General features: G+C 71.8%; 58 protein-coding genes (1 of these 58 cut by a window edge). 24 read left to right on the top strand and 34 right to left on the bottom strand.

Features of this window, described 5'->3' with window-relative positions:
* From IEV86_RS14915 to IEV86_RS14855, 13 genes are all read right to left on the bottom strand, one after another.
* On the bottom strand, positions 1-1,356 hold the beginning of the coding sequence (locus IEV86_RS14915; RefSeq protein ID WP_043602006.1) for a LysM peptidoglycan-binding domain-containing protein. The gene continues 1,707 nt to the left of window position 1, outside the view; the window shows 1,356 of its 3,063 coding nt (coding positions 1-1,356); its start codon is at positions 1,354-1,356; the stop codon falls past the left edge of the window.
* The gene (locus IEV86_RS14910; RefSeq protein ID WP_043602134.1) at positions 1,353-1,775 is read right to left on the bottom strand and encodes a pilus assembly protein TadG-related protein; all 423 of its coding nucleotides are present in this window, start codon (positions 1,773-1,775) and stop codon (positions 1,353-1,355) included. Before IEV86_RS14910 ends, IEV86_RS14915 begins: the two co-directional genes overlap by 4 nt.
* A 26-nt stretch (positions 1,776-1,801) precedes the next feature.
* Positions 1,802-2,236 carry a TadE/TadG family type IV pilus assembly protein gene (locus IEV86_RS14905; protein WP_043602004.1) on the bottom strand — a complete coding sequence of 145 codons (435 nt, stop codon included), beginning with the start codon at positions 2,234-2,236 and terminating at the stop codon, positions 1,802-1,804.
* Entirely contained in the window at positions 2,233-2,676 is a 444-nt protein-coding gene (locus IEV86_RS14900; protein WP_161784006.1) for a TadE/TadG family type IV pilus assembly protein, read from the bottom strand. Before IEV86_RS14900 ends, IEV86_RS14905 begins: the two co-directional genes overlap by 4 nt.
* 7 nt (positions 2,677-2,683) lie before the next feature.
* Entirely contained in the window at positions 2,684-2,890 is a 207-nt protein-coding gene (locus IEV86_RS14895; RefSeq protein ID WP_043602002.1) for a hypothetical protein, read from the bottom strand.
* Between the two features lie 23 nt (positions 2,891-2,913).
* Positions 2,914-3,633, bottom strand: coding sequence for a type II secretion protein F (locus tag IEV86_RS14890; protein WP_188484736.1), 720 nt, complete (start codon positions 3,631-3,633; stop codon positions 2,914-2,916).
* Positions 3,634-3,797: 164 nt separating this feature from the next.
* Positions 3,798-4,679: a type II secretion system F family protein gene (locus IEV86_RS14885; protein WP_043602000.1), complete on the bottom strand. Its 882-nt coding sequence runs from the start codon at positions 4,677-4,679 to the stop codon at positions 3,798-3,800.
* Positions 4,676-6,112: a TadA family conjugal transfer-associated ATPase gene (locus IEV86_RS14880; protein WP_052425749.1), complete on the bottom strand. Its 1,437-nt coding sequence runs from the start codon at positions 6,110-6,112 to the stop codon at positions 4,676-4,678. The genes IEV86_RS14885 and IEV86_RS14880 overlap by 4 nt, the downstream gene beginning before the upstream one ends.
* Complete coding sequence (locus IEV86_RS14875; RefSeq protein ID WP_043601998.1) at positions 6,109-6,879, bottom strand: CpaE/TadZ family protein; 771 nt, start codon at positions 6,877-6,879, stop codon at positions 6,109-6,111. Before IEV86_RS14875 ends, IEV86_RS14880 begins: the two co-directional genes overlap by 4 nt.
* Complete coding sequence (locus tag IEV86_RS14870) at positions 6,879-7,562, bottom strand: SAF domain-containing protein (protein ID WP_052425748.1); 684 nt, start codon at positions 7,560-7,562, stop codon at positions 6,879-6,881. Before IEV86_RS14870 ends, IEV86_RS14875 begins: the two co-directional genes overlap by 1 nt.
* Positions 7,563-7,584: 22 nt before the next feature.
* On the bottom strand, positions 7,585-8,487 hold the full coding sequence (locus tag IEV86_RS14865; RefSeq protein ID WP_043601994.1) for a hypothetical protein: 903 nt from the start codon (positions 8,485-8,487) through the stop codon (positions 7,585-7,587).
* Positions 8,481-8,909: a hypothetical protein gene (locus IEV86_RS14860; protein ID WP_043601992.1), complete on the bottom strand. Its 429-nt coding sequence runs from the start codon at positions 8,907-8,909 to the stop codon at positions 8,481-8,483. The genes IEV86_RS14865 and IEV86_RS14860 overlap by 7 nt, the downstream gene beginning before the upstream one ends.
* Positions 8,910-9,304: 395 nt before the next feature.
* Positions 9,305-10,174 carry a hypothetical protein gene (locus tag IEV86_RS14855; protein WP_152605507.1) on the bottom strand — a complete coding sequence of 290 codons (870 nt, stop codon included), beginning with the start codon at positions 10,172-10,174 and terminating at the stop codon, positions 9,305-9,307.
* 79 nt (positions 10,175-10,253) lie between these two features.
* On the opposite strand from IEV86_RS14855, the gene IEV86_RS14850 reads away from it, so the two are divergent.
* A complete protein-coding gene (locus IEV86_RS14850; RefSeq protein WP_229734672.1) occupies positions 10,254-10,646 on the top strand; it encodes an excisionase family DNA-binding protein in 393 nt (130 codons plus the stop codon).
* 43 nt (positions 10,647-10,689) lie between these two features.
* Here the strand turns inward: IEV86_RS14850 and IEV86_RS14845 are convergent, their stop codons facing one another.
* The 4 genes from IEV86_RS14845 to arsD form a co-directional block, all read right to left on the bottom strand.
* Positions 10,690-12,159: an arsenic transporter gene (locus IEV86_RS14845; RefSeq protein ID WP_043601986.1), complete on the bottom strand. Its 1,470-nt coding sequence runs from the start codon at positions 12,157-12,159 to the stop codon at positions 10,690-10,692.
* A 102-nt stretch (positions 12,160-12,261) separates the two neighbouring features.
* Positions 12,262-12,486: a DUF2180 family protein gene (locus IEV86_RS18255; RefSeq protein ID WP_081978402.1), complete on the bottom strand. Its 225-nt coding sequence runs from the start codon at positions 12,484-12,486 to the stop codon at positions 12,262-12,264.
* A 70-nt stretch (positions 12,487-12,556) separates the two neighbouring features.
* Positions 12,557-14,347 (bottom strand): arsenical pump-driving ATPase, encoded by a 1,791-nt coding sequence (gene arsA / locus IEV86_RS14835; protein ID WP_229734671.1) that lies wholly within the window; start codon positions 14,345-14,347, stop codon positions 12,557-12,559.
* 1 nt (position 14,348) lies between these two features.
* Positions 14,349-14,735 carry an arsenite efflux transporter metallochaperone ArsD gene (gene arsD / locus IEV86_RS14830; protein ID WP_043601984.1) on the bottom strand — a complete coding sequence of 129 codons (387 nt, stop codon included), beginning with the start codon at positions 14,733-14,735 and terminating at the stop codon, positions 14,349-14,351.
* An 80-nt stretch (positions 14,736-14,815) separates the two neighbouring features.
* Between arsD and IEV86_RS14825 the strand changes: the two genes are divergently transcribed.
* Positions 14,816-15,169: an ArsR/SmtB family transcription factor gene (locus IEV86_RS14825; RefSeq protein ID WP_081978401.1), complete on the top strand. Its 354-nt coding sequence runs from the start codon at positions 14,816-14,818 to the stop codon at positions 15,167-15,169.
* Positions 15,170-15,198: 29 nt separating this feature from the next.
* Here the strand turns inward: IEV86_RS14825 and IEV86_RS14820 are convergent, their stop codons facing one another.
* Genes IEV86_RS14820 through IEV86_RS14805 form a run of 4 tightly spaced genes read right to left on the bottom strand, consistent with a single transcriptional unit; the run spans position 15,199 to position 18,455 of the window.
* Positions 15,199-15,609, bottom strand: coding sequence for an arsenate-mycothiol transferase ArsC (locus IEV86_RS14820; protein WP_043601982.1), 411 nt, complete (start codon positions 15,607-15,609; stop codon positions 15,199-15,201).
* A complete protein-coding gene (locus IEV86_RS14815; RefSeq protein ID WP_043601980.1) occupies positions 15,606-17,018 on the bottom strand; it encodes an FAD-dependent oxidoreductase in 1,413 nt (470 codons plus the stop codon). Before IEV86_RS14815 ends, IEV86_RS14820 begins: the two co-directional genes overlap by 4 nt.
* A gap of 1 nt (position 17,019) precedes the next feature.
* Positions 17,020-17,448, bottom strand: coding sequence for an arsenate reductase ArsC (locus tag IEV86_RS14810; RefSeq protein ID WP_043601978.1), 429 nt, complete (start codon positions 17,446-17,448; stop codon positions 17,020-17,022).
* A 29-nt stretch (positions 17,449-17,477) separates the two neighbouring features.
* Complete coding sequence (locus IEV86_RS14805) at positions 17,478-18,455, bottom strand: metalloregulator ArsR/SmtB family transcription factor (protein ID WP_043602112.1); 978 nt, start codon at positions 18,453-18,455, stop codon at positions 17,478-17,480.
* A gap of 399 nt (positions 18,456-18,854) precedes the next feature.
* Here IEV86_RS14805 and IEV86_RS14800 point away from each other — a divergent pair, with 399 nt between their 5' ends.
* On the top strand, positions 18,855-20,132 hold the full coding sequence (locus IEV86_RS14800) for an Nramp family divalent metal transporter (protein ID WP_081978400.1): 1,278 nt from the start codon (positions 18,855-18,857) through the stop codon (positions 20,130-20,132).
* A gap of 212 nt (positions 20,133-20,344) precedes the next feature.
* On the opposite strand, the gene IEV86_RS14795 is transcribed toward IEV86_RS14800, so the two are convergent.
* The 5 genes from IEV86_RS14795 to merA all read right to left on the bottom strand — a co-directional run bounded on the left by IEV86_RS14795 (position 20,345) and on the right by merA (position 24,618).
* On the bottom strand, positions 20,345-20,830 hold the full coding sequence (locus tag IEV86_RS14795; RefSeq protein WP_152605505.1) for a vitamin K epoxide reductase family protein: 486 nt from the start codon (positions 20,828-20,830) through the stop codon (positions 20,345-20,347).
* Entirely contained in the window at positions 20,823-21,179 is a 357-nt protein-coding gene (locus tag IEV86_RS14790; RefSeq protein WP_161784005.1) for a DsbA family protein, read from the bottom strand. The genes IEV86_RS14795 and IEV86_RS14790 overlap by 8 nt, the downstream gene beginning before the upstream one ends.
* Positions 21,155-21,718, bottom strand: a complete 564-nt coding sequence (locus tag IEV86_RS14785) for a ZIP family transporter (protein WP_188484735.1) — start codon at positions 21,716-21,718, stop codon at positions 21,155-21,157. The genes IEV86_RS14790 and IEV86_RS14785 overlap by 25 nt, the downstream gene beginning before the upstream one ends.
* Before the next feature lie 449 nt (positions 21,719-22,167).
* The gene (locus IEV86_RS14780; RefSeq protein ID WP_225753206.1) at positions 22,168-22,737 is read right to left on the bottom strand and encodes a CueP family metal-binding protein; all 570 of its coding nucleotides are present in this window, start codon (positions 22,735-22,737) and stop codon (positions 22,168-22,170) included.
* 492 nt (positions 22,738-23,229) lie between these two features.
* On the bottom strand, positions 23,230-24,618 hold the full coding sequence (merA, locus tag IEV86_RS14775; protein ID WP_043601976.1) for a mercury(II) reductase: 1,389 nt from the start codon (positions 24,616-24,618) through the stop codon (positions 23,230-23,232).
* 99 nt (positions 24,619-24,717) lie between these two features.
* On the opposite strand from merA, the gene IEV86_RS14770 reads away from it, so the two are divergent.
* Positions 24,718-25,107 (top strand): heavy metal-responsive transcriptional regulator, encoded by a 390-nt coding sequence (locus tag IEV86_RS14770; RefSeq protein ID WP_043601974.1) that lies wholly within the window; start codon positions 24,718-24,720, stop codon positions 25,105-25,107.
* Between the two features lie 113 nt (positions 25,108-25,220).
* Here the strand turns inward: IEV86_RS14770 and IEV86_RS14765 are convergent, their stop codons facing one another.
* A complete protein-coding gene (locus IEV86_RS14765) occupies positions 25,221-25,814 on the bottom strand; it encodes a cadmium resistance transporter (RefSeq protein WP_043601971.1) in 594 nt (197 codons plus the stop codon).
* A gap of 127 nt (positions 25,815-25,941) precedes the next feature.
* On the opposite strand from IEV86_RS14765, the gene IEV86_RS14760 reads away from it, so the two are divergent.
* From IEV86_RS14760 to lnt, 11 genes are all read left to right on the top strand, one after another.
* Positions 25,942-26,331, top strand: coding sequence for an ArsR/SmtB family transcription factor (locus IEV86_RS14760; RefSeq protein ID WP_188484734.1), 390 nt, complete (start codon positions 25,942-25,944; stop codon positions 26,329-26,331).
* The gene (locus tag IEV86_RS14755; protein ID WP_043601969.1) at positions 26,328-28,295 is read left to right on the top strand and encodes a heavy metal translocating P-type ATPase; all 1,968 of its coding nucleotides are present in this window, start codon (positions 26,328-26,330) and stop codon (positions 28,293-28,295) included. The genes IEV86_RS14760 and IEV86_RS14755 overlap by 4 nt, the downstream gene beginning before the upstream one ends.
* Positions 28,296-28,339: 44 nt before the next feature.
* Positions 28,340-28,822, top strand: a complete 483-nt coding sequence (locus tag IEV86_RS14750; protein ID WP_229734669.1) for a signal peptidase II — start codon at positions 28,340-28,342, stop codon at positions 28,820-28,822.
* A gap of 86 nt (positions 28,823-28,908) precedes the next feature.
* Positions 28,909-29,304, top strand: a complete 396-nt coding sequence (locus tag IEV86_RS14745) for an ArsR/SmtB family transcription factor (RefSeq protein ID WP_043601967.1) — start codon at positions 28,909-28,911, stop codon at positions 29,302-29,304.
* A 79-nt stretch (positions 29,305-29,383) separates the two neighbouring features.
* Positions 29,384-29,971: a TlpA family protein disulfide reductase gene (locus IEV86_RS14740; protein WP_229734668.1), complete on the top strand. Its 588-nt coding sequence runs from the start codon at positions 29,384-29,386 to the stop codon at positions 29,969-29,971.
* 2 nt (positions 29,972-29,973) lie between these two features.
* Positions 29,974-30,714: a cytochrome c biogenesis CcdA family protein gene (locus IEV86_RS14735; protein ID WP_306460041.1), complete on the top strand. Its 741-nt coding sequence runs from the start codon at positions 29,974-29,976 to the stop codon at positions 30,712-30,714.
* A gap of 30 nt (positions 30,715-30,744) precedes the next feature.
* Positions 30,745-31,383, top strand: a complete 639-nt coding sequence (locus tag IEV86_RS14730; RefSeq protein ID WP_043601961.1) for a thioredoxin-like domain-containing protein — start codon at positions 30,745-30,747, stop codon at positions 31,381-31,383.
* Positions 31,383-32,072 (top strand): DUF305 domain-containing protein, encoded by a 690-nt coding sequence (locus IEV86_RS14725; RefSeq protein ID WP_043601956.1) that lies wholly within the window; start codon positions 31,383-31,385, stop codon positions 32,070-32,072. The genes IEV86_RS14730 and IEV86_RS14725 overlap by 1 nt, the downstream gene beginning before the upstream one ends.
* 200 nt (positions 32,073-32,272) lie before the next feature.
* Positions 32,273-33,778 (top strand): cytochrome c biogenesis protein ResB, encoded by a 1,506-nt coding sequence (gene resB, locus IEV86_RS14720; protein WP_229734667.1) that lies wholly within the window; start codon positions 32,273-32,275, stop codon positions 33,776-33,778.
* Positions 33,779-33,780: 2 nt separating this feature from the next.
* Positions 33,781-34,764, top strand: coding sequence for a c-type cytochrome biogenesis protein CcsB (ccsB, locus tag IEV86_RS14715; protein ID WP_043601953.1), 984 nt, complete (start codon positions 33,781-33,783; stop codon positions 34,762-34,764).
* Positions 34,765-34,980: 216 nt separating this feature from the next.
* Entirely contained in the window at positions 34,981-36,771 is a 1,791-nt protein-coding gene (lnt, locus tag IEV86_RS14710) for an apolipoprotein N-acyltransferase (RefSeq protein ID WP_081978398.1), read from the top strand.
* A 10-nt stretch (positions 36,772-36,781) separates the two neighbouring features.
* On the opposite strand, the gene IEV86_RS14705 is transcribed toward lnt, so the two are convergent.
* Positions 36,782-37,765, bottom strand: a complete 984-nt coding sequence (locus IEV86_RS14705) for a cytochrome c oxidase assembly protein (protein ID WP_013882291.1) — start codon at positions 37,763-37,765, stop codon at positions 36,782-36,784.
* A 139-nt stretch (positions 37,766-37,904) separates the two neighbouring features.
* On the opposite strand from IEV86_RS14705, the gene IEV86_RS14700 reads away from it, so the two are divergent.
* Together IEV86_RS14700 and IEV86_RS14695 are read left to right on the top strand one after the other, a co-directional pair.
* Entirely contained in the window at positions 37,905-38,282 is a 378-nt protein-coding gene (locus tag IEV86_RS14700; RefSeq protein ID WP_043602088.1) for an ArsR/SmtB family transcription factor, read from the top strand.
* Positions 38,282-39,196 (top strand): cation diffusion facilitator family transporter, encoded by a 915-nt coding sequence (locus IEV86_RS14695; RefSeq protein WP_043601947.1) that lies wholly within the window; start codon positions 38,282-38,284, stop codon positions 39,194-39,196. Before IEV86_RS14700 ends, IEV86_RS14695 begins: the two co-directional genes overlap by 1 nt.
* 4 nt (positions 39,197-39,200) lie before the next feature.
* Here IEV86_RS14695 and IEV86_RS14690 read toward each other — a convergent pair whose 3' ends face one another.
* Both IEV86_RS14690 and IEV86_RS14685 read right to left on the bottom strand, forming a co-directional pair.
* Positions 39,201-41,210 (bottom strand): bifunctional copper resistance protein CopD/cytochrome c oxidase assembly protein, encoded by a 2,010-nt coding sequence (locus IEV86_RS14690; protein ID WP_229734666.1) that lies wholly within the window; start codon positions 41,208-41,210, stop codon positions 39,201-39,203.
* 95 nt (positions 41,211-41,305) lie between these two features.
* On the bottom strand, positions 41,306-41,980 hold the full coding sequence (locus tag IEV86_RS14685; RefSeq protein ID WP_052425743.1) for a copper resistance CopC family protein: 675 nt from the start codon (positions 41,978-41,980) through the stop codon (positions 41,306-41,308).
* Positions 41,981-42,331: 351 nt separating this feature from the next.
* Between IEV86_RS14685 and IEV86_RS14680 the strand changes: the two genes are divergently transcribed.
* Entirely contained in the window at positions 42,332-42,823 is a 492-nt protein-coding gene (locus IEV86_RS14680) for a hypothetical protein (RefSeq protein ID WP_152605504.1), read from the top strand.
* Here the strand turns inward: IEV86_RS14680 and IEV86_RS14675 are convergent.
* A complete protein-coding gene (locus tag IEV86_RS14675; RefSeq protein ID WP_052425742.1) occupies positions 42,801-43,304 on the bottom strand; it encodes a flagellar basal body-associated FliL family protein in 504 nt (167 codons plus the stop codon). The two genes, IEV86_RS14680 and IEV86_RS14675, sit on opposite strands and share 23 nt — an antisense overlap.
* A gap of 492 nt (positions 43,305-43,796) precedes the next feature.
* On the opposite strand from IEV86_RS14675, the gene IEV86_RS14670 reads away from it, so the two are divergent.
* A complete protein-coding gene (locus IEV86_RS14670; protein ID WP_161784004.1) occupies positions 43,797-43,994 on the top strand; it encodes a hypothetical protein in 198 nt (65 codons plus the stop codon).
* A 153-nt stretch (positions 43,995-44,147) separates the two neighbouring features.
* Here IEV86_RS14670 and IEV86_RS14665 read toward each other — a convergent pair whose 3' ends face one another.
* Both IEV86_RS14665 and IEV86_RS14660 read right to left on the bottom strand, forming a co-directional pair.
* Entirely contained in the window at positions 44,148-45,056 is a 909-nt protein-coding gene (locus tag IEV86_RS14665; protein WP_043601941.1) for a M56 family metallopeptidase, read from the bottom strand.
* Between the two features lie 39 nt (positions 45,057-45,095).
* Positions 45,096-45,458: a BlaI/MecI/CopY family transcriptional regulator gene (locus IEV86_RS14660; protein ID WP_043601938.1), complete on the bottom strand. Its 363-nt coding sequence runs from the start codon at positions 45,456-45,458 to the stop codon at positions 45,096-45,098.
* Between the two features lie 114 nt (positions 45,459-45,572).
* Between IEV86_RS14660 and IEV86_RS14655 the strand changes: the two genes are divergently transcribed.
* Genes IEV86_RS14655 through cydC form a run of 3 tightly spaced genes read left to right on the top strand, consistent with a single transcriptional unit; the run spans position 45,573 to position 51,408 of the window.
* Positions 45,573-47,072, top strand: coding sequence for a cytochrome ubiquinol oxidase subunit I (locus tag IEV86_RS14655; RefSeq protein WP_043601936.1), 1,500 nt, complete (start codon positions 45,573-45,575; stop codon positions 47,070-47,072).
* A gap of 8 nt (positions 47,073-47,080) precedes the next feature.
* A complete protein-coding gene (gene cydB, locus IEV86_RS14650) occupies positions 47,081-48,079 on the top strand; it encodes a cytochrome d ubiquinol oxidase subunit II (protein WP_043601935.1) in 999 nt (332 codons plus the stop codon).
* A 35-nt stretch (positions 48,080-48,114) separates the two neighbouring features.
* Positions 48,115-51,408 carry a thiol reductant ABC exporter subunit CydC gene (gene cydC, locus IEV86_RS14645; RefSeq protein ID WP_052425741.1) on the top strand — a complete coding sequence of 1,098 codons (3,294 nt, stop codon included), beginning with the start codon at positions 48,115-48,117 and terminating at the stop codon, positions 51,406-51,408.
* A gap of 235 nt (positions 51,409-51,643) precedes the next feature.
* Here cydC and IEV86_RS14640 read toward each other — a convergent pair whose 3' ends face one another.
* Positions 51,644-52,756: a tyrosine-type recombinase/integrase gene (locus IEV86_RS14640; protein WP_043601934.1), complete on the bottom strand. Its 1,113-nt coding sequence runs from the start codon at positions 52,754-52,756 to the stop codon at positions 51,644-51,646.
* 573 nt (positions 52,757-53,329) lie between these two features.
* Here IEV86_RS14640 and IEV86_RS14635 point away from each other — a divergent pair.
* Positions 53,330-53,782 (top strand): MarR family winged helix-turn-helix transcriptional regulator, encoded by a 453-nt coding sequence (locus tag IEV86_RS14635; protein WP_161784003.1) that lies wholly within the window; start codon positions 53,330-53,332, stop codon positions 53,780-53,782.
* Entirely contained in the window at positions 53,779-55,467 is a 1,689-nt protein-coding gene (locus IEV86_RS14630; RefSeq protein WP_043601933.1) for an MDR family MFS transporter, read from the top strand. The genes IEV86_RS14635 and IEV86_RS14630 overlap by 4 nt, the downstream gene beginning before the upstream one ends.
* The last annotated feature ends 408 nt before the right edge of the window (positions 55,468-55,875 follow it).

The following is a 55,875-nucleotide window of genomic DNA, read 5'->3' as shown; positions in this document are numbered from 1 at the left end:
CCGGCCGACCCGGCGGACGCGTTGCTGCATGCGACGCCGCCGCGCGAGCTCGCCGACGATCCCTGTCGCTGCGAGCGCCGTGAGTCCAAGGACGAGCTCCTGTGCCTCGACGTCGCCTTGGTCGCCGCTCCCCGTGGTCCTGTCGTCGTCGCCATCGTCCACATCGGCCTGCTCGACGGGCGGAACAGCCAGGTGACGACCTGGCGCTGCGTCATCAGTCGTCTCGGCTCCCTCATCGACGGCGCCCACCGCGTCATCGCCGGGCTCGTGGGGCACGGCGCCCTTCAGCGGCCCGTCATCGACAGACTTCGAGCCGTCATCGCGGAGTTCAGGCCCGTCATCGCGGGCGTCATCGGTGGACGGCACCGTCGACGGCCCCGTCACCTCGATCGGTGCCGGGGTCGCGGGCAGCTCCAGGACCCAACCCGGCCGGATGAGATCCGGATCCCGCAGCGCTTCACCGTCCGGCTGCGGGCACCCGACGTTCAGGTCGACGATCTCCGCGTAGCGCAGTGGGTCACCCAGTTCTTCGGCTGCGATCTCCCACAACGTGTCACCGGCGTCGACCCGGTACGGCGCCGTCGCGTCGGCCGTCGACTCACTCGAGCTCTGGACCCCGACGGCGTCTGCCGGCAGCAGCAGTCGCCAGCCGGGGTAGATCCAGTGAGCGTCGGTGAGTGCTCGGCCGTCGGGTTGCAGGCGACCAAGGTTGAGGTCGCGGATTTCTGCGTACCGGTGCCCGGACCCGAGGTGCCGCTCAGCGAGGTCCCAGAGGGTGTCCCCGCGGAGAACGGTCACGGACGGCAGGCGCTCCTGGCTGTCCTCCGCGGCGGGTGCGACCGCGGAGTCGGTCACTGGAGCGGTCGGGCTTGGGGCGGGAGCGGCCGTGACGGCGGGGAGGAGCTGAGGCGCCACCGGTGCAGCGTTCTGGTGGCTTGGTGCCCAGGCTGAGGCCGTCGCGACCGGTGTCGTCATGAGAAGTCCAGCGGTAGCGACGAGCCCGGCCGCAAGTCGTTGCGCGTGGCCCAGCGAGGGGAGGTGCGGCGTTCGCACTCCGCGGATCGAGGAGACGATCTCGATGACGAGCGGCAGCGCGAACGCCAGCCACGCGAGCCACGCGATGACGGTGACGACGCCGAGCAGCAGGGTTCCGTCATCGGGTCGGCTCACAGCGTCGATGAGGCCGCTCCACGTCGGAAGCGAGGTGGGCACTCGCACCGGGGCGACGACCATGAGGGCTGTGGGGACACCGATGACGAAAGCAGCGATGGCTGCGGTGGCCAGGAGCCCGCGCAGGACGTCGCCGGCCGTGCGGGCATCGGGCCGTCGGGCCTGGGTCTCGGCGCGCTGGATCATGTGCCACCTCCTGTGACGCCATGGACGAGAACCGCGCGCCCGTGGCCGGTGACGGTGAGAGAGTCGACGCCGACCAGGCCAAGGAATACGGTGCGCGCCGAGACGACGGTGTTCACGTCGACGGCCGTTCCGTCGGCAGAGAAGGCTGCGCTGCCCGGCACGCCCGTCATCGCGAGGTACTCCTGGGCGGCCCGCACGGCGGCTGTCCGATCAATGGTGACCTCGCCCGTGACGAGAGCCGCCGGGTCGACCGCCTGGCCGGCGGCCCGTGCGGCCTCGGATGCAACGCGGTCAGCGTGCTGTGCGGCGCGAAGCTTCGCGCCGCCGTCCACCACGAGGCCGCAGAGCACCAGCAGTCCGAGCATCGTCACGGCGACGAAGACCGTCACCGAACCCGCGTCCGGCTCGTTCGAACGCATGCGCCCCCGCACCCACGCGAGCCCGTTCATCGGGTCCGGTACCTGTCGACGGCGGAGGTGGCCTCCGCGGTGAGCGTTCGGCTGCCTGGCAGGCCGGGCACGGCGAGATCCGCCATGGTCACCGTGCAACTCGCCCGGACCGTGACGCTGGCGGTCGTCCCGAGCGGCGCAGCCAGCCCTGAGGGGTCGACCTGCACGACGCTCGAGCTGCACGGCAGGCCACTCGCGGCCGTCTCCCGGTCGACGGTCTGCTGGGCCGCCGCTCGGGCTCCTTCGACAGTGCGCTCGATCGACGCCGCACGAGCCGCGGCGGCGGTCGCGTGCTCGACCGCCGATGCCGCCATCTGAACGCGGCCAGCCAAGACCAACGCGCCCAGCAGCAGGATCAGCGCCGGCGTCAGGACGGCGAGCTCGAGGGTCACGCTTCCGCGCTCACGATCGCGTCCGTCGAACGGGGTCACGGCGCACCTGCCACGGTGAACCGCTCGACCGGGGCGGTGGCCGATTGGACGACGGCAGGACCGAGCACGCCGGGTATGAGCGAGACGGACCGGCCATTGACCTCGACGCTGACCGTTCCGGGCGCCGGCACGTCCTGGGTAGCGGCTGCGTCGAGGAGCGTCTGGGAGCCGTGAGCGACGACGAAGGCAGTCGCGCCGTCGACGCCGGCGCCGGGGGGCGCCTGGTAGGCGGCTGCGGCCACAACCCCTTGCTGGGCCGCAGCGAGTGCGACCGAACGGGCGTGGAACCACAGGCCGTACTGGACCAGCGCCGTCACGAGAAGGAGCAGTGCCGGGAACAGGATGGACAGCTCAACGGTGACCGACCCGTCGTCGCGTGGCCGCACGGACGCGACCGCTGGGCGGATCGTCCGTCGGTCGAGACCGGAGGTGCGGGACACGACCACGTCAGGTGATTTGGTCGACGCGGCGCTGGACGGCGGCGGTGATGGCCACGACGAGGAGGGTCGCGACGGCGATGAGCCCGAGCACGATGATCACGAGCTCGAGCGTGGATGCGCCGACGTCGTTCTCTCCCAGCCGGCGTCGGACGGCTCGTCGGGCGGTCGTGACGTAGCCCTGGAGGACGGTGAGGGCGGCGATGGTCTGCAGCATGTCGGGCTCCTTGTGCGGTCGGGTCATCCGGTGAAGATGCGTGCGAAGGCCGGGAAGGCGATGAGGGCCATGAACGCGACGCCCAGCAGAGCGACGGGGATCGTCATGTGCTCGGACGCCGCGTTGGCGTCGGCCGACGCCGTGGCGAGGAGCTGCGTGCGAAGCGACGTGGCGCGGGCGCGCAGGGTGCCGTAGACGGCGGCGCCGTCCGTGCCGGACAGGCGCATGATGTCGGCGAGGTCCGCGAGCTCCACGACACCCGTGTCATCCGCGAGTCGGTAGAGCCCGTCCCACGCCGGGCGACCAGTGACCTCCGCGGTGAGGAGTGCTTCTCGGATGCGCTGGAACTCCCGAGATCGACCCACGGTGGCGGCGCGTTCGAGGGCTTCCGTGGCCCCGGCGTCGGCGGCCCGCTCCAGCGCGACGAGCTCCAGGTAGACACAGGTGGCCCGTCGCATCGCGGCTCGCGCGGTCGCGGCTCGCCGACGGAGCTCGACGTCGGGCACGAGTGACAGCACACCGGCGCTGACGAGACCGACACCGACGGGCAGCACCGGTGGGGCGGAGACCCCGACCAAGGCCAGCAGAGCGGCCATCACCGGTGGGGACGCCAGCCCGACGACGGCGTAGCCGATCTTGCGTGCTGCCAGGGCTTCGACGGTTTGCTCCGTGACGGCCAGCTCGGCGCTGAAGCGGCGCAGGCCGAGTGTTTCGACGAGCCTCGGGATGGTGCGGGCGCGCATACCGGCGAGCGCTCCCGCGGGGGGCGGGGTCTCCGATCGCAGGATCCGAGGGTCGAGGCGTGCCAGCGCCGCAGCCAGGTCAGGGCGACTCGGGACCAGGCCGGCGGCGACGACTGTGAGACCAGCGCCCACGAGGGCGCCAGCCAGCAGAACCTCCCAGCCGATCACCGCGACCACCTCGCGGAGAGGGCGTCGTCGCTCGTGCCGCCGAGGAACCGTGGCTCGGGCGGGGAGATCGTGAGTCGGTGGATCCAGGTGAGGCAGGCGGCGAAGCCGACGGCGACGGCTGCAAGGACGAGCTGGCCGAGCGCACTTCGGTACGGCGCGACGTACGTCGTGTTGAGGGAGCCGATCGCGACGACGGCGAGGGTGATCAGCGTGACTGCCTTGGCGGTCGCTCGGGGCTTGGCGCGCTCGGCCTCCACGCGCCGCCGGGCGGCGACGTCCTCGGCGACGGAGTCAGCGACCGAGACGAGGACCCGGGACAGCCCGGGGCCCCGGCGCCGGGCGGCGAGCACGAGAGCACTGACGACGAGGTCGGCCGAGGCATCGTCCATGTCGTCCGCGAAGGCATGGAGCGCCTGTTCGGCGGGCCAGCGCGCCGCCAACCGGGCACCGAGCGCGGAGACCTCAGGCCGGATCGCCTCGGGCGCGGTCGCCACCGAGGTGGTGACCGCCTGCTCGAGGCCGGCTCCCGCGACGAGGACGTCCGACAGCCGGCGGGTCCACTCCTCGATCGCCTCGATCCGGTCGATCCGGCGCTGTTCCTTGGTTCCCGCGCCGAGAACCACCGGCAGTCCGATGACGGTGGCCGCGGCGAGGAGGCCTGCGACGGGCCACGAGGAGACCGCCCAGACGAGGATCCCGACGGCCAGCGCAACGAGAAGTCGTGCGCGCCGGGAGGCCACGTAGGAGCGCCCCGTCGAGAGGCGGTTCGACCGTGCGGAGCGCTGTCGGATGTCTGTTCGGCGGATGCCGGCGACGCAGACGACGACGCCGACCGGGACGAGGATGCCCGCAGCGGCGGCGAGCAGGGTGGTCGTCATCGGGCACCCGCTCGGTCGATCCAGGCGTCGCCGTCGAGCAGACGCGCGTCGAACCCGACCCGTACGAGGTCCGGCAGGAACGCCGGCCGATGGAGGGGCACAGCCCGTCCGTCCTGTCCCGGGCCGAAGACCGTCGTCGTCGCCGGACGAGAGGACTCGCCGAGCCCTTCGATGGCGATGACGTCGGTGACGAAGCGCCGCTTGGGGCCTCCGTCCGCGGACTCGTCGACCAGGTTCAGGTGGACGACCAGGTCGACCGAGCCCGCGAGGAGGCGGTATGCGAACGACTCCGTCATGGAGATCCCGGCCGAGAGGCACAGCGTGACGATGCGGTCGATGCCGTGCTGCGCCGACCGCGCGTGCAGCGTGCACATCGACCCGTCCCCGGTCGACATCGCCTCGAGCATCGGTAGCACCTCGGCGCCCCGGACCTCCCCGACGATGATGCGCCGCAGGTTCATCCGGAGGGCGTCGGTAACGAGGTCCGTGAGCGTCACCTCGCCGGAGCGCCTGCCCTGGGCGTCACGCTCCGTCGACCCCTCCCGCGCCTCCATGGCGACGACTCGGGGATGGCGCTCGGGCAGGTCGTGCAGGTGGAGCTCGTACTCCTTCTCGATGGTCGCGAAACGCTCCATCGGCCCGAACTCGTTGGCGAGCGCGCGGACGAGGGTGGTCTTGCCCGCGTTCTGCAGTCCCGTGACGACGACGTTCTTGCCGGCGCGGACCGCCGACCTGAGGAAGCCGGCCAGCACGGCATCGAGGGTGCCCAGCGGGACGAGGTCGTCGAGGTCGACGTCCTTGACGCGATGCCTGCGGATGACGACGTGCGGCCTCGGCGTCGTCCATGCCATCGCCGCGAGCCGGGAGCCGTCCTCGAGTCGGAGGTGCAGCGACGGGTGTGCGGACGTGAACGTCCTCTCGTCGGCTCCAGTGCGCGCCGCCAGCAGTTGCAGGAGCTCGATCAGCTCGGCGTCGGAGTCGGCGACGGGCTCACCCCTGCGGTCGCGGCCGTCGGCGTAGGAGATCCATACCGAGTCGCACCCGTCGACCTCGATGTTCTCGACGAGCGGGTCGTCGACGAGCGGTTGCAGGCCACCGAGCCCAAAGAGCGCGGCCATCACGGCGGCGGCCACGGCCATCTCGGTCTCCACCGGCCACGGGTCCAGACCGGATTGCACACGTGCCCGGGCGCGCGCGCTGAGCTCGGATGCGAGCAGCGATCGGGCGAGCTCTCGACGTGCTGCGGCGTCAGGCACGGCATCCGCTTGGAGGCGCGCCGCCAGCGCCTCGGCAACGGTCCTGCGGATGTCCCGGACGGTTGCCACGTCGACGGGCGGTGCACCGGGGGCGACACGCTCGCCGTCGATGATTCGGGGGAGCGCAACCGGCGAGTGGTGGCCGTTCCGTGACGCGATGCGCAGGTCCTCGGTCATGACGCCTTCACCTGCCCCGCAGGTGTGGCGATGTGCCCCAGGGCGGCAGCGGTTTCAGTCGCGGCGCGGAGCAGTGCCGACCGCCGCAGGCGCGTCGTCGTTGGGCTGACGAGGGAGAGTGCGCGTGAGGCCCATGCGTCCTCGGGCAGCTCGGGCAGGACCTCGACGTCGAGCGCACGAGCCACGTCGCCCGCCGAGTACGGCGATGGCCGGCCGACGACGAGGACCCGCGTCGGCGTCCCGGCTGGCCGCCGCGTGTGGAGCTGAGCGAGCGCGGCTCGCGCCGCAGCGACCGCCGGCAGGGTCCCGCGCGTGAGGAGGACGACGACGTCCGAAGCGTCGATGAGCGCCTGCGGTTCCCAGCGGTGGCCGAGTCGCCCCACGTCGACGATGACGTCGAGCTCCGAGCGCTCGAGTTCGTGGGCGACCTCAATAAGGGTGGTCCAGACCGCGCCGAGCGGCCGCGCCTGACCCGGTTCCGACACGCCCGTCAGGATCAGGCAGGTGGCGGCCTCGTCGAGCGCAACCGCGTGGCGGAGGACGTCGTCCGCCGTACCGGCTCGTTCCGCTGCCACGCCGAGGACGCCACCGCCGGTCGGGATCCCCGCTTCGACGAACCCTGGGATCAACGACGAGCCCACCGGATCTGCGTCCACGAGCAGAGCGCCCCGGCGCGGTACCGCACCCGCCCACGTGCGGGTGAGCGCCAGCGCGGTGGTGCTCACCCCTGGCGCGCCCGACGCGGAGCAGAGCGTGAAGATGGCCATCAGGGCTCCTCGCGAGCGAGGAGGACGAGCGCGAACCGGCCGGTGGCTGCGCGTGCCGCGATCGCCGGACCGTCGGCGGCGGACGCAACGACGTCGACGACGCTCACACCGTTGAGGTCCGGCGAGCCGACACGTGCCACGACCACCTCGAACGTCTCCGGATCCTCGGTCGGCGGGTCGGCGGCTTGAGTAGGGGTGTCGACGACGAGCAGACGGTCACCCGCCCTGAGTCCCGAAGCTGGCAGGCGGTCCGCGGTCGCCGGCAGGGGCACGAGGGCCTCGCCCGGTCCGGGCGGACCGGTGGGTGCGACGTCGGAGGGAGCCAGGAGGCTCCCGGCAACGAGGTTCGACGTGGCGAGCTGGCCGATGAGGGCCGCGCCGCCGTCGGCCGCGACCGTGGCGACGGAGGGATCGACCGCCACGGCCGTCGTGGTCAGGTCGTCGGCGCTGATCGCCGCTCCGTAGGGGACGTCGCGTGCGAGCATCACGACGTCGGTCCGGTCACCGGCCGAGGCGACGAGCCAGACGGCAAGGAGCGCTCCAAGTGCAGAGAGGGCGACTCCGGCCGTGATGAGCCCGGGACGGCGGCGACCGCGGGGCGGAACGACCGGCGCGAGGCGCTGGGGACCCGCGCTGGGCGTCGCCGGTGTCTCCCGGCGGTGCGTCTCCGTGCTGGTGGCCATGGTGGCTCCCGATCAGCAGGTGCTAGGTCGTTCCGAGCACCTGCAGCTCTCCGATGCGGACGGACGTGCTGGCGGACCGGGTGACCTCGAGGCTCCCGGAGAGGCCGCCGCCCAACCACGTGACGTCCCACGTGGTCGTGCCGGTGACGATGTAGGCGTCGTCAGGACGCCCGGCGGAGGAAGCGGTGTAGACGTGGTCGCACGTGGGCGACTCGACGTGGCCAGCGATGTAGGGAGTGCCGGGGCCGTCGCAGCGCATGCGCGAACCATCACCGAGTTCCCAGTCGATCCATCGCGCCTGGGCGGTCGCGGTGACCGAGAGGCCGGGCACCGAAGCGGTGGCGGTGTTGGGCCCCCACGTCGTCGCGCTCTGCTCGGTCCAGAGCCACAGCGGGATCCCGACCGTGCCGGCCTCACCGTCAGCGAGCGGGGTGCGGATCGCCGGCCCCTCGAGCGCCATCTGGTCGACCGCGCGCCGGGCGAGCTGCGCGGGGTCGCCGCCAAAGCCTGGCGGTGGCGAGGGCAGCCATGTCCAGCCGCCGTTGGTGCCCGGTGCAAGGAGAGGTTCAGCGCAGGAGACGTCGTAGATGGCGCCGTCGGGATAGTTGCCCTCCCAGACGGCGTCATCGCCCGGAGGCTGCGGCTCGAGGACCTGGTAGTAGCAGGAGTCCGAGGCGTTGAACCATCCCGCGCCCGCGCGCCAGCACGGGACGACGTTGCCGCGGAACGTCACGCACTGGCCGTCGCCCACCTGAGTAGCGGGTGGATCGTCGGGCGGGCTGCCTGGGTCACCGGGGTCCTCGACCTCCACCTCGCAGATGATGAGAGGCGGCGGACACGTGACTTCCCCGGCGGCGTGGGCGGCAGCGGCCGGAAGGACGAGCAGCACCGCGGCACAGCCGAGCAGTGCCAGGCCCCTCAGCACGGCCGGTCCCGGTGGACGACGACCTCCCTGATGACCCAGCGGTCGTCGAAGACCGTCGCCCAGGCCTCGACCTCGACGACCGCGTTCTGGCCGTCGGAGGCTGCCGGTTCGCCGGTCTCGCGGAAGGTGGGAATCCAGTCGGTGGAGTCGACGCAGTCGACGACATGCGCCTCAGGCGCATCTCCCAACTCGAGGGAGGCGACGTCGGGGTCGATCGTCGGTTCTCCCGTCATCACCAGCCCCTGCTGGTCGAGGCGCAGCACGGACTCGACGAGAGAGGCCCGCGCCTCGTCGACGACGAAACGGTCGAAGTCCTCGGGCAGGTCCGCGCTCGGGTCGGCGAGCGCCGCGACGGAGACGGACCAGTACGAGCGGTACGCGTCCAAGACCGCGGCCTCTGCCTCCTCGACGGCCGGGTCCACAGCTGGCGTCGGCGTCGGCGAGCTCGTCGCAGGAGGCGACGAGAGGGCCGACGTCGTCGGGACGGGCGTGGGTGCAGGCGCTTCGGCGCTGCACGACGACAGGAGGATCGCGGCGCAGGCGACCGCCACAAGACGGTGCCCAAGTGGTCGGCTCGTCATCGGGCCACCACCGTCCCCCCAGAAACGGTGCCGAGAATGCCCTGGCCCGCGTCGATCATGACGCGGACATCCATTGGACACCCGATGTCGCGAGTTGTGAACCCTTGTGCCCCTGCGGTGGTCGAGGCGGAGCGGTGTCGTCATGACGTCAGGTGTGCGCCGGCAGGGGAGAAGATGACGTCTTCCCCGGCCGAACCTGTGTAAGGCATCGCTCTCCCACGATCTGTGCGTCGCGGTCACGAGGCCACTCGGACCTCGGTGACCGGGCGAGCTGCGCTCGCGTCCTTCGGCATCGGCGAGCGCAGCCGCCTTCTCCGCGTCGCCTGGAGAGCACGCCGGGTCTCGGCGTCATCGATGACGGACGGGCCGTCGGCGAGCAGCCGGGCGAGCAGGCCCGCGGTGCCGCCCGAACCGCGGAGGACCACGACCAGCCGGCGGGCCTGCCACGGTGGGAGTTCCAGACGGATGGCCAGCGGGCGCCAGCCGACGGCTGTCGCGCCTGCACCAACGGGGCCGTCCATCTCGGCTGTCTCCTGCACGATCCGCGCCGCGACCTCTGCAGGCCATCCGGCCTCGCCGAGTGCCTGGGCGGCGAGGCGTACGGCCGTGGTGAGCGGGCTGTCGTGCATCCCGGCTGAGTCCTCGGCAGGTGGTTCCCAGCCGTTCGTGAGGAGCGGCTCGAGGGACAGCGGTCGTCGGACGCCGCCGGCCCGTTCGGCGGCGTCGAGCTCCCAGGCCCGCCGCGGCGACACGCCCCAGCGGTCGGCGAGGATCTCACCGAGCATCGCCCGGCGCGCCGTCTGCCACAGGACGCCCCACGGTGAGTGGGCACTGCGCAGCGACGGCTCGAGGAGCTGCAGCCAGACCGCCTCCCAGGCCGTCGCCTCGGCGTGAGCGGCGCAGGCTCCCCTGAGTCCGACGTCGACGGCGAGAGGACGGATGACGTGGGTGCGCAGGTAGGTCAGAAGGGCCGTCGCGGAAGGGCCGTCCCACCCTTCGACGTCGATCACGGCGAGGTGGCCGAGTAGGCCGTCGCGATCCCGTCGGATCTCAGCCGGCGCCGTTGCTCGAACGAGCGCGGTTGTACGCGTGCGTCGGTCGTCCATCGTTGCCTCCTCCGGTGTGCCGGTCGGAGACGACGCTGCTCAGGGCCTATGCACGTGGCGATGACGCGGAGGCCGGGTTGTGGACGTCATCGATGACGCGCGAGCTGTGGACGGGGCGTCATCGATCGCGACGCCTGAAACCTCAACCCCGTCATCGGTGCGACTAGTGGACGCCCGGAGAGTGGTGCCCAACATCCACTCGGAGGTGGCCATGTCCGCGACAGCTCAGGTGCACATCACCACCGACCGCGGCGTCCGTGAGGACCGCGTTCTCAACGTCGTGGTCGAGAACGACGACAGGCTGCTCTTGACCGTCGTCGAGGCTGCACGGCGGCTCGGTATCGGCCGTACGCTCATGTACGACCTGCTCGCCGCCGGCGAGATCACGTCGGTCCACGTCGGGCGGCTGCACAAGATCCCGGTAGTGGCGCTCGACGCCTACGTCGCCCGGCTCACGGCTGCGAGTCCGTGACGGTTGAGCGCGGCCGCGACAAGGGAGCAGCCGGCACGGCTGCTCAGACTCCGATGACGGTGAGCCACCCGACAAGGGCCAGGAGCGTCACGGCGAGCACCGGGATCGTCAGGACGATGCCGATCTTGAAGTAGGTGCCCCACCCGATGTGCATGCCCTTGCGGTCCAGGACATGGAGCCACAGGAGAGTGGCGAGGCTCCCGATTGGGGTGATCTTCGGCCCGAGGTCGGCGCCGATGACGTTGGCGTAGACCATCAGCTCATGGGTCAGGCCGGTGGCGCCGGCGGCGTCGATGCCCAGGGCGGCGACGAGCACGGTGGGCATGTTGTTCATCACCGAGGACATGCCGGCGACGAGGAAGCCGGTGCCGCCGGCGGCTGCAACGGGGCCCTGCTCGCCGAACCAGGCGAAGACCTCGCCGAGGGAGTCGGTCAGGCCCTGGTTCCGCAGGCCGTAGACGACCAGGTACATCCCGAGGCTGAACAGCACGACCTGCCACGGCGCCGACCGAAGTACGGGCGCCACGGCGATGCGGCCACAGGAGGTCGATGACGGCGGGGTCGGGCCCTCGTCCAGGACCGCAGTACCCAGCGCATGGTCGTGGATGTCGTCGTGGACGACCCCGCTACGGGTGTGATCGGGCACCGCCGAAGCGGCGCCCACCGTCTCGACCGCCGGCAGGCGAGCGTCCAGCCGCGCGAACACCCACGCCGGCTTCCGTGCAGCGGTCAGGACGATGGCGATCGCGCCGAGGCCGGCGACGGCGGCGATGGGCACACCGAGCGGGTCGGCGACGAAGTAGCCGACCAGCAGGAAGCCCAGGACGACCCAGCCCGCGCGGAAGGTCACGTGGTCGTGCACGACGTCGGCGGGACGCGCGAGGTCGGCGACGTCGTACCGGGCGGGGATGGACTTGCGGAAGAAGAGGCGCAGCACGAGGAGGCTCGCGGCGAGCGAGGCGAGGCTCACTGGGATCATCACGAGGGCGTAGCGGCCGAAGCCGATGCCGAAGAAGTCCGCCGAGACGATGTTCACGAGGTTGGACACCACGAGCGGCAGGCTCGTGGTGTCCGCGACGAATCCGGTCGCCATGACGAAGGCGAACGCGGCCTTGGGGTCGAACCGCAGGGCCAGGAGCATCTGGTAGACGATCGGGGTGAGGATCAGCGCTGCGCCGTCGTTGGCGAAGACCGCGGCGATCGCGGCGCCCAGGACGACGATGAGGTTGAAGAGCATCCGGCCGTTCCCGCGGCCCCAGCGGGCCACGTGGAGCGCGGCCCACTCGAAGGTGCCTGCCTCGTCCAGGACGAGGGAGATGATGATCACCGCGACGAACGTCAGGGTCGCGTTCCACACGATCACCCAGACGTCAGGGACGTCCCCGAGCTGGACGACGCCGGTGATCAGGGCCACGGCCGCGCCGCCCAGGGCGCTCCATCCGATGCCGAGCCCGCGCGGTTGCCAGATCACCAACGTCAGGGTGAGCGCGAAGATGACGACGGCGAGCAGCATTAGGTCTCCTGTGGCGGGCGGGCGGTGGCCAGCGGCGTGGGCGTGGGACTGCCGGTGACCATGGGGCCACCGGCAGTCAGCGCTGGGTGCGTGTCGGGTCGGTCAACTAGCAAGCCGTGTCCGGCCCGTTCCCGCGTCGCGGCACGTGGTGCAGCACAGTGCGCGCCCAGCTGGGTCGGCGACGGTCGGAGAGCCGAGTCCGTTTTCGTGCCGGACCTCCTTTGAGCACGCGGTCACGTGCCCGGTGCACAGGGCCGCGCCGCAGTGCGAGCAGACGCCGACCGCCGGGGTCGTGGTGCCGTCCTGGGAGCAGTCGAAGCAGTTCATGTTCGTTCTCTCTCTGTGTGTGTGGTTGTGGTGACTTTCCTCAAGAAGGTTCACCGCATCTGTCGGTGAGTCAGGAGGTGGCCAGTCGGCGCAGTGCCTCGACTCCTGTTGGTACGTCGTGGAACCACGGCACGACGGCGGCACGGCGCCGGCTTGCCGCAGTGATCTCCTCCAGCCAGCGCGTCTCATTCGCCGCCAGGGCGCTCAGGACGGGGTCGGTCGTATCGGTCGCGGCGAGGGAGGCATTGGCCACCCACGCCCACGGACGCAGGCCCGCCCGAGCCAGGTCGGTCTGAAGGGCCGCCGCCTCGTGCACAGGCGTCGCCTCGGGCAACGCGACCAGGACGATGCGGGTGCGTTCGACGTCGGCGAGCGACGCGAAGAGCGACGTCACCGCGTCGTCGGCGCGGCCCACGCGCGCGGACGCCTGACGGGCGAAGCTCTGGGAGGACTGCAGGAGGAGGAGCGTGTGGCCCGTCGGTGCGGTGTCGATGACGACGAAGCGGTCCGCCGCGTCGGCCACGGTGCGCGCGAACGCCTGGAAGACGGCGACCTCCTCGGTGCACGGGGAGCGCAGGTCCTCAGTCAGCAGGTCGCGTGCCGAGGCGCCCATGCCGGCGCCTGCCGTGGCCAGCACGTGCTCGGTCCACGCCGCTGTCTCCGCGACCGGGTCGATACGCGTGACCTCGAGGTTGGCCGGCGGGTCGGGCAGGACGTCGTCGACGTGGGCGGCGGGGTCCGTGGTCGTCAGGGTGACCGGCAGGCCGCGATCGGCTAGGGCGAGGGCGAGGGCAGCGGCGATGGTCGTCTTGCCGACGCCACCCTTACCCATCGTCATGACGATGCACGGCTCGCGGGCCGCGAGCTCCGCGACGAGGTCGCCGAGCGTGTCCAGCTCGGGCGGCTCGACGCCTTCGTCCGCGCTGGGCGCCGGCTCGCCGGACAGGGCCGCGCGCAGCGCGTCGACGCCGATCGGCGCGCGGGCGAAGAGCGGCACGGTGTCCATCGTCGTGGCCTGGGAGAGGAGCGCCGGAGCGGAGCCGAGCGCGGCGGTCTCGCGATCGCGGCGAGCGACGGCGACGGCGTCGTCGGCTGCCGGGTCGACGAGCACCCCGTTGATGACGACGTGCTGGGCCGTCATCCCGAGGTCGGCGAGCTCGGCGCTGGCGCGCCCCGCCTCCGCGAGCGAGGAGGACTCGGCCCGGGCCACGAGCACGACGGTGGTTCGGTCGCCGTCGCGCAGGGCGTCGAGGCTGTCGGCGTAGGCCTCCTGGGCGTGACCCAGGGCCGAGACCGGGCCGACGCAGGTGACGCCCGCGGTGTTCGTCTCGAGGAAGCCGGTCCACGCGCCGGGCAGCCCGAGCAGACGCAGCGTGTGCCCGGTCGGGGCGGTGTCGAAGACGACGTGGTCGTAGGTGTCGGCGATCTCGTGGTCGGTCAGCAGGGTGACGAACTCGTTGAACGCCGCGACCTCCACGGTGCAGGACCCGGAGAGCTCCTCCTCGATCGAGGCGACCGCGTCCGCGGGCAGGAGGGAGCGGTAGGGCCCGACGACGCGCTCGCGGTACGCCGCGGCGGCGGCGGACGGGTCGATGTTGACCACGTCGAGGCCGGGCACGCCGGGCACCGGGACGGCGCCCGAGGTCCCGGGGTCGGGCATGCCGAACACCTCGGCGAGGTTGCTCGCGGGGTCGGTCGAGACGATGAGGACGCGGCGGCCGGCGTCGGCGAGGGCGACGGCGGTCGCCGCTGCGCAGGACGTCTTGCCGACCCCGCCCTTGCCCGTGAAGAAGAGGAACGGGGTGGGGGAGCTGAGCACCCCGGGCAGGAAGGTGGTCCCGCTGAGCGCCGGCGCGGACACGTCAGCAGCTTCCGGATCCGCCGCAGCAGGACTGCGTGCTCGCGGTCGCGGCCTGGACCGCGGCGCTGAGCGGGAGCGCCGGGCGCGGCACGTCGGCCCACGTCGCCAGCTCGGTCCGGCTGGGGTAGTGCCCCTTCGCCTTCACCGCGCCGTCGACGAGCACCATGGGCAGCGCGGACGTGCCGTCCGCCTCGAGCGCCTGGCGCACGGCGTCGCTCGCGATGAACTTCGCCGGCTCCTGGGAGAGCGTGGCGCGGTCCACCTGCACGCCCCGGTCGGCGAGCCACGCGACGTCGGCCGCGAACCGCGACAGCGTCGGGTCGACGTCCGTCCCGCACACGCCGGTCGAGCAGCACATCGCCGGGTCGAAGATCTCCACGCGGGACATCGGTCCTCCTCCGCAGTCGTCCGCTGATTCATCAGCGCTTGCTGACATCACACCACACTGATGGGTAGTACCGTGGGGACATGAGTCCCGTCAGCGTCCCGACGCCCACCGTTCCGGTGCGCGCGGAGGTGGCGAGCCAGTTCGCGCTCCTGGCCGACCCGCTGCGCCTGAAGATCGTGGAGTCGCTGTCCCGCGAGCAGCTGTGCACCTGCCACTTGGTTGACATCACCGGCGCGCGCCAGACCACCATCAGCAACCACCTGAGGCTGCTCCGCGAGGCGGGCGTGGTGGTGAGCGAGCCCGAGGGGCGCTACACCTGGTACCGCCTCGCTCCGGGCGCGTTCACGCAGGCGCTGCGCGCGCTCGCCGGCTTCGCGCACGACGGCCCCGACGCCGCGCGTCTGCGGCCTGCGTGCGCCACGCCGGTCGGCTGACCCTCTCGTCAGCTCACCGCCGACGGTCGTCACGGGGCTGTTGCGCCGAGCAGCTCATGCACCCGGCGCCGGACGTCCTCGCGCACCAGCCGCATGCGCTCGGTCCCTTCGATGCCCCGTGAGGAGGGCTCGTCGACGTCCCAACGGACGACGGGCGTGCCGTCGGCGGTGGCGACCTGGGCCTCGGTGCCGAGGACCACGACCAGGTCCGCGTCGGTAATCAGCTCGTCGGTGATCGGCTTGGGCTGCTCGCCGGTGATGTCGATGCCCACCTCGGCCAGGGTGTCGGCCGAGCCGGGGTGCACCGTCGGGCTGGGTGCGGTGCCGGCGGAGGTGACGCGCACGTCGGGGAAGTCGTGGCGCGCGATGGCGGCGGCGATCTGCGACTTGCCGGAGTTGTGGACGCACACGAACAGCACGGACTCGGGCGGGGTGGTCACTCAGTTCTCCTCGAGGTCAGGGCCGCGCGCTGGCGGTCCAGGTCGTGCTCCCGTACCCAGGCCATGGTCGCCGTCTGGACGACGTCCCAGGGGGAGCCGAGCGGTGGGGTGTAGGACAGGTCCAGTCCGTCGACGTCGGCGACGCGCATCTCGTGGGTGAGGGCGGTGGCGTAGACGTCCACCCGCTTGGCGATCTCCGCGCCGAGCGTGCCGACCAGCTGGGCGCCGAGCAGGCGGCCGGTCGCGGTGTCCCCGATGACGCGGATCGTGACCGGCTTGGCGCCCGGGTAGTAGGCCTTGTGGTCGTCTCCGGTGGACTGGACGGTGGCAGGGGCGAACCCGGCCTCGGCCGCCTCGCTGTCGCGCAGGCCGGTCCGGGCGATGACCAGGTCGAAGACCTTGACCACCTGGGTGCCGAGGCTGCCGGGGTAGACGGCCGATCCGCCGAGTGCGTTCTCGCCCGCGACTCGGCCCTGCTTGTGCGCGGTCGTGCCCAGCGGCAGATACGTCAGCCCGAGCAGGCGATGGTGCGTCGTCACGCAGTCCCCGGCCGCCCACACGCCCGGCAGCCCGGTGGACATGTCGCGCTCCACGCTGACAGCCCCGCGCGGACCGGTGGTCGCCCCGGCAGCGACGAGCAGCTCGGTGTCCGGCCGCACACCGACCACCACGAGCACCAGGTCCACGTCCCAGCGCGCCTGCCCGTTCGCCCCCGTGGCGTGCACGCTCAGCCGGGTCGGACCGTCGGAGGCGGTCACCTCGGTGACGGTCGTGGCGGTGTGCACCTCGACGCCGTGCCGGGTGAGCTCCTCGCGCACCACCGCTCCCAGCGTCGGGTCGACGGTGGGGAGCACCTCGGGCAGGGCCTCGACCTGGACGACGTCGATGCCGCGGGCGGTCAGCCCTTCGGCCATCTCCAGGCCGACGTAGCCGGCGCCGACAATGAGCGCGCGGGACGGGCGGTGGGAGTCCAGGTCCGCGGTCAGGGCGAGCGTGTCGCCGATCGTGTGCAGCAGGTGCACCCCGTCGGTGGGCCCAAGGGCGTCCAACCCGGTGACGGGCGGGCGGACGGGGACTGCGCCTGTCCCCACCACCAGGGCGTCGTACGGCAGCTCGCTTCTACCGTCCGGTGCGTCGACGAGCAGGCGCCGTCCCGAGACGTCGATGCCGACGGCCCGCGTGTTGACCCGGACGTCCAGACCGGCGTCACAGAGGTCGTCCAGGGTGCGGTGGGCGAGGTTGCGCCAGTGACCGACCTCGCCGGACACGTAGTACGGGATCCCGCAGATGGAGAAGTTCGGGTACTCGTCGGCGAGCACGACCGTCACCTCGGCGGTGGGGTCGAGCTCGCGGGCGCGCAGAGCGGCGCTGATGCCGGCGTCGCTCCCGCCGACGGCGATCAGGCGCATGTCAGGCGGTCGCCGCGGCGGGCTCGACGCCGAGCTCGTCGAGGAGGGTGAGCACACGGGTGCGGATCTCGTCCCGGATCGGACGGACGGACTCGATGCCCTGGCCCGCCGGGTCGTCGAGCTGCCAGTCCTCGTAGCGCTTGCCGGGGAAGATCGGGCAGACGTCGCCGCAGCCCATCGTGATGACGACGTCGGACGCCCGGACCGCGTCGGTGGTCAGGACCTTGGGCTGCTGGTCGCGGATGTCGACGCCGACCTCGAGCATCGCCTCGACGGCGACCGGGTTGATCTGGTCCGCCGGCATCGACCCGGCGGAGCGGACCTCGACGGCGCCGCCGGACAGGTGCTGCAGGAACCCGGCCGCCATCTGCGAGCGGCCGGCGTTGTGCACGCACACGAACAGGGCAGACGGGCGGGTGGTCTCGGTCATGGCTCTCCTCGGATGTGGGTGGGGGCGGGTCAGCTGAGGGTTGCCGCGAGCGCCCCGACGCGCGCAGCGAGATCGTCGTAGATCGCTCGCACGCCTTCGGGAGAGGCCATGGCGGGGTCGCCGATCGGCCAGTCCTCGTACCGCTTGCCCGGCAGTACCGGGCACGAGTCGCCGCAGCCCATGGTGACGACCACGTCGGCGGCGCGGACGGCGTCGTCGGTCAGCGGCTTGGGGAACGGGTCCTCGGCGTCCGGCTGGTCGGCGAGGAGCTCGCTCAGCAGCGGGGCGACGGTGGCGTGGACGTGCGCGGCGGGCAGCGAGCCGGCCGAGCGGACCACGACCCGGTCACCGGCGATCTTGCGCAGCAGTGCGGCGGCGAGCTGGGAGCGGCCCGCGTTCGCCGTGCAGACGAACAGCACCTGGGGTCGGCTGTCCGCGCCCGTGGCGGTGCGAACCTGGTCCTCGAGCCGCTGCCGAGCGAAGCGCTCGGCGAGGACGGACAGGTGCGTCGTCACCGTGGCGGTCCGTGCCAGCGCGGCGTAGGACTCGCGTACAACCAGCCACACCACGTCTCCTGAGATCTGCGGGAAGCGGTCGCCAAGCCGCGCCACCGCGCGCTCCAGGACTGCCTCGGCGTCCGGGCGCGGCCCCTCCTCGAGGTCCTCGTCCTGCCGGGGACCGGTGGCCGCCTGTGCGAGGCCGTCGAGCAGCGCGGAGGCGACTCGCCCCATCCCCGGCGCGAGCGTGTAGAAGATCCATGTGCCGCGCCGCTCGGCCCGCACTACGCCTGCTTCGCGCAGGGACTTGAGGTGGTGCGAGACCGTCGGACCGGCGAGCTCGGTGAACGAGGCGATCTCGCCTGCGGCGAGCCGACCACCCGGCGCGGCGGCGAGCGCGGAGACGATCTGCAGCCGCAGCGGGTCCGCGAGCGCGCGGACGACCGGCACCACCGAGTCCGCGACGTCACGCGGCATCGCGTGCACAGCGGTGTTCTGTGCGACTGTCATCGTCACCCATCTCCTTGTTTTGACCATCATCTAGGTAGACGAGGCTTGAAACAAGGTTCCGGCGAGTGGCGGGAAGGTGAACGTCAGTCACACCGCGAGTCGCATCGATCTGTGGGGCAACCACGAAAGCGCCGTTACCTGGACGCGACCCGGCACCGAGGTTCAGTGCTCGCTGAACAACGCCATGCTCGCGAGGCTCGCGCAGAGTGAGTCCGTTCCGTCGACCGGCTTCGGCACCGTCCGCCCGGCAGGAGCCGTAGGCACGGGAGCAAGTCACGCCGGCCGCACCTCCTCACCGGTCGCCACCAGAACCGCGACGGACGGACCCCGCGGCGGCTGCGACGCACCGCTGCGCGACGCTAGTTTCGGTCCCATCACCCCGCCGCCGGAGGAGCACCTGTGCGCGTTCTCGATAACCGGTCGGCACGTGCGCGTGCCGCGGGGGCTCACGCGTCGCGACGGTCCGGGGGCACGTGGGTGCTGCTCGGGCCCGCGTTCGTGGCCGCGGTTGCCTACGTCGACCCCGGCAACTTCGCGACGAACTTCGCGGGTGGCGCCGGCTACGAGTACCGGCTGCTGTGGGTGATCGTCGCCGCCAATCTCATGGCCATGCTGATCCAGGCGCTCACGGCCAAGCTCGGCCTGGCCACCGGCCAGGACCTCGCCTCGCTGTGCCGGGCGCACCTGCCTCGCCCGGTCACGAGGTTGCTGTGGGTGCAGGCCGAGGCCGTGGCGATCGCGACCGATCTTGCGGAGGTGGTCGGTGGCGCGGTTGCCCTGTACCTGCTGTTCGGTGTCCCGCTGCCCGTCGGCGGACTCATCACCGCCGTCGTCGCGTTCGGCCTCCTTGCGGCGCAGTCGCGCGGCCACCGGCCCTTCGAGCTGGTGATCACCGGTCTGCTGGCTGTGATCGCGCTCGGCTTCGCCTACACGTTGGTGGTCGCGGGCGCGGAGCCGGCGGCCCTGGCCGGCGGGCTCGTGCCCGGGTTCGTCGACTCCGACAGCGTCCTGCTGGCCACCGGCATCCTCGGGGCGACCGTCATGCCGCACGTGATCTACGTGCACTCGGCGCTGATGCCTGGCCGGTACGGGCTCGCCGGTCCGGCCGGGGCCACGGTCGCGCCGGCGGCGCTGCGCCGTGTCCTGCGCAGCCAGCGGTTGGACGTCCTGCTGGCGATGGGAGGGGCGGGCCTGATCAACGCCACGATGCTGATCGTCGCCGCCCAGCTCTTCGCTGGCGACCCGGGCGCCGCCACCCTGGAGGGTGCCCACGCCAGCCTCGCTGCAGCTGCGGGCGAGGGCGCGGCGTTGGCCTTCGCGCTCGCCCTGCTGGCCTCGGGTTTCGCGGCGTCGTCTGTGGGGACCTACGCAGGCCAGGTGGTCATGGCGGGGTTCCTGCAGCGCCAGATCCCGTTGTGGCTGCGCCGGGCGCTGACCCTTGCGCCGGCCCTGGTGGTCCTCTCCCTGGGTATCGACCCGACAGCGGCCCTGGTCTGGTCCCAGGTGGTGCTGAGCTTCGGTATCCCCTTCGCCCTTGTGCCGCTGCTGATCTTCACGGCGCGGCGCTCCCTGATGGGCTCGCTGGTCAACCGCCCGGTCACGACCGCGGCTGCCGGGGTCGTGGCGGCGCTCATCGTCGCCCTCAACGTCTTCCTCCTGTGGGACCTGGCCACCTGAGAGGCGCCCCCTCCTCAGGGCAGGGGCGTGATCCAATACGTCCCAGAACCGCTGCGCCGCCGACGCGGTGATGACCAGGTACCAGGCGACCACGATCGGCAGCTGGTACTCCTGCACGACGTCGACCGCCTTCTGCGCTCCCGGGAGCCGTGGCGACGGGATCGCGCGGAGGTTGCGCGCGGTCATGACCACGAACAGCGGGATGGTCACGATCACACGACGAGGCAGTCCGGGCACAGGGCGCCGATGCGGTACAGGCTCTGGAAGACGAGCCAGTGCACGAAGACGGACGCGGCCGTCGCCCCGACCTGCAGCCCTGCCCAGTACCAGCGGGCGAGCCGGGCGCCGGCGAGGATCGCCACGCCCGTCGTCAGGACCACGGTGAAGCCGACGACGCCGATGACCGGGTTGGGGAAGCCGAACACCGACGCCTGCGGAGACGTCATCACCGAGCCGCAGGAGAGCACCGGGTTGAGCGTGCAGCTGGGGAATGTGGTCCAGTCGAGCAGGATCGCGATCCGCTCCAGCAGGAGGGCGACCGCGCGGCGAGCCCCATCCCGCCCATGATGACCAGACCGGCCGAGCCTGCGCGATGCCGCCACAGCTGCGCGCCACCCCGTCGCCGTGCGCGCGGGCGCGGCCTCGGCCGGGCGGCCCGTGGGCGTTCCGGCCGTGCCGGTGGCGGCCTGCCTAGCCATCGAGGGCCGCGGTCAGCGCCCGCTCGAGGTCATCGATGCTGTCCACGGGCAACGGCGCGCCGTCGAGGAAGAACGTCGGCGTCCCGGTGACTCCAGCGGCCTGCCCGTCCACCTGATCGCGCTCGATGCGCGCCAGTGTCGCCGGGTCGTCGAAGTCCTCCTCGAACTGAGCTGCGTCCAGGCCCAGCTCTTCCGCGTAGTCGAAGAACAGGTCACGCTCAGCGGTCTGCTGGTGTCCGCACTCCGCCTGTCTGGTGAAGAGCAGGTCGGATATCTCCTCGTGCCGCCCCTGCTCGCCTGCGGCCTCGGCCGCCAGGGCCGCGTTCACCGAGCTGGCGTGCAGCGGCATGTAGCGGACGACCACCGCGACGCGCCGTACCGCTCCTTGAGGTCCTCGACCACCGCGTAGATCGCGCCGCACGCCTCGCACTCGAAGTCGAGGAACTCCACGAGCTCGACCTCCGCGCCGGTCGTCAGCCGCGGCGAGTCCGGGCGGTTGATGACGGCACCGGTACCGATCATGACGCCGTCGCTGAACAAGTCCATGGAGACCCCGGAGAAGATCCCCACGGCGCGTGTCCTGCTGCCGGTGGCGTCCTCGTCGGGTCGGCCGAGCCTGGCCTGGACGAAGACGGCCACCCGGTCGAGTCCGATGAACGCCGCACCGCCGGCGACGAAGGCCAGCATGGGGACCCACGCGGGGCTACCCGCCAGCGCCTCAGGCATCAGCTCCAGCCCCACCACCGCGAGCACGATGCCAGCGGCCAGGTGCAGCGCCAGGCTCAGCGTGCGGTCCGAGACCCGGAAGAACTCGGCAAGTGCCCCACCGGCGAAGTTGCCCAGCGCGGGCAGCGCCGCCAGACCGAGCACGAGCCAGTACGACGTCATCACCCCACCCTCCGCCGGGACCCGAGCCCGCGCCAGCGGCGCTGCTGCGACCGCGTGGCTCGGCGACGTCAGAGAGCGGCCGGACCGCCACTCGGCTTCGGCAGACTCCCGCCACCTTCCGCTGGAAGACCCGCGTCGGCTGACTTGTGGCGGGTGTAGCGGAAACGTTCGTTTACGCCTCTCGCAGCCGACATCGGTGTGGCGATCGGCGCCGGCACGGACGTGGCGATCGCGCCGGCGGGGTCGTCTTGGCCTCGGGCGACCCTCGCTCGGTCCTGTCGGTCATCCAGTTCTCGCGCGAGGGTTTAGGCGTGGGCAGGTGCAGGTGCTCGTGTGCTGTCATGACCTGTGAGTGCCAAGCCCGCTGGGCCCCAGCCTCTGCGCCCACTGCACGGGCAGTGCGTCGACGGCGACCGGAGCGGCCGAGGCCGGCCCGGAGGGGCGGTGGATCAGGTGAGCTGGAGGGTGGTCACACAGGTCGGGCTGCCCTCGGTCGTGCTGAACGGAACGCTGCCGCTCAGGTCGCCCTGGGTGATCTCGATCGTGCCCTCGACGCCTTCGGGAAGCCAGTAACCGACGAAGCCGTTGGAGTGCGTCGTGGCGCTCTCGTCGACGAGGACCGCACCGTCGGAGTCGGTGATTGTCACCTCCACCGGCTCGTCGACAAGTTCGCCCTGGCAGGTGGCGAGGCTGTGGAAGAAGCACTCGTGCGTGGTCTGGATGTAGGGCGCGATCGACACGTAGAACTGACCCTTGGCGAAGGGGAGGCCGATCTCTGTGGAGCCGTCGCCGAGGAGCACCTCGCCCTCGCGCACGGAAGCCGTGAAGTCCAGTGGCCGGTTCTCGGTGGAGGCGTCGAGCTGCGCGACGATCTCCTGACCGGTCAGGCCGTCGAGACCGAGATCGGCGAGCACGTCATCCTCTGACGTGGTGGCGGAGCAGCCGGCAAGCAGAGCGGCGCTGGCGAGGACAACGGTCGCGACGTGGAACCGAGAACGCATGTGCACATCCTCGCTCACAGTCGTGCATCGTGGACAGGGACACGAGCATCTCGCCGATCTCCATTGGCAGGACGAAGCCCAACTGAGCGAGAACACCGGCGACGAGGGGGACGGCGGCGGTGTTGTAGTCGGGCGGCTCACCACAGGTTCTGCGGTCATCTTCCGGTCACCCGAGGCACATGATGCGGCCTCTCCACCTTCGGGAGCCAGTAGCCCGATGGCCCGGAACAGTGGCCGTGGCCGCCGAGTGCGCCGTCAGCCGCCGCGCTGCCCGAGTGCGCCAGCTCTGCGTCAGCGGCTGAGGCCCTGAACCGGCTCATCAGCAAGCGGCGGGCTGCCCAGAGCGCGCGTCCGACGCAGATGTAGACGCTGGGGGTGCTGCCCAGCTCCGCGGCATGGGGCCGAGGTCGGCCGCAACAACCACAGGTCCGAGTCGCGGGCGACACTGCGCGGCGCGGTCATGATCCATGATGGCCGATTCGGCGCCGATGGCGCAGCCGGGCACTGCGATCAGGCGCAGCACGACGTCGGCATCTGGTTGCGGAACAGGCCTGCGGCGATCCGCAGGCTCTCGGCCATGGTCAGGTAGGGCGCCCAGGTGTCTGCGATGTCGTCGACCGTCATGCCGGCTCTGATGGCGTAGGTCGCGGCGAGCATGATCTCGCCGGCGCTGTCGGCGAGGGCGTGCACCCCCAGGACCTTGCCTGTTGCGGCGTCGGCGACGATCTTCACGGTCCCTCGGGTGTCGCGGTTGACCAAGGCGCGCGGGACCTCTGAGAGGTTCAGCACTCGGGACGTGCAGTCGTGGCCGCGCTCGAGGGCCTCCTTCTCGCTCAGCCCGGCCGAGGCGAGCTGGGGGTTGGTGAAGACCACGGTGGGCAGGCCGGTGTAGTCGACCCGCGCCCCAGGACCGTCCGGGCCGGCCAGTGCGTTGGCGGCGGCAGCGCGGCCTGCGGCGGCGGCGACGTAGACGTACTGCGGGGCACCGGACACGTCGCCTGCGGCGTAGACGCGCGGGTTGGTCGTGCGCTGGAACTCATCCGTGACGACGAAACCCCGCTCGTCGACGTCGACGCCTGCTGCGGCGAGTCCCAGCCCGTCGGTGCGGGCCGCGCGACCGGTGGCGATCAGCAGCCGCTCTCCGCGGACCACAACACCGGACGCAGTCCTTACGACGACCTCGCCTCCGTCGACCGAGACGGCGACGGCGTGCTCTTCGAGGACGCCGATGCCGTCGTCGGCGAAGACCGCGCGCAGGCGTTCGGCCAGCTCCGGCTCGGCCCGTGGAGCCACGCGCCCGACCAGGGACACCCTCGCACCGAGGTGGGCGAAGAGCTGTGCCTGTTCGAGTCCGACGTAGCCGCCACCGATCAGCACCAGAGACCTCGGCACCTGATCGAGCTCCATGGCCGTCGTCGACGTCAACCAGTCCACGCCGTCCAGACCCGCCAGCTCGGGCACCGCCGGCTCGGCCCCGGTGGCCACCACGTACGCCTGGGCGCGCAGAGGCGTGCCCTCGACCGCGAGCGTGTCGCGATCAAGGAACCCGGCGTGCCCAGGCACGACCTCGAACCCATAGGCGGCAGCGACGTCGGCGTACTTCGCACCGCGCAGCTGCTCGATCAGCTCGTCCTTCTGCTGAACCAACGCCCGTAGGTCCACTCCACCTGCGGAGGTGGGAGCGCCGTCGAAGGGATTGGTCAGAGCGGAGTGACGGGCGCCGGCGGCCGCCAGGAGCGTCTTGGACGGCACGCAGCCGATGTTCACGCAGGTCCCACCGAGAACGCCGCGTTCGATCAGCACGACACTGTGCCCAGCCTGCCGCGCGGTGATCGCAGCCGCCATCGCCGCACCACCGGAGCCGACCACCGCCAGGTCCACGTCATGGCCCGCGCTCATGCCAGATCCCTTCGTCGCCGGTCCTTGCTCCAGGCATCAGCCTTGACCTTCCACCGCACTGGAAGGTCAAGGCCGGTAGGCTCGGCAGCTGGAGGCGATGTGCGTATCGGAGAGCTGGCCCAGGCGAGCGGCACCACGACCAAGACGCTGCGCTACTACGAACAGGCGGGGCTCCTCCCGGCGCCCGAGCGCACCATCACCGGCTACCGCGACTACGAGCCCGCGACCCTCCAGCGACTGAACTTCATCCGCCGTGGTCAGGCCGCCGGCCTGACCCTGGCGCAGATCCGAGAGGTCCTGCACGTACGAGACGCCGGCGGGGCGCCCTGCCACCACGTCCGCGAGCTGCTCGACAGCCGCGTCCACCAGCTCGACCGCCAGATCGCGCACCTTCAGGCGTTGCGCGAGACCGTCACCGAGCTGCGGGACGCCGCCGCCGAACCTGACCCAGGGGCCTGCGACCCGACCGCGGTGTGTCGGTACCTCTGAGCCGCGACCGTCATTCGCGCATCGGCGGCAGGTCAGGGGGCGGCGGAGAACCGTGACCGGCAATCGCCCGCCGACGACGACCTTCTCGCCGCTACCGGCAACGGACAACGGCTCTACAGCCCGAAGGCGCCGCCCTCGATGAGGATGACGATGCCCAGGCCGATCAGGACGAGGGGGAACAGGACGTGTTCCCAGCGTTCGAGGACTTCGGCGATGGGTCGTCGGGTGGCGACGTACCTGGCGGCCAGGACAAGCACGGCGACCAGGGCGAGGAACACGACGGCGTACGCGGCGGTCGCGGCGGGGCCGACGGTGAGGAAGACCGGCACGTAGACGCCGATGTTGTCGCCGCCGTTGGCGAAGGTGACCGCTGCGACGGTCCAGACGGCGGCGGCCTTGCCCGGGTCGTCATCGTCGTCGTCGCGGCCACGCCAGCCCCGCAAGGCGGCGTAGAGGCCGAGGAGCAGGGGGATGAGTCCGAAGTAGGCGATGGCGTCTTCGGGCAGGAAGGCGTTGGCGCCGAGTGCGACCAGGACGGAGGCGATGAGGATGGCGCCAAAGCCGAGGTACTGCCCGGCGATGATCTTGGCGGTGGCGCCTGGGGCGCCGGCGCCGCGGGCGAAGAACAGTGAGAGCACGATGATGTCGTCGATGTTGGTCACCAGGAACAGGCCGACGGCTTGCAGGGCGGCTACGGCCAGGTCCATCGAGGGGGCCCTTTCGGTTGGTTGCGGTGCGAGGCGCCGGCGCGCTACCTCGCGGCTGTGGCGGGGGCGGCCGATAGAGAGGACGACCGGGGTCGAATCCACACCCGAGGGGCGCTAGCATCGATCCATGCCGATGATTATCGCAAGTCCTGATGTGAGTGGCCGGGTCGAGCTGGCGCCTGCGGGGGCGTTGTTCCGAGGGCTGGGCGATCCGACGCGCCTGGCGCTGGTGCGCCGCCTGGCGACAGGCGAGGCGCGGGTCGTGGACCTGTGCACCGAGCTGGGCCTGAGCCAGTCCACCGTGTCCTCACACCTGGCCTGTCTGCGGGAGTGCGGGTTGGTCGACTACCGCGCGCAGGGACGCGCGTCGGTCTACCACCTGACCCGCCCGGAGCTGCTGGACCTGCTGGCTGTGGCCGAGGGCCTGCTGGCCGCGACCGGCAACGCGGTGGCCTTGTGCCCCACCTACGCACGTCCCACCACCTCTGACCCGATCACCAAGGAGAGCGCACGATGAGCGACGCCTGCGGCTGCAGCGACGACGCGACCACCCCCGGCGGCAAGGAAGCCGAGGAGCACGAGGTCGAGCGGCTGTGGGAGGTCAGCGAGCTCCGCTTCGCCGCCGTCGCCGGCGTGCTGCTCCTGGCGGGCCTGGTCGCAGGGTCCAGGGATCAGTCCGCAGTTGGGACGGTGCTGAACTGGGTGGCGCTGCTGGTCGGTGCGTGGACGTTCGTCCCCAGCACGATCCGGCGACTGGTCAAGGGCAAGATCGGCGTCGGGACGCTGATGACGATCGCCGCGATCGGCGCGGTGCTGCTGGGTGAGGTCGCTGAGGCGGCCGCGCTGGCGTTCTTGTTCTCCATCAGCGAGGGCCTGGAGGAGTACTCCCTGGCACGCACCCGCCGCGGCCTGCGTGCACTGCTGAGCCTCGTGCCCGCTACCGCGACGGTTCTGCGCGACGGTGCAGAGACCACGGTGGCTCCGGCTGAGCTGCGCGTCGGGGACTTGATGGTGGTCAAGCCCGGGGAGCGGGTCGCCACGGACGGGATCATCCGCACCGGTCGCACCGCCCTGGACGTCTCGGCCATCACCGGTGAGTCGGTGCCCGTGGAGGCCGGACCCGGGCAGGACGTCTACGCGGGGTCGATCAACGGATCCGGGGTCCTCGAGGTAGAGGTGACCACCACCGCGCAGGACAACTCCCTGGCGCGGATCGTGCGGATCGTCGAGGCAGAGCAGTCCCGCAAGGGCGAAGCGCAGCGCCTGGCCGACCGCATCGCCAAGCCGCTGGTGCCCGGTGTGATGATCGCCGCCGCGCTCATCGCCGTCGTCGGCAGCCTCCTGGGCGACCCGGGCACGTGGATCGAGCGGGCCCTGGTCGTGCTCGTCGCAGCGTCGCCGTGCGCCCTGGCGATCTCCGTCCCGGTGTCCGTGGTCGCCGCGGTCGGCGCCGCCTCCAAGCAGGGTGTGCTCATCAAGGGCGGCGCGGCCGTGGAGGCCCTCGGCGCGATCCGCGGGGTCGCCCTGGACAAGACCGGGACGTTGACCCGCAACGCCCCCGCGGTCGTGGCCGTCGTCGCCGCGCCGGGCCGGACCGAGGAGCGCGTCCTGCAGGTCGCGGCCGCCCTCGAGGCACGCAGCGAGCACCCGCTGGCACGGGCAATCCTGACCGCCGTACCCGCGGTCAGCCCCGCCAACGACGTCGAGGCCGTCCCCGGTGCGGGCCTCACCGGGACGTTCGAGGGTCGACCGGTCCGGCTCGGGCGACCCGGCTGGGTCCACACCGGGTCACTGGCCGGTGAGGTGGAGCGGATGCAGCAGGCCGGCGCGACCGCCGTCCTGATCGAGGAGGACGGCTCACTGCTCGGTGCGATCGCCGTGCGTGACGAGCTGCGGCCCGAGGCCGCGCAGGTCGTGGCCCAGCTGCGCCGCGACGGATACCACGTCGCCATGCTCACCGGCGACAACACACTGACTGCGACCGCGCTGGCCCGCGAGGTCGGCATCGACGACGTCTACGCGGACCTGCGCCCGGAGGACAAGGCCGCACTGGTCGCCCAGCTGCGCACCCAGCGCCGCACCGCGATGGTCGGCGACGGCGTCAACGACGCCCCCGCCCTGGCGACCGCCGACCTCGGCATCGCGATGGGCGCGATGGGCACCGACGTCGCGATCGAGACCGCCGACGTCGCGCTCATGGGCGAGGACCTGCGTCACCTGCCCCAGGCGTTCGCCCACGCCCGCAGGGCCAGGCGCATCATGCTGCAGAACGTCGGCCTGTCCCTGGCGATCATCATCGTGCTCATGCCCCTGGCCCTGACCGGTGTCCTGGGCTTGGCCGCCGTGGTCCTCGTTCACGAGGTCGCCGAGGTCTTCGTCATCGCCAACGGCGTCCGCGCCGGCCGGACGCGGCCCCTTCCCCACGACACGATCCCAGACACGACCGCGACGGCCGAGCGTGCAGCGATGGCCGAGCGTTGACCGCCCCGACCACTGACAGGCCGGTCCGGCTGGCGGTCTCACCGGTGAGGCGACGCCTGGCGGCAGGCGTGGGTGTCGTCCTCGTCGCGGCCACCGACCTCGGTGTGAAGGCGTGGGCGGTGAACGGGCTGCAGGATCGGGTGATCAGCCTGGGCGTGGTCGACCTACGCCTGGCGTACAACCCCGGGGTCGCCTTCTCCGTCGGTGCCGGTGCACCGGCATGGCTGGTGCTGACCGTGACCGCGATCGTCACCGCTGCGGTCGGCGTGGTCGCCTGGCGCACCGCCGCTGCCAGCACCAACGGGCGGCTGGCTGCCTTGGCCCTGGTCCTCGGCGGCGCCACCGCCAACCTCGCCGACCGCGCCGCAGACGGCGTCGTCACCGACTACCTGCGCAGCGGGTGGTTCCCGACCTTCAACCTCGCCGACACCGCCATCGTCACCGGCGCCGCCCTGCTGGTGCTGTCCACCCTGCGCCAACCCGCACCCGCAACACCGAGCGAGAACGGCACGATCGGTGCCCGGTGAGGGAACCCGCGCAGGCCTCGCGTTGAGCACCGCCACGAGTACGATCGGCGGCCGGTGCTCACATCAACGTTCGTTACGATGACCGTATGACGGCCGAGGGGTGCGACCTGCTGTGCCTGGACGTGTCGCGCGCCGAGGCAGTCCGTGCAGCACTGCCAAAGGCGCACCGCTCCCAGGCGATGGCGATCGCCGCCAAGGCACTGGCGGACCCGGTGCGCCTTCGCACGGCAACTGCCCTGGCCCTCGGGGCCGAGTTGTGTGTCTGCGATTTGGCGTGGGTCGTCGGGGCCGCGCCGAACCTGGTCTCGCACCACCTGCGTGTCTTGCGCCGCGCCGGCCTGGTGACCTCCCGCCGGCACGGCAAGCTGGTCATGTGCCGGCTGACCTCCCAGGGCGCGGCGCTACTGGACGCCCTGGGCGTCGCCGCACCGGGTGAGAGTCTGTGGGCGGAGCCGTCCGAGCTGATCACCGCTCGTGGATGAGCCGACCGCGGCCGGCGGACCTCCGGTCAAGGGATCGCCCGCACGGGCACGGCCGCGCCGGCCACTGACCGGCCCGCGGGTGATCCTCCTGGTCCTGGTCCTCGTCACTGCAGGCGTGGTGGCGGTCCAGCTCACCGGCTTCCTGTCGGCGGGCCAAGGCGCGGCGGCAGAAGGGCCCTCGGTGGCTGCGGGCAACAGGACGGTGACGGAGTACGCGCCCGAGGACCGAGGCGAACCGGTGACGCTGTCGGGAACCGGGCTGACTGGTGAGGCGATCGACATCGCCGCATGGCGCGGCGACGTCGTGGTGATCAACGTGTGGGGTTCGTGGTGTGCGCCGTGCCGGGAGGAGGCGCCGATCCTTGCCGCCACGTCGGCTGCGTACGCGGACCAGGGGGTGCGGTTCGTCGGGGTCAACGTGCGCGACAATCCGGCCGCGGCGATCGCGTTCGAGGAGAGCTACGGGATCATCTACCCGAGCATCGACGACAGGAATGGCAAGGCCCTGCTGAGCCTGGCCGATCACCTCCCCGGAGCCGGGGTCCCGGTGACCCTGCTCCTGGACCGGGACGGGAGGCCGGCGGCGCGCGTCCTCGGCGCGGTGCAGGAGTCGACCCTGACCGCGCTGCTGGACACGGTCCTGGCCGAGCCCGCCACGTCGTCGTGAGCGTGCTCCAAGACCTGGTCGCGACCGGCCCGATGCTGGCGGCCGTGGCCGTCGCGGCCCTGGCGGGGCTGGTCTCCTTCGTGTCCCCGTGCGTGCTGCCCGTGGTGCCCGGGTACGTGTCCTACGTCGCTGGCGGCCCCTTGCTCGATGAGGGCGTCGCGACGCGGCGACGTCCGGTGGTGGCGGGTACTGCCTTGTTCATCCTGGGGTTCGCCTCGGTCTTCGTCGCCTACGGGGCCCTCTTCGGCGGTCTTGGTGCGACGCTGCAGTCCTCGCAAGCGGTGCTCACCCGTGTCCTGGGCGTCGTGGTCGTGGTCATGGGGCTGGTCTTCGCAGGCTGGCTGCCCCGATCCCAGCGCCAGCTGCTGCCGCGGCTGCGTCCTAGGTCGGGCCTGGTCGGCGCCCCGCTGATGGGTGTCACCTTCGGGCTGGGCTGGACGCCGTGTCTGGGCCCGACCCTCGCCACGGTGCAGACCTTGGCGTTCACCGAGGCCAGCGCCGGGCGCGGGGCGGTGCTGGCCGGCGTCTACGCCGCCGGGCTCGGTCTTCCGTTCATCGCGGTCGGTCTGGGCATGCGCCGGGCACTGACCGCGACCGACTGGGCCCGCCGGCACACCGTGGGGATCAAACGCGCTGGTGCGGTCATTCTCATCACCACGGGTCTGCTGCTGGCCACCGGGGTGTGGGACCACCTCATGCGCGGCCTGCAGTCCACGATCTCGGGCTACACCACAGTTCTGTGAACGATGTCGACAAACGAAAGGCGCCCACTGATGGTGAACCGTAAGCAGGAAGCGGCTGAACGCGCTGCCCGGCTGACCGAGATCCGCGAGCAGCAGCGGCGCGCCGAACGCCGCCGCACGGCGGTCATCACCGGCACGAGCGTGCTCGTGGCCGGGGTCCTCATCGGAGCGACGACCATCGTGCTCGTCGGCGAGCAGCGGCGCGCCGCCGAAGTCGCCGACGCGGCCTCGGGGGAGATCGAAGGCGTCGCGACCTTCAGCGACCTGTCAGCCGGCCACGTCCAGCAGCCGGTGCAGTACGAGCAGACGCCTCCGGTCGGTGGCGACCACGCGGGCACTTGGGCGAACTGCGGGACGTACACCGAGCCGATCCCCAGCGAGCTCGGGGTGCACTCTTTGGAGCACGGTGCCGTGTGGATCACCTACAGCTCGGACCTGCCGGCCGAGCAGGTGCAGCGGCTGGCCGACCTGGCCGACGGCAACGCGTACGTGTTGCTCAGTCCGTTCGATGGGCTGCCCGAGGAGCCGGTGGTGGCCAGCGCCTGGGGGACCCAGCTGGCGCTGGAGACGGCGGATGACCCGCGCCTTGAGCAGTTCCTGGTCAAGTACCAGCAGGGTGAGCAGACACCGGAGCCAGGTGCGCCGTGCACCGGTGGGGTGGACGCCTGATGAGCGAGAACGCTACCGCGCCGCGCAGGATCCCGACCGCTGCGGTGGTGATCCTCGTAGCCGCCGTAGTCGGAGTCGCCGGCCTGGTCGCCGGCTCGGCCCTCACCAGTGGAGGGGAACCTGTCCCGCAGCCGGCCGAGGGGTCAGCCGAGGCCGGGTTCGCCCGCGACATGCAGGCACACCACGCCCAGGCGGTGCAGATGTCCACCATGGTGCGTGACGCCACGGAGGACCCCGAGGTCCGGTCCCTGGCGCTGGACATCATGCTCACCCAGCAGCAGCAGGCTGGGCAGATGTACGGCTGGCTGGAGCAGTGGGACATGCCGCAGGCCAGCCTGGCCGCGCCGATGCAATGGATGAGCGAAACCGACTCCGGCATGGGGCCCATTGAGCACGGTGCTGACGCGACCGCGGCGCCGGGGTCCGACACGGTTATGCCCGGGATGGCGAGCGACGCGGACCTGGGCAGGCTCGCCGACGCAGGAGGGGTCGACGCCGAGGTGCTGTACCTGCGGCTCATGGTGGCGCACCATGAAGGCGGCGTGGCCATGGCTCAGGCGGCGCTCGACCTGGTCGAGGACGACGACGCCCGTCGTCTGGCGCAGGCGATCGTCAGCTCCCAGACCGCCGAGCTCGCGGTGCTCAACGACATGCTCGACGCGCGGCAAGCCGTGTCGACGGGCCAGTGACCGAGCCAATCGACGCCTGGCCCGGCAGCGCCGTCGCCGAGGCCGCAGGATCCCGGCCAACCGGGGACGCGCTCGAGGATGCTGCGGTCAGTGACCGTCTTGAGGAGGCGGCTCGGCCTGGAGTGATGGCGATGCCACCGCGCCCGACGGGGCAGGGGCTGCGGGCATGGGGCCGGTGGGCGTGGCGGACGCTGACGTCCATGCGGACCGCGGTGCTGCTCTTGCTGGCTCTGGCCCTGGCCGCCGTGCCCGGGTCGCTGCTTCCCCAGCGGGGGGTCGCGTTCGATCCCGGCGCCGTGACCCGCTTCGTGGCCGACAACCCGGTGGTAGGCCCGTGGTTGGACCGGCTGGGGTTCTTCGAGGTGTACTCCTCGCCCTGGTTCGCCGCGATCTACCTACTGCTCATGGTGTCCATGACTGGATGCGTCCTGCCGCGCGCCGCGCGCCTGTGGCGGTCGACACGCGCCGAACCCCCACGGGCGCCGACCAATCTCGCGCGCTTGGACGGCCACCGTCGTACGACCGTGGCCGCCGAACGGGCGCAGGTCCTGCAGGCGGCCGCGTCTCACCTGAGGGCACGGAGGTTCCGCGTCGTTGTCGACGACGATTCCGTGCGGGCAGAGAAGGGGTACGTGCGCGAGGCCGGCAACCTGGTGTTCCACCTGTCGCTGCTGGTGCTGCTCTTCGGTGTCGCGATCGGGTCGCTCTTCGGTTTCGAGGGCCGGGTGATCGTCGTGGAAGGTGCTTCCTTCACGAACACGCGGCTGCAGTACGACGAGTTCACCCCTGGGCCTTTGACTGACGCCGAGACGCTGAGTCCGTTCTCGGTCACACTGGACGACTTCACCGCCAGGTTCGAGACGGCCGGCCCCCAACGCGGCAGCGCCCGGGAGTTCCAGGCCGACCTGACTGTGCTGCGCACGCCCGGCGGCGACGCGCAGAAGGTCACCGTCGAGGTGAACCACCCGCTGCAGGTGGAGGGGACCAAGATGTTCCTCACTGGCCACGGTTACGCCCCGGTGGTCAGCGTCACCGATGGCCGCGGTCAGACGGTGTTCTCCGGGCCGGTGGTGTTCGTGCCCTTCGACGGTAACCTGTCCTCCGAGGGCGTGATCAAGGTCCCAGACGGGCAACCGACCCAGCTGGGGTTCGAAGGGTTCTTCCTTCCCACTGCCTCCGTCAACCCCGAGGCCGGGCCTCGATCGCTGTACCCGGACCTGGTCGATCCCCAGCTGCTGCTGACTGCCTACACCGGTGACCTCGGTCTGGGCGACGGCGCACCGCAGTCGGTCTTCCGCCTGGACAAGACCGATCTGAGCCAGGTCATGGACGGGGGCGAGCCGTTTGCGCGCGCTCTGCGACCCGGTGAGTCGATGACGTTGCCCGACGGGCAGGGGACCCTCACGTTCGAGTCGGTCTCGCGGTTCGCGAACTTTCAGATCGCTTACGACCCCGGCAAGGAGCTCTCCTTGGTCGCCGCGGTCGCCCTCCTGCTGGGCCTGACGGCCTCACTGGCGGTCCGCCGACGCCGGGTCTGGGTCCGTGTCACCGCAGCGTCCGCAGGCGGCCCCGTGACCGTCGAGGCAGCCAGCTACGCCCTGACCCGACGTGAGCCGGTCCCCGGCGAGCTCTCGTCGCTGCTCGCCGCCCTGCCAGGCGCCGAACCGGCCGGCAACGGCGCTGCCCCGCACGACCGAGAGGATTGAAGATGCCCACCCCCACCCTCCTGGCCGAGCTGAGCGACCGGCTCATTTACAGCGCCATCGCGGTCTACGCGTTGGCGATGCTCGCCTACGCCTACCAGGCCGCGCGCCGATCTCGCCCGGCAGCGGACGACGCGCCTCGCCTTGAGCCGGTCGCCGCCGGCAGACATGGCGCCGTGCTCGCCCCCCAGTCGCCGGCCTCCGCGGCCCCGCCTGGGATCCGCGATGCAGCCGCGCGTCGCACGGAGCGGATCGCTGCGGCACTGACCACGCTCGCGTTCGTGCTGCACCTGGCCGGGGTCGTGGCCCGGGGCCTGGCGGCGGGCCGCGCGCCGTGGGGCAACATGTACGAGTTCACGGCCGCCGCCACACTGGCCGCCACGGCCGCCTATCTGGTGTTCCTGCGACGCCAGCCGGTGCGGGACCTGGGTGTGTGGATCCTCGCGCTGGTCACCTTGTGCCTGGGGCTTGCCGTGACGGTGCTGTACACCCCCGCGGGGGACCTGGTCCCGGCGCTGAACTCCTATTGGTTGGTCGTCCACGTCGCGGCGGCCATCATCGCCGGTGGCGTCTTCACCGTCGGGGCCGCCGCAACCGGCCTGTACCTGCTGCGCCGCCACGCTGCCGCGCGCGACGCCGACGGAGAGGCGACCCGGGGCTACGCCGGGCGGCTGCCCGCAGCCGCCGCCCTGGAACGCGTGGCTCATACCGCCCACGTGTTCGCCTTCCCGGTGTGGACGTTCGCCGTGCTGGCCGGCGCGATCTGGGCCGAGGACTCCTGGGGTCGGTACTGGGGCTGGGACCCCAAGGAGACCTGGGCCTTCATCACCTGGGTGCTCTACGCCGCCTACCTGCACGCCCAGTCCACCGCCGGGTGGCGCGGAAGGAAGGCCGGGTGGCTCGCCCTGGCCGGATACGCCGCATTCCTGTTCAACTTCGTCGGCGTGAACCTGTTCATCACCGGCCTGCACTCCTATGCCGGCGTCTGAGGAGCGGCCGATGCCGGTGCGCAGCCGGAGGGTGGGGGACGACCCAACCGGGACGCGCCGGTGAGCACACGATCCTACGGAGCCTCCTCCTCGGCCAGGGGGTCTGGTCCAGCTGCTGCGGCCGGTGGGGACCCTCGTGTTCACGCCGCTCCCGTCCGGGGGGTCGAGCGCGTCGAGGCGCAACGCCGCGCCGGTGGCGCCTTGCCACCTGGCCGCATGGCGCCCGGGCTGGCGCTGGTCGGAGCAGGCGTGGGTGGCTGGGCGACGAGCCTGGCGTTTCCTGACCGGGGATGGTGGCCGCTGGCCTACGCCGGCATGGCGTGCCTGCTGCTGGCGATGCGCGGCGCACCACCGGTCCGCGCCGCAGGCATCGGCCTGGTCTGGGGCCTGGCCTTCTTCCTGCCGCTGGTGCACTGGGCACTGCAGGCCACCGGATCGGTGCTGCCGTGGGTCGCGCTCAGCGTGTTCCAAGCGCTGTACGTCGCCGGCTTCGGGGCACTGTGGGCCTACGCGCGCAGAGCCGTCTGGATCACCGGCCGCCCGCTCGCCCAGGCAGCCACCGCAGCCGTGCTGTGGGCCGCCATCGAGCAGGTCCGCGGCTCCTGGCCGTTCGGGGGCTTCCCGTGGGGCTTCCTGGCCTTCTCCCAGACCGAGGCGCCCGTGCTGCGACTCGCGCCCTACGGCGGGGAGGTCCTGGTCTCCGCGATCGTCGCCGCGACCGGGGCGCTGATGGCGCTTGCGCTGCAGTACCTGCGCCGCACTGCGGTGACGGCCGCGGGTCGGGCGCTGCTCGCTGCGGCGCTCCTGGTCGGCGCCCCGGGCCTGCTTCCCCTGAACGCCGGCCACGAGAGCGGCTCACTGCTGATCGGAGCCGTCCAGGGCAACGTCCCGCAGCAGGGCGCCGACTGGGCCGAGCAGGCCCGCGACGTCACGGCCAACCACGCAGAAGGTACAGAGCGGCTCGCAGCCGACGCCGGAGGGCGCCAGCTGGACCTGGTGGTGTGGCCGGAGAGTGCCGCCGACATCGACCCCCGCACCGACCCGGCGCAGGCTTCGACCGTGGACCGCGCCGCCGCAGCGGTCGGCGCCCCACTGCTGCTCGGGACCCAGCGGTTCCCCAAAGGGCAGGACATCCGCTACAACGAGATCATCACCTGGACCGCCGGTGCGGGGGTCGGCGACACGTATGCCAAGCAGCACCCGGTGCCCTTCGGAGAGTACGTCCCCTTCCGCTCCTTCTTCCGGCAGCTGACTCCACTCGTCGACCGGGTCGCCACGGACATGGCAGCCGGCGGCGCCCCCGCAGTGATCGATGTGCGGATCGACGCGCTCGGACGAGACGTGCGCCTCGCCACCGGGATCTGCTTCGAGGTCGCCTACGCCAGCCTCATCCGCGAGGGAGTCCTCGACGAGGCAGAGCTGATTCTCATCCCGACCAACAACGCCTCGTTCGGGCGCACCCCGGAGTCGACCCAGCAGCTGGCGATGTCGCGCTTCCGCGCGGTGGAGCACGGCAGGTCGACCGTCCAGGTCTCCACCGTGGGCGTCAGCGCCATGATCAGGCCGGACGGAACGGTCGTCGCACGCACCGGCCTGTTCACCGACCAGGAGCTCATCGCCTCGCTCCCGCTGCGCACCGCGCTCACCCCGGCGGCGCGACTGGGCACGACGCCGCAGACCGCCTTCTACCTCCTGGCGGCGGCCGCCATCGTCAGCGGTGCGCTGGCAGGCCGCCGACGACGGGGCCGCGACCACAGCTGGCGTCCCTCCCCGCGGCGGCTCCGCGCGCCGGGCGACCAGACCCCGACGCTGCGCGCGCGGGCCCTGCGGATGCCGGCCCGGGTGTGGATCAGCCGCGTGTGGCCCCCGTGGCTGGAGTGGCGCCTGATCGTCGGTCTCCTCGTGCTGATGGCCGTCGCGGCCTACACCGGGATCCGGCTCGGCCAGGACATCGTCGAGAAGACCACCACCACAGTGTCGACAACTTCCGGTGCCGCGGCCCCGTAAATCTCGACCATCACGGTTGCCCCGGTGGCGCCCCCGAGCCGTTCAGGCGCGCGAGGTAGGCGTTGTACTCCTCGAGCTCGGCGTCGGCGCCGCCGTCACGGTCGATCTGCCGGTCCCGCGCCCTGGACCGCTGGGTGTCGCTGCGCTGCCACCTGCTGGCGATCAGCAGGAGCATCAGCAGTCCCGGCGCCTCCCCGTAGGACCAGGCCAGCCCACCGGCCAGCTGCTGGTCCCGCAGGGCATCGATCCCCCAGCCGGCCGGCGGCGCAGCGAACAAGGGGACCATCGGCGCAGTAGCCATCATCACGATCACCCCGAAGAACGCGTGCAGGGGCATCTCCAGCACCAGGTCCAGTGCCCGCCCATGATGCGTCTGCCGGATCGGCAAGGGGTCGGTGGACAGCACCGGCACCGTGAACAGTAACCCGGCCACCAGGAACCCCACCTCCAGGGCCAGGTGCCCGGTCCAGGTGCGCAGCAACGGGTCGGCGAGCTCGGCCAGGTACAACCCGTAGAACGCCAGCAGGAACAACGGCACCATCACCGCCGGGTGCACGAGTACCCGACTGACCGGACTGCGCAGGGCGCGCCGCGCAGTGATCAGCACCAGCCGGCCCACCCCCCGGTGCGGTGTGGCGCGCAGCAGCAACGTGCCGGGGCGCCCCAGCACCAGCAGCGGCGGGACGAGCATCATCAACGTCAGCTGCTGGAACATGAACGCCGAGAACAGCCGCAGCCCGTACCCCTCGATGCCCGCACCCGTCACGACCGCCAACACCAGGCAACCCACCGTGAACGAGATGGTCGCGCCGATCGACCAGCGCCGCCCCCGCAGCCACAGCCGGCACGCGCCCGCCAGGTACAGCACCAGCAGCACCGCGGCCAGCACCGGAAGGACCGGCACCGGTTGCAGCGTCGGGGCCAGCATCGTCTCCAGGGACGGTGGTGCGGTCGGCAGCCACACCGGCCCCGTGACGCCCGGGTCGTCCTGCACCCGCTCCTCCTCCGAGTCTGTGCGCTTCCTTCCGACGGCCAGATGGATTTGCAGGCCATCGTCCGGGCCGCGAAGCGAGGGCGACCACAGCGCGCTAGGGTGACGTTATCTGAAGATCCGCGCAGATGAGGAGATGCCCATGGGTCGGGTCCTGCCGCTGGACGGCTGCATCGGTGGCGATCCGCAGTCGCAACGCGTGGCGCTGGTCCGCGCCAGCGTCCCGGACGACGCCGAGGCAGGGTCGCTTGCCGAGCTGTTCCGACTCCTCGGTGACGTACGGCGCACGAAGATCCTCTATGCGTTGCTGGAGGTCGGTGAGCTGTGCGTATGCGACATCTCTGCGGCGGTGAGGGTTCCCGAGGCTTCGGTGTCCCAGACGATGCGTCTGCTGCGCGCCTCGGGGGTGGTGGACAACCGGCGTGAGGGCCGCCGGGTGTACTACCGGTTGGCCGACGCCCACGTGCGGATGCTGCTGGACGTGTGCCGCGAGCACACCGGGCACGAGGGCAGCCGCTGATGGGCGCCGGACACGGTCACGGACCCGTCACTGAGCACGCCGGTGGGCGCTACCGCCGCCGCCTAGCCGGAGCGTTCCTCCTGACCGCGACGTTCTTCGCGGTCGAGCTGGCAGCGGGGTTGGTCTCCGGCTCGCTCGCACTGATCTCCGACGCCGGGCACATGGCCGCCGACGTCGTGGCCCTCGGCGCATCCCTGCTCGCCACCCGGATCGCAACCCGCCCTGATCCGACGGGGCGGCGAACCTACGGCTCGTACCGCGCGGAAGTGTTCGCTTCCGGCCTGACGGTGCTGATCATGCTCGGTGTCGGGGTGTACGTGGTGGTCGAGGCGATCAGTCGGATCGGCGAGGACCCGTCCCTGCCCTCGGGCGTGATGCTCGTGGTCGGTTTCGTGGGCCTGGTGATCAACGTTGTCTCCATGCTGCTGCTGCGCAGCGGGTCCAAGGACAGCCTCAATGTCCGGGGCGCCTACTTCGAGGTGGTGGCCGACGCTGCCGGTTCGGTCGGCGTCATGGTCGCCGGTGTTCTGATCATCGCCACCGGGCGGCCGGTCTGGGACCTCGTCGTCGCGCTGGCGATCGCCGTCTTCGTCATCGTCCGTGCCGTCACGCTGGGGCGGCAGGTCCTCGCGGTACTGGGCCAGCACGCACCCGTCGGCATCGACCCGGAGGCCGTCAGCCGAGAGCTGGGCGCCGTGCCGGGCGTGAGCGCCATCCACGACCTTCACCTGTGGGTGCTGACCTCCGGGATGAACGTCGCCACCGCTCACCTCGTCGCGAGCAGCGGCGCCGATCACGCCGCGGTCCTGGCCGGTGCCCGGGACGTCCTGCGCGATGGCTTCGGCATCGCCCATGCCACGCTCCAGGTGGAAACGGCTCAGCAGCAGCACGAGTGCTCGGACCTGACCTGGTAGCCGCTCAATCGACCGGCGTCCCCGCCGAGCGCTTGGGGGACCCAGGTTGCTCCGTGCCCCCGGGGTCATTGGCGTCGGCGCGCTCGGCCATGCGAGTGAGCATCGCGTTGTAGGCGGCCAGATCGGCGTGGCCGCTGCGGTCCGCGGCGCGGTCCAGACGTTTCGCGGTGCGCTCGTCGTCCTTGGTCCACGCCAGGGCGATACCGATGGCCAGGGCGAGCATCGGCACCTCGCTGATGCCCCACGCGATCGCGCCACCGTCCCGCTGGTCCTCCAGCGCGGACGGCCCCCACGGTCGACCCAGCATCCCGAACCACTCAGGGACAAGGAGGGTCTCCTGCATGACCAAGGCGACGCCGAAGAACGCGTGGAACACCATGGTCGCGAAGAGCAGCAGGAGTCGGATCGGGAACGCGGGCCGCCGTGGGCCCGGGTCGATGCCGACCAGGGCGTTGACGAACAGGTAACCGGCGAGCGTGAAGTGCGCCACCATCAGCACGGTTCCGATCTGCCACCGAAGGGCGTACTCGAACGCCGGCGTGTAGTAGAAGATCACCAGCGACCCGGCGAAGTTCACCGCAGCCACGACCGGGTGCGACCAGAACCGCGCCCAGCGCGAGTGGACGAGTCCCAGCAGCCACTCCCGTGGCCCCCAGGAGGCGTCGTGCCGCACCGGCAGAGCACGTGCGGCGAGCGTCACCGGCGCCGACAGGGCCAGGAAGATCGGCACGACCATGATCAGGACCATGTGCTGGATCATGTGCGCGCTGAACAGCACGTGCCCGTACACCGCCGGGCCACCGGAGGTCACCCATCCCAGCAGCACGAGCCCCGTGACGGCACACGCCGTCCGGGTGAGCGGCCACCGGTCCCCGCGAGCACGTAGGCGGCGCACCCACCGCAGGTAGACGACCAGGGCGCTGGCGCAGCCGGCCGCGATGATCAGGTCCCACCGGAAGGACGTCAGCCACAGCTCGACGGTCGGGGCCGGCGGCAGCGGATGGCCGGTGATGACCTCGGCCGGGGTGAGGTCACCGCTGGCCGTCACGGCGCCGGGTGGTTCGGTGCTGCCGAGCCCGACCGCGACACCGGACACAGCGCCCATGACCGCGAGCTCGACGGCCACGAGGCGCCAGAACAGCGCGGGTGCTCGGCCCGACGCTGTCGGCCCGAGGCGGGGTATCACGGACCGGCGATGCACCAGGCCCAGGAGCGCCAGGCCTCCGGTCAGCAGCACCTTGGCGACGATCAGCGTTCCGTAGGGCGTCGTCAGATCCTCGGGCCCGTCGGTGCGCAGGACTACGTTGACCAGCCCTGAGACCACGACAGCGGCCAGCGACCACGCCGCTACCGGCGACCAGCGCGCGACGGTGGTGCCCAGGGCGCCGCCGAGATGACGAGCCACGAGCGCGATCGCCGCGAGCCCCCCGATCCACAGCGCGGCACCGACCAGGTGCAAGAACATCGCGCCCACTGCGAGCTCATGGTTTGCGTCACCCGACGCGTGCCCCGTCTGGGACCACAGCGCGAACGCCGTCAACGCAGGCACGGCCGCGACAACCGCACTGCGTGGTCCTGTGACCAGCAGCGCGAGGACCGTGGTGATCGCCGCCAGCACGGTAACGCCCAGCAGGGTGCGCCCACCGGAGACCGACCCCACGTACAGCGCGAGCTGGCTGCCGAACCCTTCGGCCTGCGGCGACGTCCCGGTGATCCTGGCGTACGTCAGTACCGCGTCAACGATGCTCAGCACCGTCCACATACCGGCGCCCGCCCCGGCCACCACCCCCGCGGCAGGCCAGGCCTTGGCCCCCACGGCTTCGCGGGAAGATCCACTGGGAAGGATCGCCACCACAAGGAACAACGCCCCTACAGTCACCGCCGCTGCCAGCTCCGACAGCACGGTGACGATCGGCGAGGACCAGCGGACCAGTGCACCGGGGTCGGCCAGCGCCGTCGCCTGCCATGCACCAGACCACCCGCCGCTGGCCAGCACCACGACCACTGCAACCACGGCACCCACGATCACGCCGAGGCGACGGCGCCGAGCGCGTGCCTCTCCCGGGTCCGCGTCGGGCGCTGCCCCGGCTCGAGGTGGAAGCACCCTGCTCACGGCTCAGTGCGCCGCTCACCGCCGCTGCGCCGCCGCAGGAAGACCGCTCCACCAACCGCCACGATCGCGGCGGCGGCGATCGCAAGCCCCACAGCCGTCGGCGCACCAATGCCGCGGCCGCTCCTGTCCTCCGGCTCACCCTGATCCGGTTGCGGCTCCCCGGCGCCGGGGCCGGCCTGCTCCGACGCCGCCGAGGGCTCCGGCGGAGGCGACGTCGCAGGCCCGCTCGGTGACGGCTCAGGTGCGCTCAGGCTTTCCGGCGCCTCGGCGGTGAAGCGGAAGGTCCCGTCAACAGGATGTCCGTCACCGGACACGGAGCGCCAGTTCACTTGGTACTCCCCGGACGGGAGGCCTTCGCGAAGCGGCTGGGCCACGGTGACGCCGGACACCGTCGCGGCACCGTCGCCCCACTCCTGCCCATCGGGTCCGGTCACCGCGACGACGGCCCCCACGGCGAGCTGGTCAGCGGAGAACGTCAGCACCACCGCGTCGGGTTCCTCGACCGTCGTCCCGTCACCAGGCGCGGTGCTCACCAGGGCGTCGTGGGCCACCGCCTGGCCCGGGGCCCAGCCCAGGAGCAGCAGCGAGGCAACCAACACCGCGCCGGCACGGGCAAGGCACACTCCCGCCCGGGCGTGGGGCAACACTTGCGGATGGGCTGTCGAGGCCATGGGTTCGAACCCTCTTTCGTCGTCTTCTGGTACCCGTCCGGCGCGCGAAGTCCTGAGCGCGAACTTCCCGCCATCCTGCCCGACGCCGACTGTGCACCGACCGCGTGTAGGCACTTCCCCCCGGCTCGCCCGACGTCAAGGCCCGAGTCGGGCCTGGCACCACCGGCGCCGAGCAGCGCACACCGAGCGGCGTCCCAGTCGGATGGACCGGCGCGCCGCTCGACCTGACGTCACCACCGTCGGTGAGCGATGAGACCCTCACATGAAGGACTCGACTTCGCGCAGGGCTGAGCGCGCTCGTCGTCGGTTCGGTGCTCACGGTTGGGGCGCCTCTCGAGCCGGCTCATGCCGATGAGTACGACGACCGCCGCAGCGAGGACGAGTCGACATCGCCTCGTCCACGGGATCCTGGCGCAGTCCACGCTGAGGAGGAGTTCGCCCACACCGACGCCGCACCTGGTGCGGGCCTACCCCGAGCGCCAGGCCCTGGACGCGGCGATCCCGGTTGCCGAGGCGGAAACCGTCGCCGCTGAGGCAGAGCTCACACGGCTCCAGCGTGAGGCCGACCTCATCGCCCAATGGCTCGAGGCCGCACGGGCGGAGGAGGAGAACATCACCGCGCAGGTCGATGCAGACACCGACCGCGCCGAGGACATCCGCGCGGCCGTCGGGCAGATAGCGCGCGACACGTGCAAGGGAGACATGGCTGAGTCGGCTCTGTCCGCCGCCCTCGATGCACAGCGTTCCGACGACTTCCTCCGGCAGTCAGCCCTGGCAGACACAGCGCTGAGGACCCAGGCGCACGGCAAGCGTTCTGCCACTACTGCGTCACGAAGGTCGTGATGAACACGCCCATCACCTCGCCGTGGTAGTCCTTCGCCAGCACAGCAGCGAGCTCCGCCTTCAGCGCCGCGCGCCCGTCCGCACTGCTGACCTCCTCGATGGTCCGCCCCGAGAACAGGGCGATCGTGCGGTCCAGCGCGATTGATGGTTCGACTTCCTCCTCGACCTCTGCCGTGAGCTGCAGCCCCAAGCCGATCAGGAGGTACCGGCCGCCGGCCAGGTTGAGGCTGATCGGCTCGAGCTCCTGCACCACACCAGCCTCCGGCGCTTCCTGCACCACGCCCTCCTCAGCGTCTGCCCCTGGACCCATGAGGAACCAGTAGCCCGCCGCCGCGCCGAGGAGGGCGAGGACCGCCAGGATGACGACCATCTTCATGCTGCGCCGCGTCCGCGGGGCCTCCGCATCCGACGGCTTGGCTGGCGCGGCGCCGCTCTGGGCGCCGATCTTCGGCTTGTTGGCGATAACGCGCTGCTCAGTCACATCGTGGCCACATCTCTCGTTGGACGGCCCCGCGGAGCATCGTGAGCCACCGAAGAGATCGGCCGGTCACCGCACGAAAGAAGCATGAGCAACGGGCGAGATGCCATCTGTCCCCGTCCGACCGGTGGGCGGACCGCGAGACGTGGCGGGATCGTCGGACGGGAACTCGCCGTGGCGGGCGCCCCGGGGGGCTAGGTCAGCTCGATGACGAGGGAGACCGCGTAAACCGCGATGACCAGCCCGAATGCGACCAGCGGCAGCACCAATCCGAGCCGGGAAGGCCGCTTGCGCGGCTTAGTCATCTTCCCCTCCTGCACGTGCCACATCGGACGATTCGGGAGTCTGCCATTCAGACGACGTTGACACGTGTTCGGCAGGCGCAGGCCTACCGCCTGGCCACTCCTCCGCATCCGGTGCCCCAACTCGTTGGGTATCGCCGGCAAGGACGCTCGCTTGACGTCCCGCATCTAGCTCCCGCTCGGACTGGAGCAGGTGCTGTCGATCGAGCGCCGCCAGGGCTGCCCGCTCGTTGCGGTCCGCATGAACGATCTTGCGCATCGCGAGCCAGAAGATCAGGCCGACGCCTGCACTCGGGGCGAGGGCACCGAGGATCTCCAGCACGTGCATCCCTCCCTGATTAAGGACCGCCTGCCCCGTCCTTCGGCCGGCGCTTCTCTTCAATCGGTATGACGAGCCGGCGCTGGGCACCCACGGAGAGAGCGGGCCGCGCAGGTGACCGCGTGCAGGGAGACTACCGGGTAGATCCGGTCGAGCGGTCTGGCGTGCCGCGAGTGAGTGCCGTGGCCGCTCTGGCCCGCATGGATCGAGGATCTCTCGTCGGTGTCATTCGGACGGCGCACCGGTAAGGGCGCTCACCGCCGCGCGGAGCCAGGGCGTGACGAGGGCAACGGTGGGGACCGCGAGCACGGCGGCGCCGGCGAGGTAGGCGCCGGCGGCAACTGCCCGGGCGTGCCCCCGAGGCCCGTCGTCGGGGTAGACGTCTTCCAGGCGCGCGCGGCGCAGCGCGACCTCGTGCCCTGCGGCCTTCGGCTCAAGGGCACAGAGGGCACGGCGCAGGGGCCCGGGCCCGGTGCGCTGTGCCGCGACGTCGTCGGCGAGCATCTCCAGCAGGGTGCTGACGGCGTCCAGGGCGAGGCGACTGCGGACCACGCGGGGGAAGGCGACGTGCAGGGCGGTGAACGCCTCCAGGACGAGGTCGTGGCGGGCGCGCAGATGGGCCCGCTCGTGCTCGACGACGGCGCGCGTCTCGGCCTCGTCGAGCACCTGGAGCACCCTCTCGGTCACGACGACGCGCGCGGGCCGACCGGGGACGCAGTACGCCAGCGGGACGGTGCCGCTCAGAACGTGGAGCCGGGCGGCGTCGTCGTCGAACGCGCCCAGGAGATCAAGGGCGTCCCGCTGCCGACGGCGACGGCGTCGCAGTACGACGCCGAGCCGCAGGGTGGTGACGGTCAGCCGCAGGACGATGGTGCCCGCGGTGAGCGCGGCGACGGAGGCCGCGACCAGCAGCCAGGCGTCGCGCGCGCCCTGCTCGCTCCGCACCGCCCGCCAGATCTCCTCCGGCGCGGCGAGGGCGGCGCCGACGGCGGCGAGCACCGCGGCAAGCGCCCCAGCCTGCCAGAGCACCACGGCCGCCCGGGGCGCCCGGTGCAGCGGTCGGAGCCGCGCGAGCGCGACAGGCGCAGCGACCGACAGCAGGACGGCGAGGGCTGCGAGGGACAGTGCCGTCACGGTGCTCCGCGCGGGGCGGTCACGGTCGCGGGCTGCCGGTCAGAGCGCGGGACGCCCGAGGGCGGCGCGGAGCGCATCGGCCTCGGCGGAGCTGACCCGCCCGATGAAGTGCTGGAGGGCGGCGACGCGGGCGTCGGTCCCGTCGCTCAGGCCGAGGGCATCCAGCATGAGCTCGGCCGTGGTCTGCTCGCGGCTGCGCAGCGGGGCATAGCGATAGGCGCGGCCCTCCCGGAGCTGCGTGACCGCGCCCTTCTTGGCGAGGCGGTCCATGACGGTCATCACAGTGGTGTAGGCGAGCGGCCGGTCCGCCTGGAGCGCCTCGTGCACCTCGCGGACGGTGCACGGCTGCTCGGCGTCCCACAGATGCGCCATGACGGCGCTCTCGAGCTCACCCATCGCCATGGCGCAGATCCTACCGGGACCTTTGGACCTTGTCGTACTACTTGACACGTACTAGGCCGTGTAACATCTACGACGTTCTGTAGTAGACAACACGAACGTCAGGAGATCGCCCCGGTGGACACCCTGGAGCTCGCACGCCTGCAGTTCGCGGTCGTGACGATCTACCACTACTTCTTCGTCCCCCTGTCGATCTCCCTGGCGGCCCTGACTGCGGGCCTCCAGACGGCGTGGCACCGCACGGGGCGCCCGCACTACAGAGAGCTCACGTTGCTTGTGGGCAAGCTTCTCATGGTCACCTTCGCCGTGGGCGTCGTGACCGGCCTGGTGCAGGAGTTCCAGTTCGGCCTGTCCTGGAGCGACTTCGCCCGCTTCTACGGGGACGTCTTCGGCCCCACCCTCGCGATCGAGGGCATGCTTGCCTTCTTCCTGGAGGCCACATTCCTGGGCCTGTGGTTCTTCGGCTGGGACCGCCTGCCCCGGCTCGCGCACCTCGCGACCATCTGGGTGGTCGCCATCGGGACGCTGCTGTCCGCCTTCATCATCCTCGCCGCCAATTCGTTCATGCAGAACCCCGTCGCGTACCAGGTCGACCCGCGGACGGGCCGGGCGCAGCTGGACAGCTTCTGGGCCCTCATGGTCAACGAGGTCAACCTCGTGGCGTACCCGCACACCATCGCCGGCGCCGCCATGACCGGCGGCGCGCTGCTCATGGCCGTCGGCGCCTGGCGTGCATGGGGCCGCGGTCCCACCGCGCGGGGGGAGCAAGACCACCTGGCATGGCGCACCCTCGCCCGCCTCGGCGGATGGGTCACGGCGGTCGCCGGGCTTGCCGTCGCGATCACGGGGGACCTGCTCGGCAAGGTCATGACGGCCGTCCAGCCGATGAAGATGGCCGCGGCGGAGGCCCTGTACGTCACGCAGGCCGGCGCGCCGTTCTCCGTCTTCGCGATCGGGGACCCACGTAGCGGCGGAGAGCCCTTGCTCTCCCTCGACGTCCCGTACTTGCTCTCGCTCCTCGCGCACGGCGACCCCGGCGCGACCGTCCAGGGCATCGACGACCTCCAGGCGCAGTACGTGCAGGAGCACGGCCCCGGCGACTACGTGCCGTGGGTCCCCGTCGCCTACTGGACCTTCCGGCTGATGATCGGCACCGGCATGCTGGCGGCCACCCTCGCCGTCCTGTTCTTGTGGGTCACGCGTCGCGGCCAGGGCCTCGTGCGGCACGGAGGCGGCCTCGCGGGCGCCACCCGGGGCGTGCTCGCCGGCCGGGGCAGCCTGCGGACCCTCCTCGGCACCGGCGTGCTCGCCTGCCTGCCGCTGCTGCCCGCGCTGCCGGTGCTCGCCAACACCTTCGGGTGGGTCTTCACCGAGACCGCCCGTCAGCCGTGGCTCGTCTTCGGGCTGTTCCGCACGGAGGACGGCGTGGGCTCGGGCCTCACCAGCGCCGAGGTGCTCACTTCCCTCGTCGGCTTCGGACTGGTCTACGGCGTCCTCGCGCTCGTCTGGTACCGGGCTGTCCGGCACCTCGTCGCAGAGGACCTCACCTCGCGCCCCGTCCGCACCAACGGGGCCGACGCCGACGACGGCGACCGCGCGCCCGTCCCCACCTACTGAGGAGTCCCGTGGATCTTGCCCTGCTGTGGTTCGGCCTCGTGGTCCTGTGCTGGGCGCTCTTCCTGGTGCTCGAGGGCTTCGACTTCGGTGTCGGGATGCTCGCCCCCGTCCTCGGCCGCGGCGGCGCGCAGCGCGGCGCAGCGCTGCGGACCATCGCGCCGGTGTGGGACGGCAACGAGGTGTGGCTCGTCGCGGCGATCGGGGCGATGTTCGCCGCGTTCCCCGACTGGTACGCCTCCGCGCTGTCCGGTCTCTACCTGCCCATGGCGGCCCTGCTGCTGTGCCTCGCAGTGCGGGGTGTGGCCCTGGAGTTCCGGGGCAAGCGCGACGACGAGCGGTGGCGCGCGCGCTGCGACGCGGCCCTCGCCGTCAGCTCGGCCGCCACGGCCTCGCTGCTCGGCGCGGTGGTCGGCGTGCTCGCGGGCGGGCTCGCGCTCGGCCCGGACGGGGAGGTCGCGGCGGACGGCGGCGCGCTCGCCCGGACCGCAGGGACGCTCGCCCAGCCCGGTGCCCTCCTGGGCGCCCTCGGCGGCCTTGCCGCCGCGACCCTGCTCGGCGCGACGTACCTCGGCCTCCGCACGACGGGTGGCGTCCGGGACCGGGCCCGGGCGTGGGTCGGCCCGTCCGCCGGTGTCCTCGCCGCCGTGGTGCTGGTCGCCGGCATCGGGGGAGGGCTCCCGGGCACCGTCGTCGGCGCGTGCGTCGCCGTCCTCGGCGCTGCGGCCCTCGCGGCCCGTGCCGGCAGGGAGGGCTGGGCGTTTGCCCTCTCCGTAGCCGTCCAGGCTGTCGTCGTCGTCGCCCTGCTTGTGCAGGACGCCCCGGTGCTGCTGTCCAGCACGCTCGACCCGGCGTGGTCGGTGACGATCGAGTCTGCGCGGGCGAGCGCGTACGCGCTCAGCACCATCAGCTGGGCGGCTCTGGTCCTCCTGCCCGGCGTCCTCGCGTACCAGGGGCTGGCGTACTGGGTGTTCCGGCGGCGCGTGGCGAGCGACCCCGTGCCCACATGAGCGCGGCCCCGTCTCGCGGTAGTGGTCCCGGCCCGGTGGACCTGCGGCTGCTCCGCCTCGCCGCGCCCGTCCGCGGTGCCCTCGCGGCGCTCGTCGCGGTGGCCGTCGCGCAGGCCCTGACGACGGTCGCGGTGGCGCTCACGCTGACGTGGCTGGTGGTGGCTCTGGTCGAGGGTGCGCGGTGGGAGCAGGCCCTGCTCGTCCTGTCCGCGGCGCTCGTCGTGCGCACGGGGCTCGCCCACGCGCAGCCGACGGTCGCCCAACGCGTCAGCGGCGCTGCGGTCGCGGGCGCACGCGCGGTCGGCCTCAAGTCGCTCATGCGCGATCCTGGCGCCGCGGTCCGGGCGGGCGGTGACCCGGCCGCGGTCCTGTCCACGGGACTCGACCCACTCCGGCCCTGGTTCGCGGCCTACCTGCCCGCGCTCGTGGTCGCCGGCGTGCTGCCTCCGGTCGTGCTCGCGCTGCTCGTGCTGGTCGACTGGCCGTCCGCCATGACCGTGCTGCTCACCCTGCCGCTGGTGCCCCTATTCGCGGTGCTCGTCGGGTGGGCCACCCGACGCGGCGCCGACCAGCAGTACGCGCACGGCGGCCGGCTCGCCGGGCACTTCCTCGACGTGGTCCGCGGGCTGGTGACGCTGAGGCTCTACGACCGCGCCGAGCGCCAGGTCGAGCAGGTCAGGCGGTCCAGTCGGGCGTACGCCCGAGCCACGACCCGGGTGCTGGGCGTGGCCTTCCTGTCCTCGACCGCGCTCGACCTCGTGGCGACCGTGTCCGTCGGGATCGTCGCCGTGGGCGCCGGGGTGCGGCTGGCGGGCGGCGAGATGGCTCTCTGGCCGGCCCTCGCGGCGATCATGCTCGCGCCCGAGGCATACCGCCCGCTGCGGGAAGCCGGGGCGCAGTTCCACGAGTCCGCGCAGGCGAGCGCCGTGATGGACCGCCTCGACGCGATGGCAGGGGCAGGCGGGGGCACCGCACGTGAGGACGGCGAGGGGGAGGAGGGGTCGGCCGCGGGGGCACAGGGCGCCTCCGTTCGGTTCGCGGGGCGCCGGCGGCCGGTGGTCCTCCCGGACGTGACGGTGCGAGCCGGGGAACTGGTCGCCATCGTCGGGCGGTCCGGCAGCGGCAAGACGACGCTCCTGCGGCTGATGGCCGGGCACGGCACGCCCGACCGCGGCCGGGTCTGGGCGCGTGGCGCCCTGCACGTGCCCCAACGGCCCCAGCTGCCGCCGGCTCGTACGGTCCGTGAGGCGCTCGACACCGGCGACGAGCGTGCTGCGGAGGTGCTCGCGGCGCTCGGGCTGGGCGAGGTGGCCCTCGGCACGCCGCTCGGGGACGACGGCGGCGGTCTCTCGACCGGGCAGAGGCACCGCCTCGCGCTCGCACGGGCGCTCGTGCTGGCCGAGGACGCCGGGGCGGCGGGGGAGGACGTCGCGCTGCTGCTGGACGAGCCCACTGCGCACCTCGACGCGGGCGCTGAGCAGGCCGTCCTCCGGCGCCTGCGCGATGCGGCGGCGCGCGGGGTCGCGGTGCTGGTCGCCACCCACCGCGAACCGGTGTCCCGGGCCGCGGACCGGGTGGTTCGCGTCGAGCAGGCCCGTCTGACCGAGCGGGCGCCCGGTGTGACGCCCGAGCGCGCAGGGTCGGGTGGGGCCGCGGCGCCGCACGACGACGTGACGGGCCGTGAGCTGCCGGTCGCCTCCGACGGCACCACGGAGGACACCGGCCTCCTCGTGGGGGTCCGGCGGCAGTGGTCCGCGATGGACGCGCGCGCCCGGTTCGCGGTCGCGGCCGTCGCGGGGGCAGCGTCCCTGCTCTCAGGGATCGGCCTGACGGTGGCCGCCAGCTGGATGATCGTGCGCGCCTCCGCCCAGCCGCCGATCCTCACCCTGTCGCTCGCGGTGGTCGCCGTGCGCAGCTTCGCCATCGCGCGGCCCCTCTTCCGCTACCTCGAGCGACTCGCCTCCCACGACGCCGGGTTGTCCCTTCTGGCGGGGTGGCGCGGGGACGTGGTCGCGGCGCTGATCCCGCAGGTGCCCGGTCGTCTCACCGCCCGCCGGGGGACGCTCCTGCTCCGCGTCGTGGAGGACGTCGACACCAGGCTCGACGGGCGCGTCCGCGGGGCTGTGCCGATCGCGGCCGCACTGACAGCGCTCGCCGTCGCGACGGCGGGCCTCGCGTGGCTGCATCCAGCGACCCTCCTGCCGTGGGCGCTCGCGGTGGTGACCGCGGGTATCCTCGCACCCTGGACCGTCCTCCGTGCCGACCGGCAGCACGGTCCGGTCCTGGAGTCGACCGGCGAGGCGCTGCACGACGCCGTCGTGGCCGCGGTCGAGGGCGCTGACGGGCTCGACCGGGCGGTACGCCGCGAGCTCGCCGCCCGCGAGCAGGCGGCGGAGGCGGCCCGCGCGCAGGACGCGCGGACCGACGGCCTCGGGCGCGCGGTCGCAGAGGTCGGTGGCGCGGTGGCGGTCGTGGGCGCGGCACTCGCCGCCGCGCTCGCCCCGCGCAGCGACCTCGGACCGGAGGAGGTAGCGGTGCTCCTGCTCGGTGCGGTCGCGACCGGGGAGGTGCTCCTGGAGCTCCTGCCAGCGGCCCGGGCCCGTCATCGCGGCGCCTCCGCCGCGAACCGGCTCGCCGCACTCGGTGCGGTAGCCGGCGCCCCCGCCGTCGCCTCCGATGCCGGCGCCCGCCGGACCCAGCAGAGCGACGCCTGCGAGGGCGTCGTCGTCGCGGGCCTGCACGCGGGGTGGGGCGGCCGACCTGTCCTGGATGGCGTCGACCTCACTGTCGCACCTGCCCAGGTGCGCGAGATCACCTGGCCCTCCGGCGGCGGCAAGTCGACCCTGGCCGCGGTGCTCGTGGGGCTGAGGGCTCCCGCAGCCGGCCGGGTCGTGGTGTGCGGACGGGAGCCGGCGGACGCCCGTCGGGAGGGCCTCGTGGCGCTCGCCGGCGACGCCGACCACGTCTTCGCGACGACTCTGCGCGAGAACCTTCGCCTCGCGTGCCCGGACGCCCCAGACGACGCCCTGGTGCGGGCGCTGCACGACGCCCATCTGGGCGGGTGGTTCGCCGGCCTGGAGGACGGGCTCGACACGTGGCTGAGCGGGGCGACGATCTCCGGGGGGGAGCGGCGACGGCTCGTCCTTGCGCGCGCGCTGCTGCGTGACCCGGCCGTACTGGTCCTGGACGAACCGACCGCCGGGCTCGCTGCCGCTGACGCCGACGCACTCCTTGAGGCACTGCGGGACCGTGCGCACGATCGACGACCGCCGCGTGCCCTTCTGGTGATGCACCACGCGGTCGCGCCCCGCCCGGCGGCCCACGACTGACCGGTCGCCCCGCGCCTTGAGCGGCCGCCTCGGGATCCGAGCAAGGAAAGGGAACGGAGTTGGGCCATGTGGATGAGGCCACCGGTATGCGCATGCGGCAAGTGCGGTTGGCCGCAGGGGGACGCCGTTGGCGGCATTCACCGTCAACGACAGCAGACTCAGATCGCCCTCGGCCCGAGTGACGTCGGGGACCGGAAGACGTCTCGCGGCGGCCGGGGATTCGCCGGCTGGCGAGCTACCGGGTCCGAATCCTCTCGAATGCGGCGAGCGCCTCGTCCTGCGCCTCCGGAAGGGTGTGAAGGTACCGCTGCGTCGTCATGATCTGCGAGTGCCCCATGCGCTCCATGACCGTCTTCAGGTCTGCGCCACCTGCGAGCAGCCACGAGGCGTGCGCGTGCCGAAGGTCGTGCATGCGCACCGTGAAGTCCACCTCGGAGCGCTCGACTGCGGGCCTCCAGTGCCGTGTGTTGAACGTCGCACGCGACAGCGGCTGTCCTCCGGCGGTCTCGCGCGACGGGAAGAGTAGATCGTCACGAGTCAGGCCGAGCTCGGCAATGCGGCCAGCAAGGACGTCGAGCAGGCCCTGCGACACGCGGAGTGTTCGGGGCTCGTCGTCTTTCGGGTAGGGCTTGACGATGAGGCGCTCGCCGGTCGGGGAGTCCTTGCGCGAGACCTCGACGATCGTCTCCTCGACGGTGATCGTGCGGCGCAGGAAGTCGACGTGCCGCGGTCGCAGCGCGACGAGCTCGCCCCACCGCAGCCCGGTCTCGATCGCCGTCATCACCATCGGCTTGAACCTCGGCGGGATCTCGGCCAGGACGGCGGAGTACTCCTCAGGTGTCAAGGTCCGAGCCTTCTTGGTGACCACCTTGGGCAACTCCGTGCTCTCGCAGGGGTTGAAGGCGATGAGCCGGTCCCGGACCGCCCGGGCGAAGACCGAGTGCAGCATCACGTGGTATTTGGCGATCGACCGAGGGGACAAGCCCTGGTCGAGGGCAGACCGGACCCAGGTCTGCACGTTCGACGCGGTGATCTGCGCCAGCCGCATCTCGCCGAAGAACGGGATGAAGTGCCGGCGCAGATAGGAGCGGTACGCAGCGAGCGTCGAGACCTCAAGGTGGCGGGACGGCAGCCAGACGTCCTCTGCATACGCCCGGAACGTCACCCGGCCTGCGCGTCGATCGACCCACGTGCCGTCTGTGATCCTTTCCTCCGCGCGCATCGCTGCCCGCTCCGCCTCTCGGCGGGAGTCGAACGTGCCGGCGGAGCGAAGGCGCCCGTGGGTGTCGCGGTAGACCCCGGTGTACCGCCGTCCGCGTTGCCTCGGCCGCTCGACCACCCAGCCCATCGAACCTCCTCTGGTGAGCAGATGGTCAGCAGCCGTACCCGTACGGGCACGTACGTGGCCGGACACCGGCGGACAGTGATGTGCCTCCTGACCTGTGAAGATGCTGGTATCGACGCTAGCTGTGGCCACGGTTTCGGGCAAGGTTGCGTCGCTCATAACCCAGAGGTCGCAGGTTAAAATCCTGCCCCCGCTACTTGAAGTAGCAGTTCAGAGGCCCTTTCGATCTTCGGATCGGGAGGGCCTCTGGCGTTGGTGTCAACGAGGTGTCAACACCGGTTGCCTGGAAGTCGCCCGAACTGGCGCAGACATCGCCGAACACTGCCCAGTCACGTGGAGGTCCTGGGCGGTGATGGACACAGAGGTTGATCATTTGGCGGACTGGTGGTCGGCCGCCGGGGACGGCGTGGGCTCCTGTGGCGGTTGTGGACTGCCGACGAGACCGGCAGGTCGCAGAACCGGGCGTTGCCCCCGCCAGTGCTCGCTGTCGTCAACCCGTGACCTTCGTTTTCGGCCCGTGCGATTGAGTATGGTTGGTACATGCAACTAGTTGAGTCGACGGCCGACCTTGCCTCGGTGGAGTCGATCGAGCAGGAGCTGACCTTGCTGGTGCGTCGGGCCCAGAAGGTGTACCTGCGCGGGGCCCCGGCGGCGCAGGTCGTGGAACGGGCGGCCTATGGGATTCTCGCGTGGCTCCACGACATGGGCCCGCTGCGCCCCGGCGCTCTGGCGGCCCACTTCCACCTGGATGCCTCCACGATCAGCCGCCAGGTCACCTCTCTGGAGCAGGCCGGCCTGGTCGCGCGCGAGCCCGACGCCGAGGACCGACGTGCCTGCCGGCTGCGGCTCACCGAGCACGGTCAGGAGGTGTTGACCGCGACGCGGGCGGAACGGCGCGGCGTCGTCCGCGGGCTGCTGCAGTCCTGGTCTCGCGAGGACCTGGCGAACTTCGCGTCCCTGCTGGCCGCCTTCAACGCCGGCCTCGACCACCAGCTGAGCCAGTCCACCCGAGAAGAGAGTCAGCCATGAGCACCTCACCGTCGCCCCGAGCCGAGCAGCCCGCGGCGCCGACCGAGCAGGTGATGCCGATCCTGACGCACCGGCAGATCCTCATCGTGTTGGTGGGTCTGATGCTGGGCATGCTGGTCTCCGCCTTGTCCCAGACGATCGTGGCCACCGCGCTGCCCACGATCGTCGGGGAGCTCGGTGGTCAGGACCAGCTGGCCTGGGTCGTGTCTGCCACGTTGTTGACCTCGACCGCGTCCACCCCCATCTGGGGCAAGCTCTCGGACCTGTACGGCCGCAAGATCATGTTCCAGTCAGCGATCGGGATCTTCCTGGTCTCGTCCCTTGCCGCCGGGTTCGCCCAGAACATGGGGCAGCTGGTCGGGTTCCGCGCCGTGATGGGGATCGGCGTGGGAGGGCTGATGGCACTTTCCCAGGCGATCATCGGTGATGTCGTCAGCCCTCGCGAGCGTGGCCGCTACCAGGGCTACATCGGCTCGGTCTTCGGCCTGGCTACCGTCGCCGGGCCCTTGCTCGGCGGCTTCCTGGTCGAGCACCTGTCGTGGCGGTGGACTTTCTGGGTCGGGATCCCTGTCGGCATCGTCGCCCTCGTGGTGACGGAACGCGTGCTGAAGCTGCCGTTCCCCCGCCGCCAGCACGCGATCGACTGGCTGGGAGCGTTCTTCATCGTCGCCGGGATCAGTGCGCTGCTGCTGATGCTCTCCCTCGGTGGCAAGGAGTTCGCCTGGAACTCGGTCTGGACCTATGGCCTGGCCGCGGTGGCGCTGGTGATGCTCGCGCTCACGGTCTGGCAGGAACGCCGGACGGCCGAGCCGATCATGCCTCCTCGGCTGTTCGCCAACCACACGTTCGTCATCACCAGCCTGGCCGGGTTCGTGGTCGGGGTCGCCATGTTCGGCGCCATCATCTTCCTGCCTCAGTACCTGCAGATCGTCAAGGGCGAGTCGCCCACCGCCTCCGGTCTGCTGACCCTTCCGTTGATGGTCGGACTGCTGATCACCTCGATTGGGTCAGGGCGCCTGATCACCCGTTCCGGCCGCTACAAGATGTTTCCCGTCGCGGGTCTGCTGGTCGCCGCCGGTGGGCTGGCGCTGATGAGCCGACTGTCGGTGGACACCCCGCTGTGGCTCGCCGGGGTGTTCATGTTCATCACCGGCGCCGGCATCGGTATGGTGATGCAGGTCCTGGTCCTGGCGACCCAGAACGCGGTGCCCCATGCCGACCTCGGCGTGGCCACCTCCGGGGCGACCTTCTTCCGCTCCCTCGGCGGCGCGATGGGAGTGGCAGTCTTCGGCGCGCTGCTCACCCACCGGCTCCGCGACACCATCCCCGCGCAGCTCGAGGCGGCAGGCTTCCCCGCCGACCAGATGCCCCGCGGGGCCGCGACCCTGGGCAGTCCCGAGCAGATCGCCGACCTGCCGGAGCCCATCCATCTCGCGGTCACCACCGGGTTCGCCGAGGCACTGCAGACCACGTTCCTGGCCGCCGTACCCTTCGCGTTGCTCGGGTTCGTCATCCTGCTCTTCCTTCGCGAAGCTCCCCTGCGACACACCCGGGGGCACACCTCGGGCGAGGACGTCGCCGCCGCGTTCGAGACCGCGGTCGACCCCGACGCGCACCTCACCGCCGAAGAAGACGCACCCGCGCCGGGCGATCCCCAGCCACCGGGGGTGCCCCGGCGTCGCTAGGTGTTGTGGTTCAGGAGCTGGTGACGCATGCGGGATGCAGGAAACGGGTGTCCTGACCCCGACGCCGTTCGCCCTCCGTTGTCGCCCTGACCGGCGGATCGTGGCCGTGACACGCACAGAGGGCGTGGCGGGTCCGCGGCGGTCAAGCACTGACTGTTGGCCGCACGCCGCTTGAGCCCAGCGGGACGCGTGCCGTGGGGCCGGCTTGCCGCCGCGCCGGGAGGGGGTCAGCCGGTCGCGTCCGGCGGTCCCGCGCGGTGGCTCCCTGGTCGATCAGCCAGCGCGGGACAGCCAGCCTGCATCCAGGCCTCCATCGCGGCGACCCCACGGGCCGCCTCCAGCGCAACGACGACGGGCCGGCGATCGGGTCCGGGCCAGGCGGGGGGCCCGGCCGCCAGCCACGTGGTC

The sequence above is a fragment of the Cellulomonas carbonis genome (assembly GCF_014636275.1).
In the GTDB taxonomy this organism is placed as follows: Bacteria; Actinomycetota; Actinomycetes; order Actinomycetales; family Cellulomonadaceae; genus Actinotalea; species Actinotalea carbonis.
This window is presented reverse-complemented; position numbering and strand designations above follow the sequence as displayed.

Bases quoted from the DNA above. Each gene is read 5' to 3' on its own strand.
- IEV86_RS14910 (WP_043602134.1), bottom strand. From the start codon at position 1,775: ATGCGTTCGAACGAGCCGGACGCGGGTTCGGTGACGGTCTTCGTCGCC.
- IEV86_RS14895 (WP_043602002.1), bottom strand. From the start codon at position 2,890: ATGCTGCAGACCATCGCCGCCCTCACCGTCCTCCAGGGCTACGTCACG.
- IEV86_RS14890 (WP_188484736.1), bottom strand. From the start codon at position 3,633: ATGCGCGCCCGCACCATCCCGAGGCTCGTCGAAACACTCGGCCTGCGC.
- IEV86_RS14885 (WP_043602000.1), bottom strand. From the start codon at position 4,679: ATGACGACCACCCTGCTCGCCGCCGCTGCGGGCATCCTCGTCCCGGTC.
- IEV86_RS14880 (WP_052425749.1), bottom strand. From the start codon at position 6,112: ATGACCGAGGACCTGCGCATCGCGTCACGGAACGGCCACCACTCGCCG.
- IEV86_RS14875 (WP_043601998.1), bottom strand. From the start codon at position 6,879: ATGGCCATCTTCACGCTCTGCTCCGCGTCGGGCGCGCCAGGGGTGAGC.
- IEV86_RS14870 (WP_052425748.1), bottom strand. From the start codon at position 7,562: ATGGCCACCAGCACGGAGACGCACCGCCGGGAGACACCGGCGACGCCC.
- IEV86_RS14855 (WP_152605507.1), bottom strand. From the start codon at position 10,174: ATGGACGACCGACGCACGCGTACAACCGCGCTCGTTCGAGCAACGGCG.
- IEV86_RS14845 (WP_043601986.1), bottom strand. From the start codon at position 12,159: ATGCTGCTCGCCGTCGTCATCTTCGCGCTCACCCTGACGTTGGTGATC.
- IEV86_RS18255 (WP_081978402.1), bottom strand. From the start codon at position 12,486: ATGAACTGCTTCGACTGCTCCCAGGACGGCACCACGACCCCGGCGGTC.
- arsD (WP_043601984.1), bottom strand. From the start codon at position 14,735: ATGTCCCGCGTGGAGATCTTCGACCCGGCGATGTGCTGCTCGACCGGC.
- IEV86_RS14825 (WP_081978401.1), top strand. From the start codon at position 14,816: ATGAGTCCCGTCAGCGTCCCGACGCCCACCGTTCCGGTGCGCGCGGAG.
- IEV86_RS14815 (WP_043601980.1), bottom strand. From the start codon at position 17,018: ATGCGCCTGATCGCCGTCGGCGGGAGCGACGCCGGCATCAGCGCCGCT.
- IEV86_RS14810 (WP_043601978.1), bottom strand. From the start codon at position 17,448: ATGACCGAGACCACCCGCCCGTCTGCCCTGTTCGTGTGCGTGCACAAC.
- IEV86_RS14805 (WP_043602112.1), bottom strand. From the start codon at position 18,455: ATGACAGTCGCACAGAACACCGCTGTGCACGCGATGCCGCGTGACGTC.
- IEV86_RS14795 (WP_152605505.1), bottom strand. From the start codon at position 20,830: ATGGCTAGGCAGGCCGCCACCGGCACGGCCGGAACGCCCACGGGCCGC.
- IEV86_RS14790 (WP_161784005.1), bottom strand. From the start codon at position 21,179: ATGCCGCTGCACGCCAGCTCGGTGAACGCGGCCCTGGCGGCCGAGGCC.
- IEV86_RS14785 (WP_188484735.1), bottom strand. From the start codon at position 21,718: ATGACGTCGTACTGGCTCGTGCTCGGTCTGGCGGCGCTGCCCGCGCTG.
- merA (WP_043601976.1), bottom strand. From the start codon at position 24,618: ATGAGCGCGGGCCATGACGTGGACCTGGCGGTGGTCGGCTCCGGTGGT.
- IEV86_RS14765 (WP_043601971.1), bottom strand. From the start codon at position 25,814: ATGGACCTGGCCGTAGCCGCCCTGCAAGCCGTCGGCCTGTTCCTGGTG.
- IEV86_RS14760 (WP_188484734.1), top strand. From the start codon at position 25,942: ATGCCGATGATTATCGCAAGTCCTGATGTGAGTGGCCGGGTCGAGCTG.
- IEV86_RS14755 (WP_043601969.1), top strand. From the start codon at position 26,328: ATGAGCGACGCCTGCGGCTGCAGCGACGACGCGACCACCCCCGGCGGC.
- IEV86_RS14745 (WP_043601967.1), top strand. From the start codon at position 28,909: ATGACGGCCGAGGGGTGCGACCTGCTGTGCCTGGACGTGTCGCGCGCC.
- IEV86_RS14730 (WP_043601961.1), top strand. From the start codon at position 30,745: ATGGTGAACCGTAAGCAGGAAGCGGCTGAACGCGCTGCCCGGCTGACC.
- IEV86_RS14725 (WP_043601956.1), top strand. From the start codon at position 31,383: ATGAGCGAGAACGCTACCGCGCCGCGCAGGATCCCGACCGCTGCGGTG.
- resB (WP_229734667.1), top strand. From the start codon at position 32,273: ATGCGGACCGCGGTGCTGCTCTTGCTGGCTCTGGCCCTGGCCGCCGTG.
- ccsB (WP_043601953.1), top strand. From the start codon at position 33,781: ATGCCCACCCCCACCCTCCTGGCCGAGCTGAGCGACCGGCTCATTTAC.
- lnt (WP_081978398.1), top strand. From the start codon at position 34,981: ATGGCGCCCGGGCTGGCGCTGGTCGGAGCAGGCGTGGGTGGCTGGGCG.
- IEV86_RS14700 (WP_043602088.1), top strand. From the start codon at position 37,905: ATGGGTCGGGTCCTGCCGCTGGACGGCTGCATCGGTGGCGATCCGCAG.
- IEV86_RS14695 (WP_043601947.1), top strand. From the start codon at position 38,282: ATGGGCGCCGGACACGGTCACGGACCCGTCACTGAGCACGCCGGTGGG.
- IEV86_RS14685 (WP_052425743.1), bottom strand. From the start codon at position 41,980: ATGGCCTCGACAGCCCATCCGCAAGTGTTGCCCCACGCCCGGGCGGGA.
- IEV86_RS14680 (WP_152605504.1), top strand. From the start codon at position 42,332: ATGAGTACGACGACCGCCGCAGCGAGGACGAGTCGACATCGCCTCGTC.
- IEV86_RS14660 (WP_043601938.1), bottom strand. From the start codon at position 45,458: ATGGCGATGGGTGAGCTCGAGAGCGCCGTCATGGCGCATCTGTGGGAC.
- IEV86_RS14640 (WP_043601934.1), bottom strand. From the start codon at position 52,756: ATGGGCTGGGTGGTCGAGCGGCCGAGGCAACGCGGACGGCGGTACACC.
- IEV86_RS14630 (WP_043601933.1), top strand. From the start codon at position 53,779: ATGAGCACCTCACCGTCGCCCCGAGCCGAGCAGCCCGCGGCGCCGACC.